Raw genomic sequence first — 42,937 nt, 5'->3', positions numbered from 1 at the left:
GCCACGATCCCTAGATGGTCTAGATTCGATACTTTCATCTCTGTATTAATATTTACCTCCTCTTTTTTGATTTTCGATGATTTTGATTTTCGGTAATTATTTTACCCTTCCATTACGAGCGGAATGTAGGCTAGAAAAACAAGGGACTTAATTAAGTCCCTTGTTTTCGTTATAAAACCCAAAAATGTTATGGCGGGCAAAGCCCGCCATAACATTTTTTTTGGATCAATTATTTTGTGTGAGTCCCTTATGACTCAACTAATTGACGTGCAATGTACCAAGTTAAAATGCCTGTCATAATTGCGATCGCACTCAGCGTAAAAATCACCTTCTGCAAGCCAAAATAGGACTCAGCGATTCCTGCTACTGATAAAGGCAAGCTGAGGGCAATATTCACCGCATTATTTTGTAAGCCAAAAACTTTACCGCGTACATCTTCAGGGGTTTCTTCTTGGATCACTGTCTGCATGGGGATGACACATAAGCCTGCAAAAATGCCAGTACCCGCGATCGCAATTAGCCCCAAGCCAAAGCGATCGCTAAAAATCGCTAACATCGACAAAAACACAGACATCCCCACAGAACCGATCAGAGAAAGTGTTTGCCGACTGCAACTATGTCCTAATTTGGCAACGATCGCCGCGCCGATCGCCATGCCTAAACTCGCAACGGCTAACAAAAAACCAAACTGTTCTGATTTAATTTCAGGCATTACCTCGGCTAAACGCACAGCTAATACTGTCAAGGCGGCAATGATCGAAAAAGTGCAAATTAATTGAATCAGTGCTGATAAAGAAGTCTTCTTATGATTGAGATATTGCAAGCCTTCTTTGATGTCATTCCAAAGGTGAAAACTATCACGGTGTAAGTCTTCTTTGGTTTCACCTGTTTTCAATAAAATTAAAATAATCCCTGCGAGTAAATAACTGCCACCCACAAGGATTTCTTGACCGACATTGTGCCAGAGATGATCGGATAGGGCTAAGAGCGGCTCACCAAGTGCAAATCCCAAAATCAAAGCCGCCATAATCGTCGTTGTGTAGAGCGAATTGGCGGCTAATAATTTCGGTTTCTCAACTACGAGTGTAATTGCCGACTGTTCGGCTGGGGTAAAAAACTGCGTAAAGGTTGAGACGAGAAAAGTAATGCACAATAAACCCCAAAAACCTGTTGGTGCGCCCCAAGGTAGCACGCTGTTTTTGGTCACCCAGAGTAATAGAGGAATACTGAGAACTAAAACTCCACGAAAGATATTAGAACTAACTAAAACTGTTTTTTTATTCCAGCGATCGACATATACGCCAGCGATCGATCCAAATAAAATCGCGGGAATGGTAAAAGACACCATGACTGCGGAGACCCAACCGCTAATCGTTTCGCCCTCTTGCTGAAATTGTGTAGAAACGATCGCAATCACGAGTACTAAAAAAATCTTATCGGCAATCTGCGAAAAGACCTGTCCGCTCCACAGCGATAAAAAATTAGGATTGCGAAGCACAGATTTAGAATCGATCGGCAAATCTGGTGTTTCTAGGATTTCGCCATTTAAGATTTCGCCATTGCCATTATTAATGTGAAGATCTGCATGATGATGATCGGGTGGTTCTGGCAGATTAGGTGTAGGTGGATCGAATAAATGGGTCATATATTAAAAAAACAGTTATCAATCAGAGCCGAAGACTGGATTGGTCTATCAAAATGATACTGTGCATAGGCTCGTAACAATCTTTCAACTGCAAGCCAATCTGTTGTATGCGTTTCTAAAATATTATCTGCTAAATCAGTCTGTGCAAGTTCTTGCATAGCAAGAAGTTCAGATGCATTGAGGTAGTGACTAATGCGGTTATACATAGCGTCACTAAGGCTTAGCTCATGGCGATCGCCGTTCGGATTACCGTCATTAGCAAGATCGGTTATTTCGAGATTGATGACACCGCCGCCAACAATACTAAATCCTGCTTTCCATTTTGGCTGGTGGCGATTGGCAACCACTGGGCTTTGGCTAATGCAGCAACTATGCACTTGTGGCGCAAATCCAGCGATCGCCAGCAAATGATAAATGCCATGATTCAAATGTGCCAAAACATTTTGATTTTCAGCTTCCTGAATGCGATTTAGATGCTCGACTAGCACTAAAAAAAGTTCTTCCTGTGGTTGGGCGGATAATGCTTGCATGAGGGCAAGTTCTGATAAATATTGGGCAGCGGTGAGCTTAGCTAGAGTTTTGCCTAAACCCACAAAAGATTGCAACACTTCGGCATTTTTAATCCGATCCATATTGCGCCCCACTGAGACTTGTAAATCATTGACCACAAATAAACCCGATCGCCCCGCCATTGCTGAGCGATGTTTTCTTGCTCCTGCGGCGACGGCTCTGATCAATCCATGTTCCTTGGTGAGAATCGTTAATAGGCGATCGTTTTCCCCCAAGGGCATTCCCTTAAGATTTATTCCTGTGGTGCGATATTCTTTGGGCAATTTGAGACTCTTGGCTAGGTAAATGGATTAAAATAGCGATCGTAAGCAGCTAGGCTCAATTACCGCGCTTTGCGTTGTAAATATAAAACCCCACAACCTGTAGCGGAGACAGCGCTAGAGATTGTGGATCTAGTTCAGTCAATGATTTGTTGCTTTTTCCATCTTTTGCTGATTTAACCATTTTTATTGCCACAATGAATCCTGCCAATCGCGATTTGAGTTCAGTTTTAAGTCGGATTACCAATAAGTTACAACAAGATCAAGTCGTTAGTGACACCCTGCAAAAGCTCAGGGAGCAGCTTGATGTTGATCGCGTGGTTTTGTATTATTTCTATACCCAATGGAAAGGGCAAGTAACCTTTGAATCAATCAGTGATCATAAATATTCGATCATTGGTTCAACAGGAGCTGATGATTGCTTCAATCTAGAATATGCAGCGCTTTATTTAGCGGGACGTATACGTGCTATTGATGATATCGAGCAGGCTCCTATTAGTGATTGTCATCGAGATTTTTTGCGATCGCTACAAGTGCGATCGAATTTAGTTGCACCAGTTTTGATTCACGAAAAATTATGGGGTCTATTAGTTGCCCACCAATGTCAGGATCGAAAAGTCTGGCAGACTGCTGATATTAAATCGATCCATCAATATTCTAGTCATTTGGCAGCCGCATCTTCCATTAGCAGTTACTGATCTCGCCTATAGCCGTTTTGATTTTGCCGTAGGGAAAATCAAAACTTCTTACTCTGATTATTTTTTGTTTTACAAATGAGTAATTACTCATTTGTAAAACGCGATAGTAATGAAGTGCCACACAAGGCGCATCACTTCATTACCCAAAAATCATTTAATCTTATTTCGTTCTAGATCAAATCGATAGGCTTGAAATCCTGTGAAGTTTGCTCTCTTCTCAGAATTAGGAAGCGCACTGGCTACATGCTCAAAGGGAGATAGATGAGCAGGCTTAGAAGTCAATAGGCGATCGTGCAGTTTCACATCATCGGCAAGACTCCGCACCCCATCATGATTGAGATAACTAACCCGCGCACATCGTCCTACCGCCACTTTGACCAATTCGTTAATATCGCTAATTTCGTCAATATCTTCTTGTTTAATTAATGGTAAGTGCCATTCACCTGCGGCTAGCTGTTGGGGTTGACTAACATCATAGGCAGCTTTCATTTTATGAGCTAAAGCTTGAATTTCAGGCTGTGCATCGGGATGACAGCGCTGCTCAAAAAAGTTTTGATATTCTGTTCCTGAACAAATTACGGTAATTGTGGAGAAAGGTTCCAAAAGGCGATTGACTACTTGTTTGTGAATACCAATATGCACTAGTTGTTTAGCATGAAGGATAGCATCGTTTTTGGCTGCTTTCCATACCTCTGTTGCTGCTTGGATTTCATCTTCCGTAACCTCGGTTTGGGCGGACATTCCCTTTTGATTTTTACCCCAATGTAATGGATAGACCTCTTGACTCTCGACGAGTTTGATCATCTTCTCGACGGGAATGGCGCGACTACTGCTGCTATTTTTGCTGAGCATCCGATGGGTCATGAATTCTGAGTGAATCATGCGATGGTAAGTGAGAACAAAAGTAGTCAGGCGATCGCCTGTTAAATTAACGCTATCAGCGATGATGGCGGCTTGGGGTTGAAACATGATACTTAATTCTTAATCTGTATAAGATTGTAGTTTATGGGTGTGGGCATAGCGATTAGCGATCGCTATATCTAAGTAGATAGGCGTAATTAATTACAAACCCGTAAAGTTGCACCCCTGCGGGGATGCAACTTTACGGGTTTTGGGAATTTATTTTGCACAAGTACTTGTTGTCAAAATCTTCGTTGTTACGTTGTGTATCGTAATCAATCAATTCTAACATTTCATTCAATAAATCAAACACGCTTCTGCAAAAGTAGACATCTAAAGACAAATAAAGTTAGTTAAGTAAAACGATTACTTATAAAGTATTTAATTCTATTTGTTTAAGTAGTAGTTTTATTTCTATCAAAATCTTATAGATATAAATAATAATTTTATACCTAGATATATCTAAAACTTATCTCTTTGGGCGGATGAATAATTTTTTCTAATAGTGCATACTGAAATTATTAGAAAAGAAGGCATAAATTAATTTTAATTTTATGTGAATCTACTAATTTTATTAAATAAATTAAGGGCGTATTTATGAGTTTACAAGAAAGAGCTAAAGCTGCTGCCAAAAACGTTGAAGGCAAAATTGAAGAGGCTATCGGCAATATCACTAATGACCCTGAAAAGCAGGCTGAAGGGCAAGCAAAGCAGGTTGAAGCAGATGTTCGCAATGCATCAGAAGATGTCAAAGATAAAGCTAAAGATGTCGCTGATGTCGTCAAAGATAAAGCTAAAAATGTTGCTGACGCTGTAAAAAATAAGGCTAAAGATGCTAAAAATGCTATTGATTAAATTTGACTATCTAAATAATCAAATTTAAAAATATTTGATAGTTTATTTGATTAAACTATCAAATATTTAGCCATAAATTTAGTCGTTACAAGCTATTTTTTAGCTAATAAAATTTTGTAACTATCAATTTTTTAAAGATTCAGTTAAAGAAGCAAAATGATTTCACGATTTTACCGAGCATTAATGACTATTAGTTTAGTTTCATTCTTCTCATTCGCCTTAGTTTTGGGGATTGCTATTGAAAATAGTTCGGCAGCACAGTCATTCAATCAGCAATCTAATTTCCAATATGCACCGATCGCTATAATGGAAAGAGTTAAAGCCACTGCCAAGGATCTTGAAGGTAAAACTCAAGAAGCGATTGGCAATGTCACAGGTGATGCCGAAAATCAAATTATTGGCAAAGCAAAGCAAGCTGAAGCTGACTCTCGGAAAGTGACTGAAAATATCAAGGAAGGGGTGAAATTGCCAGAACGAGTGAAAGCAAATGTCGAAAATCTTGAAGGAAAAACCCAAGAAGCATTTGGTAATTTGACAGGCGATCGCCAAGATCAGATTGTCGGCAAAGCTAAGCAAGTTGAGTCAAAGACTCGCAATTTGATGGAAGATGCGAAAGACAAAGTTAATGGCATTTTTAAATAAGGTTCCTTAATGTCATAACTCTAAAATCTTGTGATCTGGTGAGCAGAAAATCCTGTATTTCACTAGATTTAGATTCGCTATATAGAGGAATCTGGAATAGAAAGCTTACGAACTTAACTAACAAAAGGATGTAATTGTATGAGTTTTATTTGGTTTATTTTGATCGGTCTAGCGGCTGGTTGGCTTGCAGGACAACTGGTTAAAGGCAGTAGCTTTGGCTTGCTAGGAGACATCATTGTTGGTGTCATCGGTGCATTGCTTGGTGGATTCCTGTTTAGCACCTTTGGGGTGTCTACTGGTGGCGGATTACTTGGTAGCCTAATCGTTGCCACGATTGGCGCTGTCGTACTTCTATTTGGTCTACGCCTCATTAAGTCCGCGTAGTTGTTATACCAAAACACAAAAGTGAATTGGTATTAATTGCGATATTTCCCAACAACTAGTCTAACCAATTATTAAGAGTTAAATTAAATTCATGTCTGACGAAAGAGATCAAGAAATCACTAGAAAAGTTACCTCTAATACTAATACTCCTGCGAATGGATACAGCGTTTCGCAAGAACGCACAACTAAAGTCAGAAATGATGGCAGTTCTAGTGCAGTGATTGTTGTTGTTTTACTTTTCTTAGCTATAGGAGGAGGTGCGATCGCCTACTTCCTCAATAACCGTCCTGCGCCAACACCAGTCTTAATACCGAGCGCTGTTGATACTGTGAAAGAAAACAAATCCACAATTATCGAGCGGAACAACACAACTATCAGAGAGGTGAGTCCCGCATCACCTCAACCGACACCCACAGTTCAGATTAATGTTCCTGCGGCAACCGTCCAGCCTCAACCTGTAGCTCCAGCACCAGCTCCAGCCGTAACCGTAACTGCGACTCCAACGCCAGTTGCCACTCCAAAGGCTGCAACTCCTACCCCAACAACTTCTCCCAATAATTAGTTGTTACATCGCGTTCCTCTATATGATAAAACGCAATAAAAAGAAGCCGTGCAATGCGCGGCTTCTTTTTTATTGGGGATTTGTTTGACTGGGAATCATCACGATCGCCCAATAGGGAACTTCATCAGCAACGACTGAGGCGATCGCCTTAATCGTTTGATTGGGCATCGTGGCGCGTTCAATATATAAGGCGCGAGAAAATAATCCTAATTCTTCTAAAACTGCTTTTACTTTCGCGAAATGTCTACCTAATTTGATAATAATCGCCGCATCGGCAACGGCTAGGCGATCGCGTAGGATATCTGCTTCTAAAGTAGCAGGCATAATGCTCAGCACATCATTACGGAATGTCAGGGGCGCACCCAACATCGCCGCACTGGCAAACGTGGAAGATATACCTGGAACTACTTCTGTATGAAATCTAGTCGCAAGGCGATTAAATATATACATAAATGAGCCGTAAAGCATGGGATCACCTTCACAAAGTACCGCTACATCACGACCTGCTTCTAAATGTTCCGCAATTTTTTCTGCCCCAATGTCGTAATAGGGTTGCGAGGAGCGTTCCACACTAAAGGGAAGTGGCATTGGCACTTCTATTTGCTCAGGACGAATAAAGTCAGCGACGATCGCCCTTGCTAAGACTTTGCCGCTTTCCATCGTGGGATAGGCAATCACAGGAACGGAAGTCAAAATACGATGGGCTTTAATGGTTAATAACTCTGGATCACCAGGGCCAATTCCTAAACCATAAAGACTTCCTTTTTTGTTAATTACTTCTTCAACTGTGTTCATAGCTCATTCTCCATCGCTAATGCATTCAAGGCTGCGGCTGCCATTGCGCTCCCCCCACGCCGACCATGAATAGTCAAAAAGGGAACACCACGGCTATTTTCCGCCAAAGCCGCCTTTGATTCGATCGCACCGACAAAACCAACAGGGAATCCTAGTATAACGGCTGGTTTGGGCAAACCTTGATCAAGTAGCTCCAATAAACGAAATAAGGCTGTGGGCGCATTGCCGATCGCAATGATCGATCCCTCAATATGCGATCGCCATAGTTCGATAGCGGCGGCTGATCGCGTATTGCCAATTTGCTTAGCGAGTTCAAGCACTTCAGGCTCATTCAAAGTGCAAATTACAGAATTATTGACTGGCAGACGCTTGCGGGTAACTCCATTAGCAACCATTTGTGCGTCACAGAGGATCTTTGCGCCATTTTTTAAGGCTGCTCTACCAATTTTCACAACATCTTCAGAATAAGCAAGATCGCTGACAATATCCGTCATCCCGCAGGCATGAATTAAGCGCACTGCGACTACTTCTAAGTCTGGTGGCAAGATTGATAAATTTGCCTCGGCACGAATAGTGGCAAAGGATTTTTGATAAATGGCGTTGCCATCACGGATATAGTCAAGCATGAAATTGGTTAAGGGGATCTTAATAATAAACCGTAGCGCGGCAAAGCAGCGCTACGGTTTATATTGTGCCGCCCGCATAGCGGGCGGTACAACAATTTAATAAGTAATTTGTAAAGTGACTGAAGCTTCGACTTTCTGCTCACCACCTAAAATCGGGATGGAGCTAGCCGCATCTTTGGCAAATGAAGCCCGTGGCTGTGCAACTGGATAGGCGATCGCCGAGTCACTAATGTTAATCGTCTTAATGGTTTTTGGGGTAAAACCTAAGGCACTTAATACAGTATTTGATTGAGTTTGAGCATCTTTAATCGCGTCTTGAAGTGCGAGTTGCTTGGCAGCATTTAATTCGGCATCACTAGCAATAAAGCTAATCTGCTCAACTTGATTTGCCCCCGAATTAACCGCAGCATCAAGGACTGCACCCGCTTGATCGAGAGACACCAAGAAACTTACACTAGTTTGTCCAGTGAAACCATCTTGGCGTTGGCGATTATTTTCATAGACATACTTGGGACTGAGTTGAACACTGGTAGTTTGCAACTTCTCAACATTTAACTGTTGTAAGCGAGAAACGATGCTATTAGCTTGACGAGCAACTTCTTCTTGAACAGCGATCGCGGTTTTTCCTTCCACATTTACTCCTAGCTGAATACGAGCCTTAGTGGTTTTGACGGAGCGTTCACCACGTCCTGTAACCGTGAGAACCCGCTCATTTTTGACTTCAGAATATTTCGCCGAAGTTTCTTGCGCTTTTGCAGAAGGAGCAATCGCCGCTACCGAGGGAATACAAAAAGCAAGACTGAGAACGAATGTAGTTAAGTGACGCATATGCTTATCCTTACGAACCTTTATTTCATGATATTTTTATTTCTTCTGTTTTGAAGATATCACCTGAATTAAACAGGATTCATCACGGTTTCATTTTCAGCAACGACAATATTGTATGTTCCCGATTACAGCACTTTACACTTAAATCTTCTTGAGTTATCTCATAGTGTTACGCGGCAAAGCCGCGCAACACTATGAGATCTTGATATCGCGGCGGGTAATCCGCCCATTGGGAGCGTCAATATAGCGCGGCAACGTACTTTGATCGACAACTTTTAGCGTATCCATATCGTAAGTTGTGTAAATAGTTTCTGAAGTTTCTAACTTAATATCGATTACAGTCACAGTGCGATTTGGGGCAAGATCGCCACTTAATAATCGTCGAGGTCCATCGCCCAAAACTCCCGCGTGCAGCAGTTCCAATTTGCCTTTATGAGCAGGATAATAAGCGTGATGATGTCCACTGATGTAAGTATGCACATTATATTTTTCTAATAAGGCTCTCAGGCGATCGGCTTCATTTAAATAATTTCCACCTGTTTCTCTACCTCTAGCGACCGCATAAAGAGGCAAATGCCCGATCGCGATCCGTAGTTTCGCTTTTTGAGCAACTTCACTGGCAAGACTTTTTTCGACCCATTCCAATTGTTCTGGGGGAATCGTGGCTGTGGAGGCATCCCACACTAAACAAAAAATATCATCCTGTTGGAAAGTGTAATAGAAGGGGAATTCTGCACGATCAACAAAGTTCAAATTCGGATCATGTTTGGGATCATTCCAATATTTCTTGGCAGCATTGCGATCGCCTTCAAAGGAGAACTTGCCATTGTAAACAGAACCAGATCCATCATGATTACCAATCGTAAAACCAAAGGGCAGTTTCGCCTTGCGAATAGGCGCACCAATATACTTCTCAAAGCCTTGCCACATCGCCGCAATTTCACCGTCGTTCAGATCATTGCTTTGTCCAGCCACCATGTCACCACCACATAAAACTAAGTCAGGCTCCCAAGCTGGCAGAAAGGCGATCGCTTGTTTAACCTGATCAATATAATCCGTGGAACCATAGGCACTATTGAGATCACTAATCACCACAATTCGCATATCACCTCGCGCAGGTGCATATAAACCTTTGGGCGCAGGATTAGGCGATCTCTTGACAGTTGATATAGATTTGACTGGTTTCGGATTATTGGCTATCGGGGCTTGCGGATTTGTGGGGGCGATCGCTTCAGGTTGACGGCTCAAGATTCCTGAAAATGCAGCACCGCCAATCCCACCACCAATTGCCAATCCACCTAATATCAATAACTGCCGCCGTTTGATTGCCATAGGAAATTAATTATCTACTTGCTGCAATATTTTATAGCTTATATAGCGATCTCTAGGTTTAATGGTGATGGATCTAGTGCTATCATTGATATCAATAATTGATTGCAAAGATGGCTAATATTACGATTCGGAATTTAGATGATGCACTCAAGGCAAAACTGCGGGTTAGAGCTGCGCGGTTAGGTCGTTCTATGGAAGAAGAAGTGCGCGTTATTCTCAAAAATGTGCTTGCTCAAGAAGATGTACCCAAGAGTCTTGGTGAATCTATCCATCAGCGCTTTGCAGATTTAGGTGGATTTGACTTTCCCCAAGTTGAGAGAGAACCGATTCGCGATCGCAACTTATTCGAGGATTTATGATTATTCTCGATACAAATGTGCTTTCAGAGTTTATGAGAGCAGTTCCCAATCCTGCGGTTATGGATTGGATCGGGCAGCAAGTTTCATCAGAAATCTTTGTCACGACAATTACACAGGCAGAGATGTATTACGGGCTGGCTCTATTACCTATGGGAAAACGCCGTAGTGATATGGAAAGGGCTGTGCAGCAAATGTTTGAACAAGATTTTCAAGAAAGAATTTTATCTTTTGATAGTGCGGCGGCTCTGGAATATGCAAAGTTAGCCTCATTTAGGAGACAAATTGGTAAGCCGATCGCTCAAGCTGATGCTCAAATTGCGGCGATCGCTCTTTCTAAAAAAGCCATATTAGCAACTCGTAATATTGCAGATTTTTGCGACTGTCAGCTTACTTTAGTCAACCCTTGGGAGATTTGAAAAGTTAAATGACTGAGATAGGTCTATCACCTTTTCTATGCCTAAATTTTTGCTTGATATCATTATCCAAATCTACAAATCACATTGCTTGAGAGCATTTTCTACTTCTTGAAGAAAGTGCTGATATTCCAAACTTGTTTGTGGCAAGGTGATATCCGATCGCCAATGAATTTCCACGCCTTCACGAATTTGGATACGCAGCCATTGACTAGAAACTTGACTAGAAAATATTTTGGGGTTGTCATTTTCTAAGTTTTTTGACCGAGTATCAGGCTGTGCAGCACTGAGATTAAATTCAATACCGCCTGTGAGCATTGCTTCTAAGTCGGCATTAGTTTTATGTTTAGCGATCGCCTGAATTACGGCTACGGTAAATCCTTCAGTCAAGAGTCGCCGACAAACTAAAAGTTGTAATAAATGTCGTTGGTTATAAAAGGCATATTTCCCTTCACGAATCGGGGCATCTAGTACGCCTTGGTTGGTGTAATAACGAATTAATCGGGGTGTGATTTCTTCCGATAGTTTAGCATTTAATTTGGCATTGGGTTTCAGCGCAGGCAAAACTTGGGGCAGCATTTCATTAGCGGCGATCACCAATTCTTCGAGTGTCCATTGTTTATCTAAGCTAATCTGTAAGTTAATCATGCAAGATCATATTGACAAAATAATATGTCAATGACAGTATATATTAAAATCTCCTCTTGGTAGGCTGAAGGTCATGGTTAATTGGCATAAGGTTAAAGAAAAGGTATGGGAGTTCGGCGGCAAAGTCCTTGGTGGGGTCGCAGAATCCCTTGGGTTATCCTTTGGTAAAAAAGTATTTGGCATTGCGCCGCACAGTGGGGGATCGAATCATGACAGCGCGATCGCCACCGCCCTCAGTAGCAATAGCATCGCCATGAAAGCATTTGCTGATGCTCAAAATAGTTTGGTGGCAGTGCAAGCAGAGCAGAATAAGCTGCAAAAGGCGGGGCTGGTGTTGAATGCGATCGCTCTAGCTCAGAAAGCACAGTTAGCACAAAAGGAACGGGAACTCAAAGAAAAACTCTGTGAAATCACTTGCAATCTGCAACGGGAATTACAAAAAAATGAGTTCCAAAATCGTGGTGAATTGCAAGCTGTGCAAATCCAAGCTAAATGGGATGAGAAAGAACTACCAACCATTTTTAGTCGCCGAGAATTAACAGACATTTTTGCTCAAAAATCTGATTTTCCCTTGTTTATCTGTTCCAAAATTCAAATCACCGAGGGTTCGCCAAAATACTTTCAGACAGAACTTGCTGCGGAAGTAGAAAGCAAAATGCTAACCTTTGCCAATTCAACTTTTAGGCGAGATGTGCGTTTTTATAGCCGCTTTTTTAAAGATCGAGATGTCTTTGATGTCAATGCTGAACAATTAAAAACTATCCTTCCTGACACGCCTTGTGTGATGAGTTTTAGTAAGCTGACCCGCAGTAATGTCCATTTCCATTACAAGCTGTGGGGTAGTCAGATTGCGGAGATTTTTCATGGACATTTTGATTTGGAATTTTCTTGGCGCGAGGAATTTTTGCAGCCTTTGCTAGATTCTGTGGGCGAAGTGAGCGATCATGATTTGGATAATATTTATGAAATGATTGGCGATTGGTTGACGGCTTTGCAGAAGTTGATCGCTACATTTTTGATGGATCTCTATGCGATCGTTGATGGTGATAATCCTTTCTATATTCCCAAACTAGATCGCGTCAATGTGGGTTTGCCTGAAGCGGTGCGAGAAAAGTATATTCAGCCCTATTTCGAGATTTTGGAGAAAATTCAAAAGGAACGCATTGATGCTTTTAATGAAGCACTGCGCTGGCAACAGGAAGAAGTAGAACGACAACGTCAAGAGGAGTTGCGGAGGTCACGAAAAGAAAAAGTACGCATCGAATTGGAACGGCAACGTTTAGTTGGGTTTCAATCGCAGAGAGGTATGGAAGCGGCATATCGAAAACTAGATATACTACTGACAGAGCAAAAATGGCGTAAGGCGGATGAGCTAACCAGAGAAATAATACTCAAATTAGCAAACTGTAATTCTCGTGGGTACTTAAACTGTTGGGATATTGATCATAATGATTTTCCTCGTCAAGATTTACGAACCATTGATCTACTATGGGTTAATCACAGTAATGGCAAGTTTGGCTTTAGTGTCCAGAGAGAACTTTATTTGGACTGTTGCCAAGGCAAAATTGATCATTACGGTTATGAGACATGGAAGCAATTTGCCAGAAAAACTGGCTGGCATAATCCTGATACTAATTATTGGGCGATGTATGACTCTACTATAAAAGACAATAGAACATTTCCTCATGCCAGCTTGCCTGCTGTATGGGAATGTGTAGAAGCGGGTCTGTCTTGTAGTTCAAAGATGAGTCTAGGTGGTAGATTATCTGTCGAATTCTTCTTTCTCATATAATTGAAGCCCAACTGACAATAGAAGCAGTGACAGATTTAGCCATCTTGGAGAGACAATTCTTGCCTAAAAGCCGCAACAACTCATCCATGTTTTTGGGCAATGCAAACCGTAACCATTGGTTCAGGTGTAGCCAAAGTCGCTCAATCGGTAAAAATTGCCCTAATATTAAAGACGGATGGACGCTTGCAAAGAGCCAAGATCTCCGACTTTCTGTGTGAATTCACAGATGTTTTTACCAGAGAAGAAAAAGTCGGAGATCTGAACTTTACACAGAGATTTATGATGCTTAATCAACTAAAACTATGGCAAAAGACCTATTCCATCAATCTGTAAAAACAGCCCTAATCAAAGACGGATGGACAATTACCCATGATCCGCTTTATTTGAATATTGCTGAAGTTGAAATTTATATTGATATTGGTGCAGAACAACTATTCGCCGCAGAAAAAGACAAAAATAAAATCGCAGTGGAAGTTAAAACTTTTTTAAATCCATCGGCTATTTCTGAATTTCACACAGTTCTAGGTCAATGTCTCAATTACCGTCTAGCCTTAAAATTAGAAGATAGCGATCTCCTCTTATACTTAGCAATCCCAGACACAGCTTGGAATACATTCTTTCGGCGTGAATTTGCTAAACTAGCTATAGCTGAATATCAACTAAAGCTGATTATTTTTGATGTATCAGAGGAGGTTATTGTGCAATGGTATCCCTAGAAACCTATCGAGATATAGTCCAGCAGATCCTCACAGAATATAGTACGCACCAACCTGCCTATGGTGACGTAGAGATGGAATTGATTTTTGATCATCAGCGCGATCGCTATCAACTGGTCTGCACTGGCTGGAGTCAAAAACGCCGCATTTATGGTTCTCTAATTCATATCGATCTTAAAGACGATAAAATCTGGATTCAAAGCGATGGAACAGAAGTCGGTATCGCTAACTTACTAGTAGACAAAGGCATCCCGAAACAAAATATTGTATTAGCCTACCAATCCCCTAACGTGCGAAAGTTTACGGAGTTTGCACTAGTTTAAGGGACTAGAGTATGAAGCGCTAAATTACTGACACTTGTTTAGGCGATCGCGTTATCATTAAAGATAAATAGCTAAAAAAATTCTAGCGAAAATACAATAAGAAAATCAAGATGACAACTGAGCCTATTGACGACCCTGACCCTATAGAAGAAATTCCGAACATAGATTCTGCAATTACTACCCCTATAGCCAATCAGAAGCAAGGAAGATGGGGGAAAGTATTTGGAGCAGTTTCTGGAGTCGCAGGATCGGTAGGTAATGCAGTTAGTGGTTCCATTGTTGTGGCAGGAGATTCCATTGGCAATGCCGCAGGAGCAGTTGGTGGGGCGGTTGGCGCATTGTCTAAAAACGTTGGTGGAGCAGTAGTTGGCGGAATCTCGACAGCAACCAGTACCACAGGACAGGCGATCAATGCGATCGGGAGTAGTTTTGTGGTTAAAAAAGTTGCTCAAACCTTCAAGGCTGATTGGTTACTGCAAATACTAGATCAAATTGATGTTAGCAAGGCGGAAGCTGAGGTAAAGCGACTCCAACAAAAGTATCCCAACAATTCAGCCAATCAAATCGCCCAAAAGATTATCAAACAAAAAGCATTAATTTCTGGAGCAACTGGATTTGCGACATCGATAGTCCCTGGGGCGGCGGCTATATTTTTTGCAGGCGATCTCATTGCCACAACTACACTTCAAGCCGAAATGGTCTATCAAATTGCTAGTGCCTATGGAATGGATCTTCAGGATTCGACCAGAAAAGGTGAAGTTGCCGCAGTATTTGGCTTGGCTTTTGGTGGCAAAATGGCAATCAAAGCAGGGTTAGGAATGCTTAGAAATATTCCCATCGCAGGCTCAGTGATTGCCGTAAGCTCTAATGCAGTGATGCTTTATACATTGGGTCAGGCGAGTTGCGCGTTTTATGAAGCCAAGCTCAATCCTGTCAACTTTGAGGAGCAGCTAGAAGCAATTCAGAAAGATAGTGAGGAGATCTTAAAAAGTGCCATTCCACAGGAAGAAATCATCGATCAGATTCTTGTCCATGTAATCTTGGCTGGAAATCAAGGCAAAACCAAGGAAGAGATTGTAAATGATTTGAGAGCTGCTAACCTCAAATCTGAGTCGATCAATGCGATCGCCAGTTACATAGATTCACCACTTCCTCTGGAAATTTTGATCAACGACATCAAACCAGAGTTTGCCTTATCTCTGTTTGTCCAGTGTCAGAAATTTGTCATGCTAGATGGGATTGTAACGCCTGAAGAAGCAGAATTAATCAAAATAATCGAGCAAAAATTGGGAAAGATTTAGCAAAAATGTTGCTCCCTTATCCCCGAAAAAGTTAGTGGTGTGCGGCAAAGCTGCACACCACTAACTTTTTACTTTACAACACCTATTCTTTCAGTGGGAAGAGAGTAGGCGATCGCCTAAATTGTCTATACAGGAGTAGAAAAGCGGATCTTTAGATAATCATCTTCCATCTTTGCACCAGCGGTTTGGAGAACCGATAGAGCTTGCGGCAATACTAAATTGCGGCGATGATTGCCAATGCGGATGTTTAGCTCATCACCAGTCTTCGTTAACTCGATCTTTTCTTTGGGGACACCTGGCAAATACAACTCTAAACGATACTGCTTGTTTTCTTCCACCACCCGCATTGTATTTTCTTTGTAATAGACCTGCGAAGGATCTTCATCACCATATAAAGTCTCTTTTAAGCGCTCTAGGGCAGCAATCCCACACATCTCTTCAGCATAAAGTGGAATCTGCTTGATCGGCAGAGGATGGAAATCACGATGAATTTGCTCGCAATATTGCTTCTGATTGTCTTTCCACGCCTTAAAGAATGGATCTTGCACTTCTTCAGGAATAATCCGATTGGCAATCACCATATCTGTGGCAACATTGTAGAGACTGAGATAGGAATGCGCTCTCAAGGACTCATTGATCACCATCTTTTCAGGATTAGTTACCAGTCGGACAGTTGTGGTGGTATTGTCCGTGAGAATTTTTTCTAAAGCTTCTAATTCTTCATAGAACTCATAGGGAGCATCCATCACTTCTTTGTTGGGCAATGAGAAGCCAGTTACCCGCTTAAAAATAGGCTCAAATACAGGACTCAGAACCTGAGCCATCCCCTGTAATGGTTTATAAAACTTCCGCATATACCAACCTGCTACTTCTGGTAAAGAAAGCAGGCGGAGGGCTGTACCCGTAGGTGCAGAGTCAATTACTAATACGTCATATTCCTTTTCATCATAGTGACGCTTCACACGCACTAAACCAAAAATCTCATCCATTCCTGGTAAGATGGCTAATTCTTCAGCCTGAACACCCTCCAAACCCCTTGCTTGGAGAACTTCACTAATATAACGCTTGACCGCACCCCAGTTTCCTTCTAGCTCCCTTAATGCATCTAACTCCGCTCCCCAGAGATTGGGTCGGACTTCTTTAGGATCATGCCCCAACTCGACCATAAAGCTATCGGCAAGAGAGTGAGCAGGATCGGTACTCAAGACTAAAGTTTTATAACCCAATTCAGCACAGCGTAAACCTGTGGCTGCGGCGACAGAAGTTTTGCCAACTCCGCCTTTTCCTGTCATTAAAATGATACGCATGGTCGATATGACTCGTCTTGTTTAAATTTTGATGAGATTAGGCTTGACAAGGCTAAGCACTGCCAAATCTAATAAATTTTGGATAAATAGTTGACTTTGCAAATCTTTACAATTGCTTCTCATTCTAACATCGATATCGCGATCGCCTAAAATGCTTTTGAATTGCTTTTTTTAGTTAAGTACCTGTGCAGAATAAATTACCCAAACCCGTAAGTTTGCGACCCTGCGGGTCGCAAACTTACGGGTTTGGGTTTGTAATTAATTATGCTCATCTACTTACTGGATTTTTGGATTGTATACATGGTAGTTTAGCCAGATACAAGCTTAAATTAGCTAAGTTAATCGCTGTAAGGCTTTTATCTATATGAATCAACAACCAGACTCACCTGTTAACTTAGAACAACTTAATCAAATATCAGAGGGAGATATCGAGTTTGAGATTGAAGTTTTACAGGTTTATGTTGAAGATGTCTCACAGCGTATTGAAACAATTCGTGATGCAGTTATTAGAAATGATTGGTCAAAAATTATGGGTGAAGCCCATCACCTAAAAGGTTCTAGTGCAAATGTGGGAGCTTTGCAAATCCAGACCTTGGCAGGACAACTTGAGAAACTAGATCAAGGTCAAGATCAGGAAAGAGCTATAGAACTTATTAATGATATGTTCGGAAAAATACAGGCTGTGGAGTTATTTATTCACGAAAAATTAGCCACTTTGTCAGTCCAGAAAAAAATTTAATCTTAGCCATGGATAATATAGTTTTAAGAACTATAAACTTTATGACCAGTAAGCAATGGCGATCGCTTGCCAATATTTTTTTAATTTGTGTAATTTGCCTTGGGATAACCTTCACTAACACCCTTGCTCCAAAAGTTTCCGCAGCAAGTGAGCTTTCTTCAACTCAGATCATCGAGCGCTTTGAGATTATCAAAAACAAAATGGCAAAACTAAGATTTTGCTATAACGAAAGCTGTTTTTATCGCAACGTTACCAGTAAAGTTATCCCACCTAATGATAAAAATCCCCATTACACTGGTGAAATATCTGCGGCAGTCGAGCGTCCATCCTCAAGTCCAGATCTCGCCGATTATCATTTTGCCTATATAGACGATCGCTGGCAACTAGTTAAAGGTGAAGAGTTTACCGATGTTGCTGACTATGTGTTTATAGGCGATCGCTACGAAATCTACAGCGTTCATAACAGCCATACTTTGCGCGGCAATTTAGACAAAGCCAAAGAAGACGGTGGCATCAAGTCGGGATACCTGCCGCTTTACTATGAAGTTTTAGATCATGGCATTGAAAAAACATAGGATAGCGCTTCGCGCTATCCTATGTTTCAAATAAAAAAAGCCTCGCATTGCGAGGCTTTTTTTGTGAGGTAAATGATTACCGTTTCGAGTATTGAGGAGCTTTACGAGCTTTCTTAAGCCCGTATTTCTTACGCTCCTTACAACGAGGATCACGGGTCATATAGCCTTCAACCTTGAGAGGCTTACGGTTTTCGGGAGCAAGTTCACATAATGCACGAGCAACACCCAAGCGAATTGCATCAGCTTGACCAGTGACACCACCACCATGGGCATTGACCAAAACATCGTACTCATTTTCCAAGCCCAAGGTTTCTAGAGGAGCCTTTACACCTGAGATATAGCTAGGATTGAACTGCAAATACAGATCACCTGGCTTACCATTGATCACGATTTTGCCTTCACCTGGGACGAGGCGTACACGAGCGATCGCTCTTTTACGACGACCAGTTCCCCAGTAAACAGCACGATTAGAACGTTCAGTATCTGACATCTGTGATTTCTCCTACTTCAGCGATGGAATGGTGTTGATGACCAAGGTTTCAGGCTGTTGCGCCTCATGGGGATGGCTAGCGCCCTTATAAACCTTGAGCTTAGTGAAAAGCTGACGACCGAGGGTATTCTTTGGCAACATACCTTTAATGGCAGTTTCAAGAATACGTTCAGGCACACGCGCAATTACTTTGTCAAAGGTCTCTTCCTTCATCCCACCTGGGCGACCAGAATGTCTTCTGTATAGCTTTTGGGTGGATTTTTTGCCAGTTACAGCAATTTTTTCGGCGTTGATCACAACGACGAAATCACCAGTATCTAGATGGGGTGTATAGATGGGCTTATTTTTGCCGCGTAGGATTACCGCGATCGCGCTAGCAAGTCTTCCTAGGCGCTGACCTTCCGCATCAATGACATACCATTTGCGATCAGGATCTTTTGGTAGGTAGCTTTTATTGGGAGTAAGTGTAGTTGTAGTCATTAGTTTCTCTACAAACGAGATTTATCTATGATATTTATCTGGAAAATATATTTGGGAAATATATTTATCAAACTTTTTAGTTTGGGACAGGTTAGCTTTTAAAATTCAGACCAAGTTAAGTACATGGCTATCATTTAAACCTAGCGTTTGCTTGCGCGATGCGAATTCCGCAAATGGGTTATCGACATAGCCGATCGCCAATAGGCACAATCCTTGTGGGGGAGCAGCATACTTAACTTCAATACGACGTTTTTCTTGCCAAATGCTCGTAAAGGCTTCGACACTCAGACGCGAACGCCCCACATCGACTAATTGCCCTACTAACAGGCGAATCATGCCGTACAAAAAGCCACTTGCTTGGACTTCCACATGGACAAAATCTCCATCTCGCCAACATAGGGCTTCTTGAAGCTCAAGGCGACTATGGGGACGACTTGAACCTGCTCTCTGAAATGCTGCCATGTCTTGCTCACCTAACATCGGCTGCAAGGCTTGATGGATCAGCTTTTCATCAAGGTGATCGTGGTAGTAGTGCCAGCTAAACGGCTTTACAAACAGATTCGGAATTGCTGCGGTGTAAATCGTGTAACGATAACGCCGCCATGTCGCCGAAAATCTTGCGTGCCAGTCGCTTGCTACTTCCGTTGATCCACAGATCAAAATCCCTTCAGGCAAATAACTATTAAGTACCTTTGCCCAACGTTGGGGAGGGATCATGCTTGACGTATCAAAATGCGCTACTTGAGCCGCAGCATGAACGCCTGTATCTGTTCTGCCTGCACTATGCAAAACGGTTGGTTTTCCGCAAATCTTAGCGATCGCTTCTTCAATCGTTTGCTGCACACTGGGATGATTTGGCTGCCTTTGCCACCCATAAAAGTATGTACCTAAGTATTGAATAACTAAAGCAATACGATGGGGAGACTCAGAATCAGCAGAGAACATCTTGATGCTTACACAAGTTGCAAGATCGCCATTTCAGCATTGTCACCACGACGGCTAACTGTGCGAACGATACGGGTATAACCACCATTACGCTCAGCATAGCGATCCTTTGCTTGGGTGAACAACAAGTCAACCAAGGTAGTTACGCGCTCTTCTTCGGGTAATTGCTCTTGTTTAGTTTTGGTCTGAGGACGATCGCTAACGGGTTCGCCATCTTTAACCGAAATATCGTATAGGTAGGAGATCGCTTGACGACGAGCGTGCAGCGAACCATCTTTAGCAAGGGTGATCATGTGATCAACGCTGCTACGAACGGCATCAGCCTTAGCTCTGGTGGTCTTAATTTCGCCTCTGAGGATTAGCTCAGTGGTCAAAGCCCGTAGGAGAGCTTTGCGCTGATCGGCAGCCTTGTTAAGCTGGGGGGTTTTACAACGGTGACGCATAGGTGTGTACTAGATGGATATGAAACCAAACTCTTTAGCGATAAAGAGATTTTGCTTTTTTACAGAACTTTAGAAGCTTTGGACTCAGTTAAGGTCAAGCCAAGATGCTGTTTAAGGGCATCCATAACTTCCTCAGCCGATTTTTGACCAAAGTTTTTGATTTCCAGTAAATCGTCTTGGGTGTATTCCAACAAATCCGCAACAGTGTTAATCTGAGCGCGTTTGAGACAGTTATAAGCTCTAACAGATAGTTGCAATTCTTCAATGTGAATTTGCTTAGTTTCGTCTTGCTCATCACGTTCTTGGGGCAACGAAGGCGCAAGAGTGATTTCTTGCAAGGGCGAGAACAAATTCACCAACACACTAGCGGCTTGGCTAAGTGCTTCTTGAGGTGTAATGCTGCCATTTGTCCAAATATCGATTAGCAGACTCTCTTTGTTGATCGCATCACCGATCCGAGCGTCTTTAATCTCATACTTGACCTTACGCACAGGCATAAACACAGCATCAATCTTGAGTGTATCAATCGGAGAACTGTGATCTTCCTTAGAGCGGTCTACCGAGCGATAGCCTTTACCACGTTCGATTGTGAGTTCCATCTCCAAAGTTGCACCCTCACTGAGAGTTGCGATGTATTGGTTAGGATTGACAATCTCAATGTCCGATGGCAAAGAATGAAAACTGGTAGCCGTGACTAATTTTGAACCGCGCTCTACCAAACGAATGATCTGCGGTGCTGAGCTATAAGACTTCAGCACTAGTTCTTTCAAGTTGAGCATCAAATCCAAAACGTCTTCCCGCACGCCTGGAATCGTCGCAAACTCATGGTTGACACCAGCTATGCGAACAGCAGTGACAGCCGCACCCTCAAGATTGGAGAGCAATACCCGTCTGAGCGCATTTCCAATGGTAATGCCTTGCCCCCGATCTAGTGGTTCCAGTACGAATTGGCTGTACTGGCTATTGTCTTTTTCTGTGTGGGATGCAACGCACTCAACCTGAAACTGTGCCATATTTGTACCGACTTAGTCTGCAAGAGTAAACGAAAATCAAAGGGAGAAATTAGAGAATTGGGGAATTACGAATTACGAGTTACGAATTATGAGCTTAGTTTCTAATTCGTAATTTCTAATTCGTAATTGGTTACACACGTCTGCGCTTTGGAGGACGACAGCCATTGTGAGGAATAGGAGTAATATCACGAATAAGGGTGATCTCTAAACCAGCAGCTTGCAATGCTCTCACTGCGGTTTCGCGACCTGATCCAGGACCTGTGACCATTACTTCAACCTGACGCATTCCTTGTTCCATCGCTCTTCTAGCCGCCGATTCGGCAGCAGTTTGGGCTGCAAATGGAGTACCCTTCTTCGCGCCCTTAAAGCCACTAGCACCAGCCGAAGACCATGAGATCACATCTCCAACAGTGTCTGCGATCGTGACGATAGTGTTGTTAAAAGTAGACTGGATGTAAGCGACTCCATTAGGGACATTGCGCTTATTCTTACGTGCGCCAGTTCTACGAGTTGTTTGACGAGCCATTGTTTCGTATTAATCCTTACTTACTTCTTACCTGGAGCCTTCTTCTTACCTGCGACAGTACGACGACCGCCACGGCGAGTACGCGCATTGGTGCGAGTACGTTGTCCACGGACAGGAAGACCCATACGATGTCTACGACCTCGGTAGCAACCGATGTCTACTAGGCGTTTGATGCTTAAACCTTCGAGACGACGCAGATCGCCTTCTACTTGAAAGTTGGATTCTACCTCTTGGCGTAAAGTTGTTACTTCAGGATCAGTAAGTTCTTTAACCCTTGTATCAGGGTTTATTTTGGTAGCTGCTAAGATTTTTTTGGCGCTAGTTAGACCGATTCCGTATATGTACGTTAGTCCTATTTCGATGCGCTTGTCACGCGGAAGGTCAACTCCTGCAATGCGAGCCACTATAAGTCTCCCAATTTGTTGTCAGTTTTCAATGTTATGTTTGCCCTAAAAGTACTCGTTGACAGACCTTTTCAGGTGTTTTATGAGTAAATTTGAGGACGGATGGCTGTACAACACTATCTTCGTGAGAGCGTGCGTTCTATGCAGTGGGTTAGCTACAATCGACAGAAGCAAATTACGAAGACGTAATATTTTACAGCGAACTCTATAATATATTGACAATGGCAACTTCTGTCAATGTTTTTGCAATTAATCTGTATTTTAAAATTATTTCAAAAATTAATGATGGGGGCTAAGCCCCCATCATTAATTTTTGAAAACCTAAATGTCACGATCGCTGTCTATGGATGCAACTCCAGAGATCGGACGATAGGTATAGCTGGCGATCGATGGTGCGGTGCTAGGCAAATTACTTGGTAAATTACTGGGCGAATGAGGTCGCGATATTTTCATAATATCTTCTTTGATTGCTTCAAGATCAACGTAGCGATCGGCAACGTTAATCAGATGATCGCTGGTCATCGATCTCAAACTGACCACTTCAACACGTACACCGCGATAACTCGCTGCATCAACTGCATAGGCAAGATCCCCATCGCCACTAACAAGTACGGCTGTGTCATAGGAACCAATTAGCGCCATCATGTCTACAGCAATTTCGACATCAAGGTTAGCTTTTTTGGAACCATCGGGTAACTGAACTAGTTCTTTGGAAATAACTCGATAGCCATTGCGACGCATCCACAACAGAAATCCCTGCTGCTTTTCATTGGTGCGATCAACACCTGTATAGAAAAAGGCACGGAGTAACCGTGAGCCATCAGTAAGGCACAAAAGCAACTTGGTGTAATCGATTTCGATCCCCAATTGTAGAGCGGCATAGAAAAGATTAGAGCCATCAATAAAGATGGCGACTCGCCCTCGATTTTCTAAAATTTGGTCTGGTTTAAAACCAGAATCTTGCTCAAAAGGTAACATATTTTTGCCTATAGAACGCTTGTTATCTAGTGCCGCGGGATGAAGCTTTGGTATTAGCATTGATACTTAAAACCGTCCTAAGTGTTTACCTAATTCAGAAGAACCTCTTAAAACTTTTTAATAAACTCACACGTAGCTTATTTGTGTAAAGCTAGTATTGGACGTTAAAAGTAGCTTTCAATAAGAAAAGACATCTGCTCTATCCCAAGACTATTTGAGAATAAATAATGGTTGCTTCTAGGTAGATCTAAGATAAATCTCAAATGAACTTAGAACTATAAAAACGAGTTTTTTATAATTAAGAATACAAAAACAAGAATTTTATTTTTATAACCTATATTTAACTATACACCATAAGTAAATATACTCAGAGGCATAGAATCTGATAGGTGGGGAGATTAATAAACTACACTACATAAAAATTCAGAATGCATTGCTATTTACATAATTTCAATACGCTGAAAAATTGGTGTGGGTGTAGCTAGGGATGTACCTACTTCCAGTATTCCCCAATTTGTGTGGCTCCAATCAGGGGGAGATGTTTCATTGAAATTTATACCCAGTTGCTGATAAGCAGAAACGCTGAGGGTTGGGGTAATCGGTGATAGTAGATAGACTGCAATCCTTACAGATTCTAGCAAAGTGTATAAAGTTTCGTTAACTTCGTTTTGTTTGCCTGCTTTAAATAACTTCCAAGGCGTGGTTTCATCGATTAATTTATTGCAATTCCAGATCAATTCAAGGATTTTCTCGCAAGCAGCACGAAAGTTGAGATTTTGGTAATCAAAAGCCACGCGATCGCCCAAATTTTTTGCTTGCTCGATCACTGGTTTAATCAAATCTGAGACTTCAGTGCGATCACTGGGATCATGAGCAGGAATAGTTTGTTGACAATATTTATTAGCCATGCCGAGACTGCGATTGAGTAAATTGCCGAGGCTATTGGCGAGATCGGCATTCACGATCGCCACAAATCTCTCTTCATTAAAATCACCATCGCGCCCAAACTCGATTTCTTTTAGAAAATAATAACGAATGGGATCAGCACCAAAGCGATCAACCAAATCGTAGGGATCAATGGTATTGCCCAAAGTTTTCCCCATTTTTAGTCCATCTTTTGTCAACAATCCATGACCAAATACACGCTCTGGTAGCGCTAATTCCGCCGACATGAGCATCGCTGGCCAATAAATTGCATGAAATCTCAGGATATCCTTACCAATAATATGGAGATTGAAGGGATACCATTTTTTGAGTGCATTTTCGAGGGTTGGCTCATCGTCAGGATCGAGCAGCGCCGTGACATATCCTAGCAAAGCATCGAACCAAACATAAATTGTATGGGTGGGATCGGTGGGAATAGGGAATCCCCAATCAAGGTTAACGCGAGAAATCGAGAAATCCTGTAAGCCTTGCTTCATAAAGCCAAGGACTTCATTGCGACGACTTTCAGGTTGGATGAAGTCGGGATGAGACTCGTGAAATTGATCCAGGGCCTGTTGATATTTGGAGAGGCGAAAGAAATAATTTGGTTCGTCGCGCCATTCACAGACGACATTGGTATGGATTGGACAATGATGGCTTTCAGGGAGTTCACGCTCTTCTTTAAATTCTTCGCAAGCGACGCAGTACCAACCTTTTTGCTGATTTAAGTATATATCACCCGCTTTATAGACTCTTTGAAAAAATTCATTAACGATCGCTTGATGTTTTGGTGCAGTAGTTCGGGTAAAGCGATCAAAGCGAATATTAAACTTTTCCCAGAGCTTATAAAATTCGGCGACGGTGCGATCGCAATGCTCTTGGGGCGATAGATGATTTTTTTCGGCAGTGCGCTGAATTTTTTGCCCATGTTCATCTGTCCCTGTGACAAACATGACTGGATGTCCTTTGAGCCGATGAAACCGTGCAAAGGCATCAGCAGCGATCGTGGGGTAAGCGCTACCAATATGTGGGCGATCGTTGACGTAAAAAAGTGGTGTGGTTAAGGCGATCGGTTCTAGGGACATGGGTAACTCAATTCAGGACTAATACCATTTTGCAAAAAAATGGTGGTAAATGTAACATTAAACTCCAAAATTATCGGCGGCGTATCGAGCCGTCGATAATTTTTGGGTTTTGAAAAGCCATAAACGATGAAAAATTTAGAAGTGCATCAAATTTGGATGGATCGGGCGATCGCACTGGCAAAAGCTGCAGGGGATTTTGGAGAAATTCCTGTGGGAGCAGTAATTGTGAATCGGTTGGGGGAGGCGATCGCCACTGGGGTAAACCGCAAAGAACGCGATCGAGATCCTACTGCCCATGCGGAAATAGTGGCAATTCGTGAGGCGGCGCGAGTATTACAGGATTGGCATTTAAACGGATGCACTTTATATGTGACTTTAGAACCCTGTCCGATGTGTGCGGGGGCAATTTTGCAAGCGCGGATTAGTACTTTAGTCTATGGTTCTGATGATCCTAAAGCAGGGGCAATTCGTACCGTGGCTAATTTGCCTGATAGTCCTGTGTCTTTTCACAAGCTAGAGGCGATCGCAGGAATCCGCGATCGAGAATGCCAAGAGTTATTGCTTGATTGGTTTGCTAGTCATCGGCGTAGATCCTACAGCGCTTTGCGCTCAAACCCAAACCAAGAAAAAATTTGAAAGCGTTGCTTTGCAACGCTTTCAAATTTTTTCTTGTGGTTCGTTTGATCGGTAATTGCTGTAAGCCACAATTTTATATTTTGAGGACATTGGCACAAAACCACAGGTTGATGATGGAAGCCGTTTCAAAATTTGCAACACTGATTGGTTTTTTTATTATTTGTTTTACACTCAAAAAAAGCTAATTGCAGAATTAACTTTATGCAGACACAAAAAACTTATTGATTGAATTTAGTTCGCAATTTACTGTAATACCAAAAGATAAAATGGCTAGCCATTTTATCTTTTTAAAACCCCGACTGAGTTTGGTTCTTAATCCACAAAAGTGTAGCCACACTTTCGTGAATTGGTATAACTTTTGATATTAGAGAAAACAACCATGTTCAACACCATTATCGGCAAGCAAGTACTTCGCAAAAGCCGCAATTTATTAATATCAAATGGGATATTAATGGCGATTTTGTTAGGCGTAGCTGGATGGCAATATCGCTATTTATATAATTTTGCTCTTGGTCCATTCCCCGTTGATGCTAAAAACTTAGAGGACATTAAATCTCTTGATGATAGCCTGCAACAATACATTACAGTCAAAGGTAATGCAATCGATGATACGGGTGTTCAGCAAATCACAAAAAGAGTTCGTCGTAGTACTGGACAAACTATTAGTCAGTCCGTTTCTGCGAAGTATCAAACTTTGCAACTTGACAAACGTATTCTATTGGTAAAGTCAGGGATAAGTGGCAGTAGCAATCAAGTTACAGGTGGTTTATCTGATATTTCTAGTGAAATCAAAAGCAGAATTGTCACCCCAATTGAATCTCAAGATTCTAGCCTCAAGGGTGCATTTTTACCTTTTATGCTAGATACCAATGACTATCGTTTGGGAGGATATGTTGTACTGTTGTTTGCACTCCCCCTGTCGCTGGTTAGCATTTGGCAAATTGTCTCGGCGCTGCGTTGGCGATCGGATCTGGGCAATCATCCAATTCGCAAACGTCTGGCAAAGATAGGCGATTGGCAGACTCTGATTCAAGAAATTGATACAGAAGCAAGTTCGGGAATTAATACGGTTACGATTGGCGGCAATCAATTAACACGATCTTGGCTACTTCAGCTTCTGAATACTGATATAAAGGCAATTAAGCTTGATCAACTAGTTTGGGCTTACAAAAAAGTGACTTCTACTAAGTATGGCAAGATTTATAGTGCAGTACTATACGATCGCTACGGAGAGGAGTACGGATGTCCTTGTTCTAATGAAGCCGACGTGGAATTGTTATTAAAAGAACTATTCAATCGCTTCCCTTATTTGATTTTGGGCTACAGTGACGAGCTTCAAAAAATGTGGAAACGGGAACGGCAAAAAATGATCGATTCAGTCGATCAAGCGCATCAAGCTGTACTTTAAAAGCAAAAAACTGCACTGAGTGCAGTTTTTTGCTTTATTTACTACATAGAGTATTAATTTGATCGACAACCTCACTTTCCTTAGTTGATGCAGTTTCTAAATCTTGCTTGGCTTTAGTCATCGCATTGACATCTTTTGCCTCAGTTGCTTTGACTTGCCCCTTCAGAGCTTGAGAAGCTTCACCATATACACCTAACAACTGCGCTTGCAATTCCTTAAGCTTTGAGTCTTGAACTGCGATCGCTTGTACTTCTGTGCGGATTTGATCAATATTGTCCGCAAATGCACCAAAGCCTGTAATATCCTTGGGAATCACCAGAGCATTAGTTTTATTGGCAATCGTAACAACTTTGTTACATTGAGAAATCTTACTTTCCCCACAACCATTGAGTACTATTCCAAGGCTCAAAGTCGCCGCATAAAGAGCAGTACGACGCTTGGAAGCAGTTGATAAACGATCAGACAGGTGCTTGGGAAATTGCGTTTGAAGTTGCATTTGGTAATTGCCGATAGTCCAAGATGATTATTCTAGTGTCTAAAAATTCTAAAATGTTTTAGTTGATAAAGCTAATAACAGAGATGTGAACTATGTCCGACAATCGCAGAAGTCGTGCAATTACCGAAGGCGTTCAGCGATCGCCTAACCGCGCCATGTTACGCGCCGTTGGTTTCCAAGACTCGGATTTTACAAAACCTATTGTTGGTGTGGCAAGCGCCCACAGCACGATTACCCCTTGTAATATGGGAATTGCCCCACTAGCAATCCGCGCTGAAGCAGGAATTCGTGATGCTAATGGGATGCCCCAAGTTTTCGGCACAATCACCGTTAGCGACGGAATCTCCATGGGAACTGAGGGAATGAAATATTCTCTTGTGTCCCGTGATGTAATTGCCGACTCGATCGAAACCGCATGTAGCGCTCAGAGTATGGATGGCATTTTGGCGATCGGGGGCTGCGATAAGAATATGCCAGGGGCGATGATCGCAATGGCAAGAATGAATATTCCCGCTATATTTGTCTACGGTGGCACAATCGAACCAGGACATCTTGATGGCGAAGATTTGACCGTGGTTAGTTCCTTTGAAGCCGTTGGTCAATATAGTGCAGGTCGCATTGATGAAGTCAGACTCAACTCAGTTGAGCGCAATGCTTGCCCAGGGGCTGGCTCCTGCGGTGGTATGTATACGGCAAATACCATGTCTTCAGCATTTGAAGCCATGGGCATGAGCTTGATGTATTCCTCTACCATGTCGGCTGTTGCTCCCGAAAAAGCCGCGAATACAGAACTCGCTGGTACGGTTTTAGTCAATGCAATTCGCAATAATCTATTGCCTCGCGACATCATCACCCGCAAATCGATTGAGAACGCTATTTCCGTGGTTATGGCTGTGGGTGGATCAACGAATGCCGTTTTACACTTTTTAGCGATCGCCCATTCCGCAGGTGTGGAATGGAACCTCGATGATTTCGAGCGTATCCGTGAGCGTGTTCCCGTAATCTGTGACCTTAAGCCATCAGGCAAGTATGTAGCCACTGACCTCCACAAAGCAGGTGGTATTCCCCAAGTCATGAAGATGCTTTTAGTGCGAGGTCTATTACATGGTGATTGCATCACGATTACTGGTCAAACCGTTGAAGAAGTTCTCAAAGATATTCCTGCCGAACCTCGCGCCGATCAAGATGTGATCCGTCCTTGGGATCGCCCTATGTATAAGCAAGGACATCTCGCCGTTCTGAGAGGAAATCTTGCTGAAGAAGGTGCTGTAGCCAAAATCTCTGGCGTGAAGAATCCAATCATCACTGGTCCTGCCCGTGTCTTTGAATCAGAAGAAGATTCTCTTACGGCAATTCTTGCTAACAAGATCAATGCAGGAGATATTCTTGTGATTCGCTATGAAGGTCCTAAGGGCGGACCTGGTATGCGCGAAATGCTAGCGCCAACAAGTGCAATTATCGGTGCTGGTTTAGGCGATTCCGTCGGCTTAATTACCGATGGACGTTTCTCTGGTGGAACCTATGGCATGGTGGTTGGTCACGTTGCCCCTGAAGCTTTTGTGGGTGGCGCGATCGCCTTAGTAAAGGAAGGCGACTCGATCACCATTGATGCCCATCAGCGATTGATTCAACTAAATGTCAGCGATGAGGAACTAGCAAGCCGTCGAGCGAATTGGAAGGCTCCTGCTCCTCGTTACACTAAAGGGGTTTTAGCAAAATATGCCAAGCTTGTTTCGACTAGCAGCAAAGGTGCAGTGACTGACTTAGATCTGTTCTAAATCACTCTCTTCCCAGTCTGAAAATAGACATTAGAACCTATAGCAGACCTAAATCATTTGTAGATTTTTGGGTTTGTGGAAGCGCACCCCTTCGGGGTACGCTTCCACACAACTCATTTAGGATTGCTATATATAGCAATCCTAAATGAGTTGTGAAAGTATAAAACTTATAACAAGGGACTTAAGCCACTTGTTTATCCACAAATGATAATAATTTAGGCTTGCTATACCGAAATCATTTGTTTTTCTATAGCAATGTAAGTTGCGCTTAGGACATAAAACCAAAAAGGTGAGTGGCAGCGCTTCGCGCCGCCACTCACCTTCTAGCTATCTCTTGGGTTGCGATAAGTTTAGAGAAGCAAAACCCCAAAAGTATTCTCTTTCATAAGTTTTTCTAAGGTTTTTGAATCAGATCAATGATTATCTTTACATTATTCAGGAATTTGCATTTTTTTTGAGCATCGTTAAAAAGTCTCTAAACAATAAGTATTTTATTTTATTTGTAATAAAATCATGGTTTAATGAATATTCAAGGGAATTAACAAAACTGTAGTTAAAAAAATTAGAAGCTTTTTATAGCAATCCTCAATGGGTTGTGAGAGTGCGCTCCTAAGGGGACAGTCCCACAAACCTCCAAATCTTAAAAGTGATTTAGGATCGCCATAAATATAATCTAAGAATGTTCTAAATGAGGGGGATTCGAGTTCAGACTTAGCAATTGGGAATAATCGTGATGCGTGCTGAAATTAACATAGATAGTGTCAATAAAGAGCAAAAAGAATCTGCTAGAGAGCTATTAAAGAGTTTAGAGTTAAGTAGGGACGGATGTGTTTATGTTGTGCGCGATCGCATTCGTTGGTCGTTCTATATCGAACGGGGAAAATTAGTCTATGCATCCCACTCTTTAGATAGTTTTGAAAGATTAGAAAGACATCTAAGGGCGCTAAGTCGAGAAGTCCCAGCCCTCAACGAAAAAGTGCGATCGCAGCTTCGTCTCATGTTTGACGATCCATCTCCAGAGAATGCGAAGTACAAAGTCACTAGCGAAATTCTCTGTGTTGAATACCTTGCAATTTTGTGGCTAGTTGATGAAAATTATTTACCAAAACCTATGGCAGGCAAACTGGTTGCACGGATCATTCAAGAAGTTGTCGAGGCATTTCTATGTCTGCCCAATGGAAAGTTGGGCGGTATCTATTACGAGCATTTTTTAAAGCAGACCTATTGCAATTTATCAATTGATCGGATCTTAGAAGTAGTTACCCAGAGACTCCAATCATGGTATAAGCTTGGACCGACAATTAGCTCACCCTACCAATGCCCCTATCTAGTCAGTCAGACATCTGCGGAAAAACGCATGTCAGCAGAAACCGTCCAGCGACTTGGGAAAATTTTACGTGGGTTTAACTTTTGTCAATTAGGTGCATTACTAGGCAAAGATCCTCTAGCGATCGCCAAGCAACTTAGCCCTCTAATTAGTGATGGTTCGATTCTATTAAGAGATCCCTTATCTCCCTTCGATATGTTGCCGCGCACCTACTACCTTGCACCTGCTGAAGAGCAAGAAAATATTGAAAAACTCGTAGAAACCTTGACCGACGAAGTTAGCTCAAGTGATGATATCTCTAGTATTTCGCAGGTTTTTATACAGCAACCAACAAAAACTTGGAAGATTGTCTGTATCGATGATAGTGAATCAATGCTCAGTATTATTAGTAGTTACTTGGGTAATGAAGACTTTCAAGTCACGTTAATTCAAGACTCGATGAAAGCGTTGTTAAAAATTACTTCGATTCGTCCTGATTTGATTTTGCTAGATATCGGAATGCCCAATGTTGATGGTTATCAACTTTGTTCTTTAATCCGTAAGTCTTCGATTTTAAAAGATATTCCGATTGTGATGGTGACAGGCAATAAAGGATTGATCGATCGCGCTCGTGCAAGGATCGCAGGGGCTACAGATTATCTAACCAAACCCTTTGTCCAAGCTGATTTACTCAAAATGATCATGCGTCATCTCATGTGAGTATTTACGCATGTTTATAGAAGTATTTAAGAAATTATTGTTTTTAGCCTTCTATAATTAACTCAACGCCAATCTAAAAACACCTTACTTTTATATGGTATCTTTATGTTTTATTAAGAATTGCCAGATCGGATAAAATTAAGGTTAACGCCAAAAGCAAAATCTTGTCTGCAAAAGCCTTAGTTAATGTTGAAAAGAATAAACAGGATTGAGAAAATACTATGACAACAGTGCTTGTAGTTGAAGATACTGCTTCTGAGCAGGATTTGATAGTTAGTTATTTATTGGAAAGTGGTTATAACGTAATCAGTGCAACTAATGGACAAGAAGCTCTCAAAAAAATCGAAGGGAAGAAGCCTGATGTCGTAGTTACGGATTTGGTCATGCCCGGAATGAGTGGATTAGAGCTATGTCGCAGCCTGAAAAAAAATAATGAGACTAAAGATGTACCAATTGTGGCTTGTACTTCTAAAAATCAAGAGCTAGATAAACTCTGGGGCATGAAACAAGGCATTGATGTCTATGTTACTAAGCCTTTCACCCGTGAAGATATTTTACGAGCAGTACGCTCTGTTGCTTGACACAATGCTCGCAAATTAGAGCCTCCAATGGCTTAAAACCCCTATTGACTTACATATACAAGGAGAGAGATCTTGATTACAGTACTAGTTGTCGAAGATACAAATTCGGAACGTGAGTTGATCTGTGATTACTTGCGACAGGGGGGATACGCGGTAGTAAGTGCTGCCGATGGGACGGAAGGATTGGAGAAGTTTAGTAAAAATAATCCCAATGTGGTGATTACAGATTTAGTAATGCCTGGGATGAGTGGTTTAGAGATGTGTCGCGCCATCAAAAAAGCGGCTACTGCGAAAGTGTCAGTCATTGCCTGTACATCCAAGAGTCAAGACCTCGATCGCATGTGGGGAATGAAGCAGGGTGTGGATATTTACCTAACTAAGCCATTTACCAAAGAGGATATTTTGCAAGCAGTGCGATCGCTAGGCTTGGGAGGATGAGATGATGGACTTAATGATCGAATTACAGGAAGAAGAGGCGCAGGTGATCGCGGACTTGCCCTACTTAAGCTTGCTGCTAAATCGTGATTTGACTGTCGCTGTGCAATTAAAGTTTGTGCGCGAAACCTTGGTACTGTCTACTGATCGGTTTACGCAAATGCCGAATGTACATCCTTGCTTGATGGGATTAGTTGAGCATCGCAGTAACGTTTTTTGGGTGTTGGACTTACCGCAATTATTAGGATTTACGCCCCTTGATTCCACGGCGATCGAGACACATATCGCCATTTTACAAATCGGTGACGCGTTTCTTGGATTAGGCGTTGATCGGATTGGGCGCGTAGTTCGCTTCGCTGAAACCGAGATCGTCTCTCCCGAAGATTTACCGCAGACAAAAACTCCACTTGAAACTGTACCATTTTTGCGTGGTTGGCTGGTTAAGTCTGAAGGTATTGATAAAAATCTGTATGTTTTAGATACAGAAGCGATCGCTAGATTTAACTTTACAACATTAGGGTAAGACTCCTCGGCACAAAAATACTGCTGAGTTTTAACTCAAAATCTATCTATACAACAGAGGTTAGACCAATGGTTCTTGATTCACGTTCTCGGATTGACAGCACTGAAACAGTCAATGGTAATGGTGCTAGTCCTTCTAGCAATGTTTCTAATAACGGATCTAATAATGGAACTTACCCTACAGGCGATCCAATCAATCCGACCGTCTCTATTCCTACGGCTCCTGAAACTAAGAAAAAGTCCATTGGTCAATGGTGGCAATCTCTGGGATTACGCACAAAAACGACCATTATCTCTGTTGCCGCGATTACAATTCCTTTGCTAGCAGTTGGTGGATTTACCTATTACTATGTCGGACAAGATATTACCAAATCAACAGAACAAGCTAAAGCGTTGCGAGCCAACGGGATGATCTATCGGACTGGGTACTTCATGCGAGAACGATATGCGGATGTTCAAGTTCTATCCAAATTATCATTTTTGACCAATCCCAAGATCGCGGCAATTACCACAGCTACAGAACGTCAGGCTGTCTTGAATGAGTACATCAAAAATTACATTGTTTACGACAGCATTGCTGCTTTTGACTTGAATGGTGACTTAATTGTGCAGTCTCAAGGAGATGCATTGCCTAATCACAAGGATCGGGTTTATTTCCAAGAAGTCCTCAAAACTAACGCCCCAATCATTAGTCAACCAACAGTCTCCAAATCTTCGAGCGAAATCTCAATTTACTTTGCGGCTCCAATTAAGGATTCTGTTACAGGTAAAACAATTGGTGTTATACGGACAAGAATGCCTGTTGATTCTATGGAAAAGCTCATCAGTGACTTTAGCCGTGATGGAGAGAAATACCATATAGCAGACTCCGATGGTAAGATCTTTGTTGCCTTGGAAAAAGAAAAGGTTGGGCGTGATTTGAAATCTGATTTCCCCAGACTTATCCCATCAATTGCTAAGCGTGAAGTTGCAACAGTAGAATCCATTGACTTAGATACCAAGAAGGAACGGTTTGTGGGTTATTCACCTTTGCCCAAGATCGACGGGTTGCCTGACTTGAGATGGGATTCGGTCATTTCAGTTGAGGCTGATGTTGCACTTAAACCATTGCAGCAATTATTGTTGATCTTGTTGGGAGCAACAGGATCTATAGCAATCTTAGCGGCGGTATTAGCAATCTTGATCGCCCAACGCGCCACCAAACCAATCCTTGACGCAACGCAAGCGGTGGTTGAACTTGGTAAAGGTAATCTCGAAACCCGTCTTGAAGTAAAAGGTGAAGATGAAATGGCGCAACTGGGCGGCAACATTAACTTAATGGCGGGACAGTTACAAGATTTCATTGCGCTCCAAGAAGAACAAAAGCGGCAGTCTGAAGAATTGGCAGAAAAAGAACGGCTTCGTAGTGAATCAATTCAGCGTGAGTTAATCACACTGCTATCTGACGTTGAGGGAGCGGTGAGTGGAGATTTAACCGTTCGCGCTCAAATCTCGGCTGGTGAAATTGGTATCGTTGCCGACTTCTTTAACGCGATCGTAGAAAGTTTACGGGATGTTGTAACGCAGGTAAAACTTGCCACCTTACAGGTAAATACCTCGGTAAACACCAATAATGAATCGATTCGTACCCTCGCCCAAGATGCCACCTTACAAGCAGAACAACTTGATGAAGCACTGCAATCTGTAGAACAGATGACTAACTCGATTCAGCAAGTGGCAAGTAACGCCAGACAAGCGGCTGATGCCTCAACCTTGGCAGCAAACACCGCAGAAACTGGTAGTGTGGCGATCGAGCAATCGGCAGCCAGTATCTTGCAACTCCGACAAACCGTTGCCGAAACTACCAAAAAGGTAAAACGCCTCGGTGAAGCTTCGCAACAGATTTCTAAGGTTGTCGTTTTGATCGACCAAATCGCACTAAAAACCAACATGCTAGCCGTCAACGCCAGTATTGAGGCGGCGCGTGCGGGTGAAGAAGGTCGAGGCTTTGCGGTGGTTGCAGAAGAAGTCGGCGCACTGGCTGCTCAGTCAGCAACAGCGACCAAAGAAATTGCCCGCATTGTCGAGAGCATTCAACAGGAAACCAGTGAAGTGGTCGAATCTATGGAAGCGAGTACTTTACAGGTGGTTGAAGGTACAAACAAAGTTGAAGATGCGCGAAAGAGTTTGAGTCAGATTGTACAAGTTGCGACAAGGGTAAACGAACTCTTCCAAGGTATTTCGATCGCCACAACTTCACAGGTGCAAACCTCGCAATCGGTGAAACAGGTTATGGAAAATCTCTCAACCCAATCGCAAAAATCATCGGAAACTTCCCGCGAAGTATCGATCGCTCTACAGGAAACCGCCAACGTTGCTAGTAAGTTACAAGCTTCGGTAGAAACCTTTAAGGTTGATGCAGCCTAGTTTTTAAAGTATGTGCTTCGCACATACTTTAAAAATTATTAAACAATTAGGAGAGGGAACTATGGCAACTAATACATTAACCGATCGAGAGTGGGAAGTTCGCCTGTTATTTCTGGATGAAGTTAAAGACTTCCTAGCAGATATTGAAATAGAAGTATTAGGTTTAAGCGATCGCGGTTTGCAGCGATCGGCGATCAATCAAATTTTACGGGCTGCTCACTCGATGAAAGGTGGTGCAGCGATGATGGGATTTCTTGCCCTCAGTGAACTGGCTCACCATTTAGAAGACTTTTTTAAGATTTTGCAAGCCAGTAATCAAACCGCGATCACCCCTGATATGGAAAGCCTATTTCTTGCGGCGATCGATGGAATGGGCAAGGTTGCCAAGATTCATAAGCAGCGTAAAATTCCGCCTGAAGATTGGTTGAAAGAACATATTAATCAGCCATTTCAACAACTGCATGAAATCTTAGGAGACTTGTCGGCGCAGGATGAAGCGAGTTTACTCTCTGAGGAAGCAGGACAGGATATGCGTGTCCTCATGTTTGCAACAGAAGTAGATGCTTGTCTAGAAAGGTTAACCAATGTACTTGCTGATCAAAATTCACAGGTACTAAGGGAAGAATTTGAACTCACTAGTCAAGAATTTGGCTGTTTAGGTGAAATGTTGGAATTACCCGCATTTAGCCAACTTTGTACGGAGATTAGTACCGCCTTAGCTAATGAAGACCATAATCTTCAAGAGGTGACATCTGCGGCTTTAGAAGCCTGGAGGCGATCGCAAGCCCTTGTCTTGGTTAGTCAGTTTCAAGCTTTACCTGCTCATTTTGAAATAGCACCCTCTAGTTTAGATTCCATCACAGGTTCTCTCAATGCTTTTAACCTCGAAGAAAATACTCAAGAATCTTTAGATAGTGATTATCTGCATGAAGACAAGACACTTAATCTTGACCAATCTTTGCTAGATTTAGTAGATTTCCAAGATCTAAGCACTGATAAGACCGTCCTAGTCAATGAGCCTGCTACCCCTGATCAAAGTCTGGACGCGACAATTCGCATACCTTTACGTCAGTTAGAAGCCCTGAGCGATCGCTTTGGCGAGTTGAATGCTGAACGGAGTGGATTGCGCCTTCAGTTAAAACGGATGCGCGATCTGGTTCAACTCTTAAATACAAGAATGCATGGTTTAGAGCAATCTAATGCTCAACTCAGAGAAGCTTATGATCGTGTGGTGACCTCCTCAGAACCATTCATCCCCATCAATGCCGTCATAACTCCCGATACACTGACAAATATTAAAGGCGATCGCTTTACCAATCAATCCACAAATAATGAATCATTTCTTCCCTATGCTAGTCGCTTTGATCTACTAGAAATGGATTCCTATAGTGAGTTACATGTGCTATCACGAGAAATCATGGATAGTGTAGTGCAGCTACAGGAAGTTTCCAGCGACTTAGAAACCGCCTTAACGGATACTGAAGGCACAGAACGAGAACTGGGTCGAGCATCTCGCCAAATGCAAACGGCGATCGAACAAGCCAGAATGCGAATGCTCAGTGAAGTCTTAGGACGCTTTCCAAGACTGTTACGAGATTTGTCCTTGGCTCACGGCAAACAGGTGGAACTTGTAGTCCGTGGTAGTTCCACTCTAGTTGAACGCTCTGTGTTAGAGGTTTTGGAAGATCCCCTTTTGCATCTAGTTCGCAACGCCTTTGATCATGGGCTCGAAACGCCAGAAGCACGGATAGCGGCTGGCAAAGCACCCAAGGGAAAAATCGAAATTGCCGCAGGTTATCGCGGTAATCAAACTGTGATTACGGTTAGTGATGATGGCAATGGCATTGATTTTGCCAAACTCCGCGATCGCGCTTTGCAAATGGGCTTAAGTGAGAGCGATCTGGAAGGATCTAGTGAAGCAGAACTATTGGATCTGATTTTTGAAGCAGGATTTAGCACAGCCGATCGCGTCACTGAGCTTTCAGGACGAGGTGTCGGCATGGATGTAGTGCGCTCAAACCTCAGTATGATTGGCGGCAGTGTTCGGATTGAAACAGAAGCAGGGCAAGGCACTACTTTCATTTTAACAGTACCTGTCTCTCTCTCGATTGCAAGGGTTCTTCTTTTCGAGAGCAACGGCTTGCAGATGGCAATTCTGACCAGTGCTGTCGAGGAAATTCTGTTGATTAAAGACACTTCGATCTATACAGTGGCGGATCAAGAAGTATTAGATTGGGAAGGCTATTCTGTGCCTTTATTAAAACTAGGCGATCGCCTGCACTTCTCCCGCCCACAATTCCAAAGTGAAACCGAAAACCGCCCGATTGTAGACGAACCGTTAATGCTAATTGTCGCCCGCAATAACGTTCCCTTTGGATTGCAAGTTGATCGTTACTGGGGTGAGCAGGAAGTAACTATCCGTGGTGTCCAAAGTTTGATCCCGATGCCAACAGGATTTATGGGTTGTGCGATTTTGGGCGGCGGTAAACTTGTGCCACTGGTGGATATTGACAACTTACTCACTTGGGCGATCGCAGATATCGATGAATCTCCCAGCAAAACCCTGACTTTGCCCTCTGAGCGAAGCGATCGGCGCGTTACGGTGTTGGTCGTTGACGATTCCATTAACGTGCGTAGATTCTTAGCGATGACCTTAGAAAAATCTGGCTATCGAGTTGAACAAGCTAAGGATGGTTTGGAAGCAATGGAGAAGTTGCGGAAATTGCAAGCATTACCGAAGAGTTCTCAAGTCAGTGCGGTAATCTGTGATATTGAAATGCCTCGTCTAGATGGATTTGGCTTCCTCGTTCAATCTCGTGGTGATGAAAGTTGTAAAAATATCCCTGTGGTGATGCTCACTTCTCGCAGTGGTGCAAAACACCGAGATTTAGCAATGCGTCTAGGAGCCTCAGCGTACTTTGCTAAGCCTTTCAAAGATAACGAGCTTCTACAAACTTTATCTCAACTTGTAGCTAATTAATTACGAATTATCAATTACAAATTATGCCAGCCATTTCTTCCCTGCGATCGCAACGACTTTCAGAACTTCGACCTGATATTGGTAAGCAATATGTTGCATTTCGCTTACGTCTTGCCTGGTTTATTCTCCCGATAGAATCTATTTATCGGGTAATTCCCTTAGAGAAACATATTCCTAAAATTACATTTTTAGGACAGAATGTGCCGATTATCGATCTTGGGAAAATACTGTTTGGTCAAACTAAAGCAAAAGTAGAGAATGTCCCGCAGTTAGTTGTTAATGGTGCGATCGTCGCCTCCAAACCATCCTTGATTATTGTCCATCGTCAAAATGAAGATTTAGTTGGTATACTCAGTAACTCACAACCTGCACTACAAAAGGTCTCGCAAGATCAAATCGTGTCTCTACCGCCAACCTATAGCCAACGCTGGAAAGTTGACTTTATCAGTTCGATGACTCTTCCTTCTCAGGATTTTCCTTCACTATTTGTAATCGACAGCGATCGCCTGATTTCGACCGCATTAAAAAAGAAAACATAAAACCCAAAAGGCAGAAGGAGGCGCTTTGCGTCCCTTTCTGCCTTTTGGGTTTTTATAAATATATTTTGATATACTGGAGTCTAGCCAAAGCAAGTCAGGTCAACTCTTTTGTTGAGATCAATTTTATGATTCTCCAAATACCACCTACCAAAATCGAGCCAACTATTACTTGGGAAGCTTTGCCTGATGATTTCGTTTTATCTGACGATCCTGTGGAAAATATTCAACAACCGACTCTAGCTGCTGCTCTTACCGATGCATTAGGAGCCGCAAAACTTATACAATCAGATATGCTGATCGGTTCTAATTTTGGACTAGTTGCTACAGTAAATAACAAAATCATTGTCAAAGCTCCTGATTGGTTCTATGTGCCTAAAGTCTATCCTGTAACTAAGGGAACTGTGCGTCGCAGTTACACTCAAAATATCGAAGGCGAACCTGTTAGCGTGGTGATGGAGTTTCTATCTGAGACGGAATGCGGTGAACTCTCAGTTAGATCAACTCCTCCCTATGGCAAACTGTACTTCTATCAACAGATTCTGCAAGTGCCAACATATGTCACGTATGATCCTTATGCACCAAGTCTAGAAGTACGTTGCTTAGAAAATGGGAAATACAATGTACAGGAGCCAAATGCTCAAGGACAAGTATGGATTCCAGAACTAAATTTATTCTTAGGAATTTGGTCAGGAGAGAGGCTAGGACAGTCTATGAATTGGTTGCGCTGGTGGGATCGCTCAGGTAACTTACTGCTATGGAGCGCAGAACAGTCAGAGCAAGAGCATCTTCGTGCTGATAAGTTAGCGGCTAAGTTGCGTGAACTTGGTATCGATCCTGACTCTTTGTAATACATCGATCCTGACTCTTTGTAATACATTGCTTTGCACTGTATTACAACCCAGAGAAATTTTTGAAAGCGCTGCAAAGCAGCACTTTCAAAAATTTCTCTGGGCTACTTCAAGCTTGAGTAAGCTGTAGCAATTCATAAAAGTCAAACCTAGTAACGGGTTTCAAAACACAAAACGGTGTAGCCGTTTTGTGTTTTGGTATAAGATCGATATTGACCGCCCAAGATTTGTCGCACGTTAACTATGACCGCTAATATCATTACCAAATTTTCTCCCGATGAAATTAAGTCTGAGGGCTTAACCCTAGATGAATATCAAATGATTTGCGATCGCCTTGGTCGTGAACCCAACAAAGCCGAATTAGGGATGTTTGGTGTGATGTGGTCAGAGCATTGCTGCTACAAAAATTCGCGTCCGTTACTTAAGCAATTTCCCACCACAGGCGATCGCATTCTCGTTGGACCTGGAGAAAATGCAGGTGTGGTCAAAATTACCGATGATATTGCCATCAGTTTTAAAATCGAAAGTCATAACCGTCCCTCGGCTGTGGAGCCATACCAAGGCGCGGCAACAGGTGTCGGCGGTATTTTACGCGATATTTTTACAATGGGAGCGCGTCCCGTAGCAATTTTGAATTCACTGCGATTTGGGGAACTCTCTGATCCTTGGGTGCGTAGTCGTGTCAATGGTATTGTCAATGGCATTGCAGGTTACGGCAACTGTATCGGTGTGCCTACCGTTGGCGGTGAGGTCTATTTTGATAAAGCTTATAACCGTAATCCCCTCGTCAATGCGATGGCGATCGGGATTATGGAAACTAAGGAGATTGTCAAATCGGGTGCGGCGGGAGTGGGTAATCCTGTGGTTTATGTGGGTTCGACTACGGGACGTGATGGCATCAAGGGAGCGAGTTTTGCTAGTACAGAGATTTCTGGCAAATCAGAACAGAACCGAGCAGCGGTACAAGTGGGCGATCCTTTTTTAGAAAAATCCCTAGTAGAAGCTTGTTTGGAAGCTTTTAAAACGGGTGCTGTGGTTGCTGCACAGGATATGGGTGCAGCGGGTTTGACTTGCTCTACTTCCGAAATGGCTGCTAAAGGCGGTGTTGGTGTAGTTCTCGATCTAGACAAAATTCCTGCTAGAGAAACGGGCATGACTCCCTATGAATATCTGCTTTCTGAATCACAGGAACGGATGCTGTTTGTGGCGCATAAGGGAAGGGAACAAGAACTAATTGATATTTTTGAGCGTTGGGGACTTCATGCGGTAGTTGCTGGAGAAGTTTTAGCGGAACCAATTGTGCGGATTCTCTGGCATGGGGAAGTTGCTGCGGAAATTCCTGCCACAGCCCTCGCTGACAATACGCCCATCTATCATCGTCAGCTTGCGGATACTCCTGACTATGCTAAGAAAGCTTGGGCTTGGGAGGAGAAAACTGCGATCGCTGCTTTTAAATCCATTTCCACCAATGATGCACTTTTACAATTACTTGATACTCCTGTGATTGCCTCTAAATCATGGGTCTATCGTCAATACGATCACCAAGTTCAAAATAATACGGTGATCTTTCCAGGGGGAGCCGATGCAGCGGTGATTCGTTTACGTAGTCAAGGCTTTGGAGTTGGCGAATTGGGATCATCCCAAGCTCAAATCGATTCTCTTGTCGGTGTCGCCGCTACGGTTGACTGCAATGCTCGTTATGTTTATCTCGATCCTTACGAAGGTGCCAAACTAGCAGTTGCCGAAGCCGCGCGTAATCTCTCCTGTGTTGGCTCCGAACCGCTATCTGTCACCGATAATTTGAACTTTGGCAGTCCTGAAAATGCGATCGGTTATTGGCAACTTCACGAAGCTTGTCGCGGAATTGCCGATGCTTGTCGCGAGTTGTCAACGCCTGTGACTGGTGGCAATGTCTCCCTCTACAATGAAACCATTGACTCCGAAGGTAATGCTCAACCGATTTATCCGACTCCTGTAATTGGGATGGTGGGTTTAGTTGAGGATGTCACAAAGGTTTGCGGTCAGGGCTGGCAAGCCGTTGGTGATGCGATTTATCTACTCGGTAGTGATCGCACTAGTTTGGCTGGTTCAGAATATCTTGCTTCAGTCATTGGTGAAGTGACAGGTCGCCCACAATCCGTTGATTTTGACCTAGAACGTAAAGTGCAATTCGCTTGTCGTCAAGGCATTACCCAAGGATTAGTAAAGTCGGCTCATGATTGTGCTGAAGGTGGTCTGGCCGTGGCGATCGCTGAATCAAGTATCTCTGGCAAACTCACGGCACAAATTCAACTCGCTAATCCTGAAGGTCACCATCTCACTCAAGTTCTCTTTGGTGAAGGTGCGAGTCGGATTGTGGTCTCTGTCAAAGATGGCGATCGCACCGCATGGGAAACCTATCTCACCAATCAGTTAGGCAATAATTGGCAACATATCGGCACTGTTAGTGATGCAGATCAGAACTTAGAGATTGTGGTGGGTAAAGAGAAAGCGATCGCTGTATCCCTAGCGCAAATTACTAAAAACTTTAATGAATCAATTCCTAAGCGCATGGGACATACCTTGTAAAATCCACAACCTCAAAGACCTTTAAAAAGCTTGCTCTGCAAGCTTTTTAACCTACATTCCGCTCGTAATGGAAGGGTAAAATAATTACCGAAAATCAAAATCATCGAAAATCAAAAAAGAGGAGGTAAATATTAATACAGAGATGAAAGTATCGAA

45 protein-coding genes are annotated in these 42,937 nt (G+C 42.6%); 26 read left to right on the top strand and 19 right to left on the bottom strand.

Going from position 1 to position 42,937, the window contains the following annotated elements:
• Positions 1-247 precede the first annotated feature (247 nt).
• Both B9G53_RS06665 and recO read right to left on the bottom strand, forming a co-directional pair.
• A complete protein-coding gene (locus tag B9G53_RS06665) occupies positions 248-1,645 on the bottom strand; it encodes an MFS transporter (protein ID WP_094530435.1) in 1,398 nt (465 codons plus the stop codon).
• The gene (gene recO, locus B9G53_RS06660; protein ID WP_094530433.1) at positions 1,642-2,478 is read right to left on the bottom strand and encodes a DNA repair protein RecO; all 837 of its coding nucleotides are present in this window, start codon (positions 2,476-2,478) and stop codon (positions 1,642-1,644) included. Before recO ends, B9G53_RS06665 begins: the two co-directional genes overlap by 4 nt.
• A gap of 194 nt (positions 2,479-2,672) precedes the next feature.
• Between recO and B9G53_RS06655 the strand changes: the two genes are divergently transcribed.
• Positions 2,673-3,173: a GAF domain-containing protein gene (locus B9G53_RS06655; RefSeq protein ID WP_094530446.1), complete on the top strand. Its 501-nt coding sequence runs from the start codon at positions 2,673-2,675 to the stop codon at positions 3,171-3,173.
• A gap of 150 nt (positions 3,174-3,323) precedes the next feature.
• Here the strand turns inward: B9G53_RS06655 and B9G53_RS06650 are convergent, their stop codons facing one another.
• Complete coding sequence (locus tag B9G53_RS06650; protein WP_094530431.1) at positions 3,324-4,142, bottom strand: FAD-dependent thymidylate synthase; 819 nt, start codon at positions 4,140-4,142, stop codon at positions 3,324-3,326.
• 528 nt (positions 4,143-4,670) lie between these two features.
• On the opposite strand from B9G53_RS06650, the gene B9G53_RS06645 reads away from it, so the two are divergent.
• From B9G53_RS06645 to B9G53_RS06630, 4 genes are all read left to right on the top strand, one after another.
• Complete coding sequence (locus B9G53_RS06645; RefSeq protein ID WP_094530429.1) at positions 4,671-4,928, top strand: CsbD family protein; 258 nt, start codon at positions 4,671-4,673, stop codon at positions 4,926-4,928.
• Between the two features lie 156 nt (positions 4,929-5,084).
• Positions 5,085-5,570: a CsbD family protein gene (locus B9G53_RS28410; protein WP_176453125.1), complete on the top strand. Its 486-nt coding sequence runs from the start codon at positions 5,085-5,087 to the stop codon at positions 5,568-5,570.
• Positions 5,571-5,708: 138 nt separating this feature from the next.
• The gene (locus tag B9G53_RS06635) at positions 5,709-5,954 is read left to right on the top strand and encodes a GlsB/YeaQ/YmgE family stress response membrane protein (protein ID WP_094530427.1); all 246 of its coding nucleotides are present in this window, start codon (positions 5,709-5,711) and stop codon (positions 5,952-5,954) included.
• Positions 5,955-6,045: 91 nt separating this feature from the next.
• Positions 6,046-6,516 (top strand): hypothetical protein, encoded by a 471-nt coding sequence (locus B9G53_RS06630; protein WP_094530425.1) that lies wholly within the window; start codon positions 6,046-6,048, stop codon positions 6,514-6,516.
• A gap of 69 nt (positions 6,517-6,585) precedes the next feature.
• On the opposite strand, the gene cobI is transcribed toward B9G53_RS06630, so the two are convergent.
• The 4 genes from cobI to B9G53_RS06610 form a co-directional block, all read right to left on the bottom strand.
• Complete coding sequence (cobI, locus tag B9G53_RS06625; RefSeq protein ID WP_176453126.1) at positions 6,586-7,290, bottom strand: precorrin-2 C(20)-methyltransferase; 705 nt, start codon at positions 7,288-7,290, stop codon at positions 6,586-6,588.
• Positions 7,291-7,307: 17 nt separating this feature from the next.
• On the bottom strand, positions 7,308-7,937 hold the full coding sequence (locus B9G53_RS06620; RefSeq protein WP_094530421.1) for a precorrin-8X methylmutase: 630 nt from the start codon (positions 7,935-7,937) through the stop codon (positions 7,308-7,310).
• Positions 7,938-8,033: 96 nt separating this feature from the next.
• Positions 8,034-8,765: an SIMPL domain-containing protein gene (locus B9G53_RS06615; protein WP_094530419.1), complete on the bottom strand. Its 732-nt coding sequence runs from the start codon at positions 8,763-8,765 to the stop codon at positions 8,034-8,036.
• A gap of 192 nt (positions 8,766-8,957) precedes the next feature.
• Complete coding sequence (locus B9G53_RS06610) at positions 8,958-10,097, bottom strand: metallophosphoesterase (RefSeq protein ID WP_094530417.1); 1,140 nt, start codon at positions 10,095-10,097, stop codon at positions 8,958-8,960.
• A gap of 110 nt (positions 10,098-10,207) precedes the next feature.
• Here B9G53_RS06610 and B9G53_RS06605 point away from each other — a divergent pair, with 110 nt between their 5' ends.
• On the top strand, positions 10,208-10,456 hold the full coding sequence (locus tag B9G53_RS06605) for a plasmid stabilization protein (protein WP_094530415.1): 249 nt from the start codon (positions 10,208-10,210) through the stop codon (positions 10,454-10,456).
• Entirely contained in the window at positions 10,453-10,872 is a 420-nt protein-coding gene (locus B9G53_RS06600) for a type II toxin-antitoxin system VapC family toxin (RefSeq protein WP_094530413.1), read from the top strand. The genes B9G53_RS06605 and B9G53_RS06600 overlap by 4 nt, the downstream gene beginning before the upstream one ends.
• A 72-nt stretch (positions 10,873-10,944) precedes the next feature.
• Here B9G53_RS06600 and B9G53_RS06595 read toward each other — a convergent pair whose 3' ends face one another.
• Complete coding sequence (locus tag B9G53_RS06595; protein WP_094530411.1) at positions 10,945-11,517, bottom strand: helix-turn-helix domain-containing protein; 573 nt, start codon at positions 11,515-11,517, stop codon at positions 10,945-10,947.
• A 73-nt stretch (positions 11,518-11,590) separates the two neighbouring features.
• Between B9G53_RS06595 and B9G53_RS06590 the strand changes: the two genes are divergently transcribed.
• From B9G53_RS06590 to B9G53_RS06570, 5 genes are all read left to right on the top strand, one after another.
• Positions 11,591-13,309, top strand: a complete 1,719-nt coding sequence (locus tag B9G53_RS06590) for a GUN4 domain-containing protein (RefSeq protein ID WP_094530409.1) — start codon at positions 11,591-11,593, stop codon at positions 13,307-13,309.
• Between the two features lie 99 nt (positions 13,310-13,408).
• Positions 13,409-13,642, top strand: coding sequence for a hypothetical protein (locus B9G53_RS06585; protein ID WP_094530407.1), 234 nt, complete (start codon positions 13,409-13,411; stop codon positions 13,640-13,642).
• Positions 13,612-14,025, top strand: coding sequence for a XisH family protein (locus B9G53_RS06580; protein ID WP_094530405.1), 414 nt, complete (start codon positions 13,612-13,614; stop codon positions 14,023-14,025). The genes B9G53_RS06585 and B9G53_RS06580 overlap by 31 nt, the downstream gene beginning before the upstream one ends.
• Positions 14,013-14,348 carry a XisI protein gene (locus B9G53_RS06575; RefSeq protein WP_094530403.1) on the top strand — a complete coding sequence of 112 codons (336 nt, stop codon included), beginning with the start codon at positions 14,013-14,015 and terminating at the stop codon, positions 14,346-14,348. The genes B9G53_RS06580 and B9G53_RS06575 overlap by 13 nt, the downstream gene beginning before the upstream one ends.
• A gap of 110 nt (positions 14,349-14,458) precedes the next feature.
• Positions 14,459-15,649, top strand: coding sequence for an EcsC family protein (locus B9G53_RS06570; protein WP_094530400.1), 1,191 nt, complete (start codon positions 14,459-14,461; stop codon positions 15,647-15,649).
• Positions 15,650-15,774: 125 nt separating this feature from the next.
• Here B9G53_RS06570 and B9G53_RS06565 read toward each other — a convergent pair whose 3' ends face one another.
• The gene (locus B9G53_RS06565) at positions 15,775-16,956 is read right to left on the bottom strand and encodes a TRC40/GET3/ArsA family transport-energizing ATPase (RefSeq protein ID WP_094530398.1); all 1,182 of its coding nucleotides are present in this window, start codon (positions 16,954-16,956) and stop codon (positions 15,775-15,777) included.
• A 364-nt stretch (positions 16,957-17,320) separates the two neighbouring features.
• Here B9G53_RS06565 and B9G53_RS06560 point away from each other — a divergent pair, with 364 nt between their 5' ends.
• Entirely contained in the window at positions 17,321-17,695 is a 375-nt protein-coding gene (locus B9G53_RS06560; protein ID WP_094530396.1) for an Hpt domain-containing protein, read from the top strand.
• An 8-nt stretch (positions 17,696-17,703) separates the two neighbouring features.
• Positions 17,704-18,270: a hypothetical protein gene (locus tag B9G53_RS06555; protein ID WP_254923577.1), complete on the top strand. Its 567-nt coding sequence runs from the start codon at positions 17,704-17,706 to the stop codon at positions 18,268-18,270.
• Between the two features lie 76 nt (positions 18,271-18,346).
• On the opposite strand, the gene rpsI is transcribed toward B9G53_RS06555, so the two are convergent.
• The 9 genes from rpsI to metG form a co-directional block, all read right to left on the bottom strand.
• Positions 18,347-18,760, bottom strand: a complete 414-nt coding sequence (rpsI, locus tag B9G53_RS06550) for a 30S ribosomal protein S9 (protein WP_094530392.1) — start codon at positions 18,758-18,760, stop codon at positions 18,347-18,349.
• A 12-nt stretch (positions 18,761-18,772) separates the two neighbouring features.
• On the bottom strand, positions 18,773-19,240 hold the full coding sequence (gene rplM / locus B9G53_RS06545) for a 50S ribosomal protein L13 (protein ID WP_094530390.1): 468 nt from the start codon (positions 19,238-19,240) through the stop codon (positions 18,773-18,775).
• A gap of 105 nt (positions 19,241-19,345) precedes the next feature.
• Positions 19,346-20,185, bottom strand: a complete 840-nt coding sequence (gene truA / locus B9G53_RS06540; RefSeq protein WP_094530388.1) for a tRNA pseudouridine(38-40) synthase TruA — start codon at positions 20,183-20,185, stop codon at positions 19,346-19,348.
• Between the two features lie 8 nt (positions 20,186-20,193).
• Positions 20,194-20,628 (bottom strand): 50S ribosomal protein L17, encoded by a 435-nt coding sequence (gene rplQ / locus B9G53_RS06535; RefSeq protein WP_094530386.1) that lies wholly within the window; start codon positions 20,626-20,628, stop codon positions 20,194-20,196.
• A 59-nt stretch (positions 20,629-20,687) separates the two neighbouring features.
• Positions 20,688-21,641, bottom strand: a complete 954-nt coding sequence (locus B9G53_RS06530) for a DNA-directed RNA polymerase subunit alpha (protein WP_094530384.1) — start codon at positions 21,639-21,641, stop codon at positions 20,688-20,690.
• A gap of 130 nt (positions 21,642-21,771) precedes the next feature.
• On the bottom strand, positions 21,772-22,167 hold the full coding sequence (rpsK, locus tag B9G53_RS06525; protein ID WP_009628986.1) for a 30S ribosomal protein S11: 396 nt from the start codon (positions 22,165-22,167) through the stop codon (positions 21,772-21,774).
• 20 nt (positions 22,168-22,187) lie between these two features.
• Positions 22,188-22,571, bottom strand: a complete 384-nt coding sequence (gene rpsM, locus B9G53_RS06520) for a 30S ribosomal protein S13 (protein WP_009628987.1) — start codon at positions 22,569-22,571, stop codon at positions 22,188-22,190.
• A 321-nt stretch (positions 22,572-22,892) separates the two neighbouring features.
• Positions 22,893-23,549, bottom strand: coding sequence for an NYN domain-containing protein (locus tag B9G53_RS06515; protein ID WP_094530442.1), 657 nt, complete (start codon positions 23,547-23,549; stop codon positions 22,893-22,895).
• A gap of 440 nt (positions 23,550-23,989) precedes the next feature.
• Positions 23,990-25,558, bottom strand: a complete 1,569-nt coding sequence (gene metG / locus B9G53_RS06510; RefSeq protein ID WP_094530382.1) for a methionine--tRNA ligase — start codon at positions 25,556-25,558, stop codon at positions 23,990-23,992.
• A gap of 126 nt (positions 25,559-25,684) precedes the next feature.
• Here metG and B9G53_RS06505 point away from each other — a divergent pair, with 126 nt between their 5' ends.
• Together B9G53_RS06505 and B9G53_RS06500 are read left to right on the top strand one after the other, a co-directional pair.
• A complete protein-coding gene (locus B9G53_RS06505) occupies positions 25,685-26,194 on the top strand; it encodes a nucleoside deaminase (protein ID WP_094530380.1) in 510 nt (169 codons plus the stop codon).
• A 379-nt stretch (positions 26,195-26,573) separates the two neighbouring features.
• Complete coding sequence (locus B9G53_RS06500) at positions 26,574-27,602, top strand: DUF6709 family protein (RefSeq protein ID WP_094530378.1); 1,029 nt, start codon at positions 26,574-26,576, stop codon at positions 27,600-27,602.
• A 34-nt stretch (positions 27,603-27,636) separates the two neighbouring features.
• On the opposite strand, the gene B9G53_RS06495 is transcribed toward B9G53_RS06500, so the two are convergent.
• A complete protein-coding gene (locus B9G53_RS06495; protein ID WP_094530376.1) occupies positions 27,637-28,098 on the bottom strand; it encodes a hypothetical protein in 462 nt (153 codons plus the stop codon).
• 92 nt (positions 28,099-28,190) lie between these two features.
• Here B9G53_RS06495 and ilvD point away from each other — a divergent pair, with 92 nt between their 5' ends.
• The 10 genes from ilvD to purL all read left to right on the top strand — a co-directional run bounded on the left by ilvD (position 28,191) and on the right by purL (position 42,781).
• On the top strand, positions 28,191-29,876 hold the full coding sequence (gene ilvD / locus B9G53_RS06490) for a dihydroxy-acid dehydratase (RefSeq protein ID WP_094530374.1): 1,686 nt from the start codon (positions 28,191-28,193) through the stop codon (positions 29,874-29,876).
• A 733-nt stretch (positions 29,877-30,609) separates the two neighbouring features.
• On the top strand, positions 30,610-31,902 hold the full coding sequence (locus tag B9G53_RS06485) for a response regulator (protein WP_094530372.1): 1,293 nt from the start codon (positions 30,610-30,612) through the stop codon (positions 31,900-31,902).
• 221 nt (positions 31,903-32,123) lie between these two features.
• Positions 32,124-32,483, top strand: a complete 360-nt coding sequence (locus B9G53_RS06480) for a response regulator transcription factor (protein WP_094530370.1) — start codon at positions 32,124-32,126, stop codon at positions 32,481-32,483.
• A gap of 72 nt (positions 32,484-32,555) precedes the next feature.
• Positions 32,556-32,921: a response regulator transcription factor gene (locus tag B9G53_RS06475; RefSeq protein WP_094530368.1), complete on the top strand. Its 366-nt coding sequence runs from the start codon at positions 32,556-32,558 to the stop codon at positions 32,919-32,921.
• A gap of 1 nt (position 32,922) precedes the next feature.
• Positions 32,923-33,441, top strand: coding sequence for a chemotaxis protein CheW (locus tag B9G53_RS06470; RefSeq protein WP_094530366.1), 519 nt, complete (start codon positions 32,923-32,925; stop codon positions 33,439-33,441).
• Positions 33,442-33,509: 68 nt separating this feature from the next.
• Positions 33,510-35,846: a methyl-accepting chemotaxis protein gene (locus tag B9G53_RS06465; RefSeq protein ID WP_094530364.1), complete on the top strand. Its 2,337-nt coding sequence runs from the start codon at positions 33,510-33,512 to the stop codon at positions 35,844-35,846.
• Between the two features lie 61 nt (positions 35,847-35,907).
• Positions 35,908-38,826 carry a hybrid sensor histidine kinase/response regulator gene (locus B9G53_RS06460; protein WP_094530362.1) on the top strand — a complete coding sequence of 973 codons (2,919 nt, stop codon included), beginning with the start codon at positions 35,908-35,910 and terminating at the stop codon, positions 38,824-38,826.
• A gap of 23 nt (positions 38,827-38,849) precedes the next feature.
• The gene (locus B9G53_RS06455) at positions 38,850-39,365 is read left to right on the top strand and encodes a chemotaxis protein CheW (RefSeq protein WP_094530360.1); all 516 of its coding nucleotides are present in this window, start codon (positions 38,850-38,852) and stop codon (positions 39,363-39,365) included.
• A gap of 125 nt (positions 39,366-39,490) precedes the next feature.
• Positions 39,491-40,213: a Uma2 family endonuclease gene (locus B9G53_RS06450; protein WP_094530440.1), complete on the top strand. Its 723-nt coding sequence runs from the start codon at positions 39,491-39,493 to the stop codon at positions 40,211-40,213.
• Between the two features lie 243 nt (positions 40,214-40,456).
• Positions 40,457-42,781 (top strand): phosphoribosylformylglycinamidine synthase subunit PurL, encoded by a 2,325-nt coding sequence (gene purL / locus B9G53_RS06445; RefSeq protein ID WP_176453123.1) that lies wholly within the window; start codon positions 40,457-40,459, stop codon positions 42,779-42,781.
• Positions 42,782-42,937 lie beyond the last annotated feature (156 nt).

The organism is Pseudanabaena sp. SR411 (genome assembly GCF_002251945.1).
In the GTDB taxonomy this organism is placed as follows: domain Bacteria; phylum Cyanobacteriota; class Cyanobacteriia; order Pseudanabaenales; family Pseudanabaenaceae; genus Pseudanabaena.
The sequence above is the reverse complement of the archived record's forward strand: the minus strand, read 5'-3'. Positions and strand labels throughout refer to the sequence as shown.

Coding starts and splice junctions, on each gene's coding strand:
- B9G53_RS28410 (WP_176453125.1), top strand. CDS start 5,085: ATGATTTCACGATTTTACCGAGCATTAATGACTATTAGTTTAGTTTCA.
- metG (WP_094530382.1), bottom strand. CDS start 25,558: ATGTCCCTAGAACCGATCGCCTTAACCACACCACTTTTTTACGTCAAC.
- B9G53_RS06605 (WP_094530415.1), top strand. CDS start 10,208: ATGGCTAATATTACGATTCGGAATTTAGATGATGCACTCAAGGCAAAA.
- rplM (WP_094530390.1), bottom strand. CDS start 19,240: ATGACTACAACTACACTTACTCCCAATAAAAGCTACCTACCAAAAGAT.
- B9G53_RS06575 (WP_094530403.1), top strand. CDS start 14,013: ATGGTATCCCTAGAAACCTATCGAGATATAGTCCAGCAGATCCTCACA.
- B9G53_RS06590 (WP_094530409.1), top strand. CDS start 11,591: ATGGTTAATTGGCATAAGGTTAAAGAAAAGGTATGGGAGTTCGGCGGC.
- B9G53_RS06485 (WP_094530372.1), top strand. CDS start 30,610: ATGCGTGCTGAAATTAACATAGATAGTGTCAATAAAGAGCAAAAAGAA.
- B9G53_RS06595 (WP_094530411.1), bottom strand. CDS start 11,517: ATGATTAACTTACAGATTAGCTTAGATAAACAATGGACACTCGAAGAA.
- B9G53_RS06470 (WP_094530366.1), top strand. CDS start 32,923: ATGATGGACTTAATGATCGAATTACAGGAAGAAGAGGCGCAGGTGATC.
- B9G53_RS06530 (WP_094530384.1), bottom strand. CDS start 21,641: ATGGCACAGTTTCAGGTTGAGTGCGTTGCATCCCACACAGAAAAAGAC.
- truA (WP_094530388.1), bottom strand. CDS start 20,185: ATGTTCTCTGCTGATTCTGAGTCTCCCCATCGTATTGCTTTAGTTATT.
- B9G53_RS06630 (WP_094530425.1), top strand. CDS start 6,046: ATGTCTGACGAAAGAGATCAAGAAATCACTAGAAAAGTTACCTCTAAT.
- B9G53_RS06600 (WP_094530413.1), top strand. CDS start 10,453: ATGATTATTCTCGATACAAATGTGCTTTCAGAGTTTATGAGAGCAGTT.
- B9G53_RS06580 (WP_094530405.1), top strand. CDS start 13,612: ATGGCAAAAGACCTATTCCATCAATCTGTAAAAACAGCCCTAATCAAA.
- B9G53_RS06505 (WP_094530380.1), top strand. CDS start 25,685: ATGAAAAATTTAGAAGTGCATCAAATTTGGATGGATCGGGCGATCGCA.
- purL (WP_176453123.1), top strand. CDS start 40,457: ATGACCGCTAATATCATTACCAAATTTTCTCCCGATGAAATTAAGTCT.
- B9G53_RS06500 (WP_094530378.1), top strand. CDS start 26,574: ATGTTCAACACCATTATCGGCAAGCAAGTACTTCGCAAAAGCCGCAAT.
- B9G53_RS06495 (WP_094530376.1), bottom strand. CDS start 28,098: ATGCAACTTCAAACGCAATTTCCCAAGCACCTGTCTGATCGTTTATCA.
- B9G53_RS06615 (WP_094530419.1), bottom strand. CDS start 8,765: ATGCGTCACTTAACTACATTCGTTCTCAGTCTTGCTTTTTGTATTCCC.
- B9G53_RS06620 (WP_094530421.1), bottom strand. CDS start 7,937: ATGCTTGACTATATCCGTGATGGCAACGCCATTTATCAAAAATCCTTT.
- B9G53_RS06665 (WP_094530435.1), bottom strand. CDS start 1,645: ATGACCCATTTATTCGATCCACCTACACCTAATCTGCCAGAACCACCC.
- B9G53_RS06560 (WP_094530396.1), top strand. CDS start 17,321: ATGAATCAACAACCAGACTCACCTGTTAACTTAGAACAACTTAATCAA.
- rpsI (WP_094530392.1), bottom strand. CDS start 18,760: ATGTCAGATACTGAACGTTCTAATCGTGCTGTTTACTGGGGAACTGGT.
- B9G53_RS06455 (WP_094530360.1), top strand. CDS start 38,850: ATGCCAGCCATTTCTTCCCTGCGATCGCAACGACTTTCAGAACTTCGA.
- B9G53_RS06635 (WP_094530427.1), top strand. CDS start 5,709: ATGAGTTTTATTTGGTTTATTTTGATCGGTCTAGCGGCTGGTTGGCTT.
- B9G53_RS06450 (WP_094530440.1), top strand. CDS start 39,491: ATGATTCTCCAAATACCACCTACCAAAATCGAGCCAACTATTACTTGG.
- B9G53_RS06570 (WP_094530400.1), top strand. CDS start 14,459: ATGACAACTGAGCCTATTGACGACCCTGACCCTATAGAAGAAATTCCG.
- B9G53_RS06610 (WP_094530417.1), bottom strand. CDS start 10,097: ATGGCAATCAAACGGCGGCAGTTATTGATATTAGGTGGATTGGCAATT.
- rpsK (WP_009628986.1), bottom strand. CDS start 22,167: ATGGCTCGTCAAACAACTCGTAGAACTGGCGCACGTAAGAATAAGCGC.
- B9G53_RS06585 (WP_094530407.1), top strand. CDS start 13,409: ATGCAAACCGTAACCATTGGTTCAGGTGTAGCCAAAGTCGCTCAATCG.
- B9G53_RS06555 (WP_254923577.1), top strand. CDS start 17,704: ATGGATAATATAGTTTTAAGAACTATAAACTTTATGACCAGTAAGCAA.
- B9G53_RS06465 (WP_094530364.1), top strand. CDS start 33,510: ATGGTTCTTGATTCACGTTCTCGGATTGACAGCACTGAAACAGTCAAT.
- B9G53_RS06565 (WP_094530398.1), bottom strand. CDS start 16,956: ATGCGTATCATTTTAATGACAGGAAAAGGCGGAGTTGGCAAAACTTCT.
- B9G53_RS06460 (WP_094530362.1), top strand. CDS start 35,908: ATGGCAACTAATACATTAACCGATCGAGAGTGGGAAGTTCGCCTGTTA.
- ilvD (WP_094530374.1), top strand. CDS start 28,191: ATGTCCGACAATCGCAGAAGTCGTGCAATTACCGAAGGCGTTCAGCGA.
- B9G53_RS06650 (WP_094530431.1), bottom strand. CDS start 4,142: ATGTTTCAACCCCAAGCCGCCATCATCGCTGATAGCGTTAATTTAACA.
- B9G53_RS06515 (WP_094530442.1), bottom strand. CDS start 23,549: ATGTTACCTTTTGAGCAAGATTCTGGTTTTAAACCAGACCAAATTTTA.
- B9G53_RS06655 (WP_094530446.1), top strand. CDS start 2,673: ATGAATCCTGCCAATCGCGATTTGAGTTCAGTTTTAAGTCGGATTACC.
- B9G53_RS06480 (WP_094530370.1), top strand. CDS start 32,124: ATGACAACAGTGCTTGTAGTTGAAGATACTGCTTCTGAGCAGGATTTG.
- B9G53_RS06645 (WP_094530429.1), top strand. CDS start 4,671: ATGAGTTTACAAGAAAGAGCTAAAGCTGCTGCCAAAAACGTTGAAGGC.
- rplQ (WP_094530386.1), bottom strand. CDS start 20,628: ATGCGTCACCGTTGTAAAACCCCCCAGCTTAACAAGGCTGCCGATCAG.